Origin of the sequence: Saliphagus sp. GCM10025317, assembly GCF_042663665.1 — an archaeon.
In the GTDB taxonomy this organism is placed as follows: domain Archaea; phylum Halobacteriota; class Halobacteria; order Halobacteriales; family Natrialbaceae; genus Natronosalvus.
Genome location: NZ_JBHTAQ010000001.1, coordinates 54,356 through 97,417, shown reverse-complemented (window position 1 = coordinate 97,417; position 43,062 = coordinate 54,356). Strand labels below are relative to the sequence as shown.

The window sequence follows — 43,062 nt, the reverse complement described above, 5'->3', positions numbered from 1 at the left end:
AACCGCGGCAGCCGACACGGACACGTCGGTGCTCGACGGCCTGCTCGACACCGCGAGCGACGCGCTCCAGGAGGTGATCGTGGTCTTCGACGACGCCGAATCGGTCGGCCTCCTCGGAGACCTCGACCTGCAGGCGGGCCTCGTCGAGTACGAGGTGCTCCCGATGGCCTACACCGCCCTGACCGGCGACCAACTCACCACCGTCACCGACTGGGACGCGGTTCGGCGGGTCAGCAAGGCCGTCGAACTCGAGTTCTACAACGACGACTCCCGCGAGGCGACGGGCGCTGACGTGGTCCAGTCTGATTTCGGCTACGACGGCTCGTCGGTCGATACCGTCGTCATCGACTCGGGCTTTTCCGGCCCACACCCGGACTTCGACGGGCGACTCGAGTCGAACTGGCAGTGGGTCGATGATCCGCTGGGCGATCCCGACCCGGACTGGATCGACCTCGGTGCGGCGCGGACACCGACGACCTGGGACACGGCACCCACTGCGCTGGCACCGTCGCCGGCGACGGCTCGGCGAGCGACGGGCAGTACCGCGGGACCCCGGGGCCCGCGTGTCGGTGTACTCGACCAACGAAGCCGTCTACCTGCCGTTCGTCGTCGGTGCGTGGGATCACATGCTGGCCCGGGCAGACGACCCCGACGACGACTTCGACCCCGACGTAGTGTCGAACTCCTACGGCGTCGCTCGCGACGTGCGGTACAACCCGAACGACCCCGTCAACGTCGCCTCCTGGGAGGCGTTCCGGCGCGGGATCGTCTCCGTGTTCGCGGCGGGAAACGACGGGCCCGATTCGGACACCCTCTCGCGGTTCGCCAAGGCCCCGCACGTCCTCGGCGTGGCGGCCACCCGCGACGACGCGCACGTGACGGACTTCTCCTCGCGCGGACGAACGCCGGACGAGGATCGCGAGACGAACTACGACCGCCGGACGGCCCTGCGAAACCTCGAGAAGTTCCACGCCGCGATGACTCGTGGGCAGTACGTCGTCGACACCGAGTCGTGGGCGGGCGAACTCGGCCCTACGGGTACCGGCAGCGACTACTACGAGTGGGTCGCGCCGAACAACGCGGACGTCCTCGAACTCGACTCGTTGACGCCGGACGGCGAACAGATCACGCTCACCGTCCACCGGGATTCGAAAGACGGCGAGGAGGTCGCCAAACTCGGCGAAGAGCCGGTCTACCAGCACCAGACGCTGACGACGGACGTTGAGGGTGGCGAGACCTACTGGATCGAGGTCGAACCCGCGACCAACGTCCTGGTCACCTACGAAATCGCCCTCGAGGCGTTCGAGCTGCTCGGCGAACCGTTTCGGTACCGGCCGGTCGGGCTCTATCGCCCCGGCGTCGCGACCCCGGGCAACGCCGTGATGAGTACGGTCGGCCCAACCGACGCGCTGGACGCGCTCGAGCCGGACGAGGAACTCTACTACTCGCCGATGACTGGTACGAGCATGGCCTGCCCGGCCGCGGCTGGCATCTGTGCCCTGGTGATCGACGCCGCGCGCAAGAACGGCCACGACTGGTCTCCCGCGGACGTCATCTACACGGTCGAAGCTCAGGCCCGCGACGCCCACACCGCCTACACGCCGTGGAACGCCGGTGCGGCTTCGTCGACGCGCCGTCGGCCGTTCGGCGAGCGGCAGCCGGCGACTTCGCGAAGCACAACGAGGTCGACCTGGTCGACCCCGACACGCCCGAGACGCTCGAGGTGGCGGGCGGTCGCGAGGACGACGGGTCGACGTTCACCGCGGGCCAGACCAATCGCGTCGACGTGACCGTCGAGTCGGTCTCACACGAAGCAATGGTGCGGGACGTCGTCCCCGTCGAGTGGTCGGTCGACGACGCCTACGGCGACGTGGAGCGAGTCGAGGAGGACGGCGACGTGCAGTACGTCTACTTCGGGACCGCGGTTCCGGGTGAGACGGCCACGTTCACCTACTTCGCGGAGGCACCTGAAGAGACGGGGACGTACACGTTCGGCCCAGGTGAGGCGAACGCAGCCAAAACGGACGACGACTGGGTGGCGTTCGGCGATGCCGACGACAACACCGTCCTCGGCGTGGAAACCTGAGGCGGCCCCTTTCCGTTTCGGTTCGAGGTTCGACTCGAGCGGCATCTTTCAGGAAACAGTTCCGCGACGCTTCCCGGCTACTCGAGGCCCACCCACTCGCCACGCTCGTCGCTTCGCTCGACGGCGTCGAGGACCCGCTGGGCAGCCAGTCCGTCCTCGAAGCTCGGTTCGTACGCCTCGCCCGCGTCGACGGCCGAGAGGAACTCGTAATTCTCGTGGACGAAGGTGTGCTCCCAGCCGATGACGTGCCCCGGGGGCCACCAGTGATCGACGTAGGGGTCGTCCTCGTCGGTGACCAGCACGGTCTCGTAGCCACGGTTGCCCTCGCGCAGGACCTCGAGTTCGTTCAGCCGCTCGAGGGAGAACTTCAAACTGCCCTTCGAGCCGTGAACCTCGATCGTGTGGTCGTTCTTGTGCCCCGTGGCGAACCGCGAGGCCTCGAGCGTGCCCATCGTCCCGTTTTCGAACTCGACTTGCGCGGAGTAGGCGTCGTCGACGGTGACCGGCCGCGTCTCCCCGTCCCCGGTGGGCCGTTCGTCGACGAACGTTCGGAGGTGTCCGCTGACGCGTTCGATCTCGCCTGCGAGGTCGTCGCTCTCGACGAGGAATCGCAGGAGATCGACCGTGTGCGAACCCAGGTCGCCGAGCGCGCCGGATCCGGCCAGTTCCTCGTCGTTTCGCCAGGACCACTCGGCTTCGGGGTCGACCAGCCAGTCCTGGAGGTAGCGCCCGCGGACGTGGTGGATCTCCCCCAGTTCGCCCGCCTCGAGCAGGTTCTTCGCGTACTGAATCGCCGCACGAACCGGTAGTTGAACGCGGCGCCGGCGGGGACCCCGGCCTCGCGAGCGGCCGCGGCCATCTCCTCGGCGGTCTCGAGCGTCGGGGCGAGCGGCTTCTCACAGAAGACGGGGGTGCCAGCCTCGAGGGCAGCGATGGTTGGTTCGGCGTGGACATGGTTCGGCCCGAGGTTGTAGAAGACGTCGACCTCGTCGACGATGTCGGCCCAGTCGGTGGCCGTCGACGCGAAGCCCAGGCGGTCGGCGGCGCCCGCGAGGGCGTCCTCGTCCCGGCCGATCAGCACCTGTCGCTCGACGTCCGGCGCGTCGGGGAAGAACATCGGGAGCCGTGCGAACGCGTTCGCGTGTGCCCTACCCATGAATCGATACCCAAGTACGCCGACGGAGAGACTCATGGCCGTATATTCATTCGCACGGTAGTTATTGGTTTGCGTCTCGGCTCGATTCTTCCTGCCTTCGGGTGAAAGATAGCTACCGATAATACGAGAGCGAGGCAAATATTACTGGTAGATGGAAAGTTATTACCGGCAATCCATCGTGGACGTCGAGTATGGAACAGGAAGATCGCGCTGCGTTCGAGACCCGGGCCGTCACCACCGGCGAGGAGCCGTTCCACGTCGGGAGCGAGGCGGGCGACGTCACTACCCCCATCCACCTCTCCTCGACGTTCGCCCTCCCCGGACTCGACACCGACCTCAGCCTCGAGGACGTCGACCCCGACCGCGGCGAGTTCCTCTACTCTCGACTTTCGAACCCAACGCGACACGCCCTCGAGAAACGCCTGGCGAGCCTCGAGGGTGGTGAGCACGCGATGGCCTTCTCATCGGGTACTGCCGCAATCTTCACGACCCTGCTCTCGAGCGTCGAACCCGGCGATCACCTCGTCGCCGGCGACGACCTCTACGCCGGTACCCGACGGATGCTCGAGTTGGTGTTTCGCGACCGCCTCGACGTGGACGTGACGTTCGTCAACGGGAGCGACGCGGCGGCCGTCGAGGCCGCTGTCACCGACGAGACGGTCGTGATCTGGATGGAGACGCCGACGAACCCCGGATGAGCCTGTGTGACGTGGCCGCGATCGCAGAAATTGCCGAGAGCTACGACGCTCTTCTGGGCGTGGACAACACCTTCGCCAGTTCCTACTTCCAGCGCCCCCTCGAGTTGGGCGCCGACGTCGTCGCGCACAGTACGACGAAGTACCTGAACGGTCACTCTGACTCGATCGGCGGCGCCGTCGTCACGAGTGACGACGACCTCGCGAATGAGATCAGGTTCCAGCAGCAGGTCGGCGTCGGCGACATGCTCGCGCCCTTCGACAGCTACCTCGTCCTCCGAGGGCTCAAGACGCTCCCGATGCGCATGCGCCAGCACGAGGCGAACGCGATGGCCGTCGCCGAGTTCCTCGAGGGCCACGACGCCGTCACCGACGTCTACTATCCTGGCCTCGAGTCCCACCCCCAGCACGACCTCGCCACTCGACAGATGGAGGGCTACGGCGGCATCCTCTCGTTCGAACTCGACGGCGAACTCGAGGACGCCAAACGGTTCCTCGAGGCGCTCGAGGAGTTCACCCTCGCGGTCAGCGTCGGCGGCGTCGAGAGCCTGATCGAACTTCCGGCCGCAATGACCCACGAACCGGTCCCGCGGGAAGAGCGAGAAGCCGTCGGTATCACCGACACGCTGATTCGTGTGTCCGTCGGGGTCGAGTCGGTCGACGACCTGCTCGCGGACCTCGAGTCGGGGTTCGTGGCGCTCGATGCGCCGTCCGTGGCGGCCGACGACTGAGGCCGTTTTTTTGGTTCTGTCTCCGATACCGTCTGAGGTATTCCTGTCCCGGAATTTTACTCCACGTAAGGCGTGCGTTCTAGTTCAGCAGCCAGTTTTCGAAGCCGCGCGATACGCTCGGTCGTCGAGGGATGGGCGTAGGTGTCCACCTGGAGCGGGCCGCCACCGTCCGCTCCCTCCCGTGACCGCTCGAACCCGTGCGGAAGCAAGCACATTCCCTCGAGACCGCGGTAGTGCCCGCCGGACGTCGCCTCCGCATCGGTCCGCGCGTCTTCCACGGGGGCGCTCGAGCCTCCGTCGAGGCGCTCGAGGACGCTCGCGAGCGTCGCCGGGTCGCCGGTGACGATGGCGCCGACCCGGTCGGCGACGAACCCGCTGACGCGAGAGGCTGCGGCTGAGGAAGACGACGGCGGTTGCTACGACGCCGAGAACGATCCCGCCGACGACGACGGTGACCGCCAGGGCCACGGCGAGTTGCAGGAGTCCGCTCAGGGTGAACACGGGCGCGTCGATGAACGACGACCCGAGGAGTGCCGCGACGAACAGGAGTCCACCGTAGACGTACGGACGGGTCCACCGCGGCAGGTGGTCCCCGAAGACGACGTGTTCGTCGGCGATCAACGCCGGGAGGAACGAGGCGAGGGTCATCACCGCCGCATCACGGTTTTTCAGGTGGGCGAGTTCGTGGGCGAGGACGGCGTCGAGTTCGGCGGGCTCGAGCGCCTCGAGGAGCCCTCGCTGACGACGATGGTCCCCGAGCGGACGCCGCCGACGGCGAAGCTGTTTGCCACGTCGGTGTCGGCCACCGCAACCGTCGGTACGGCAACGTCCAGCTGGGCGGCGAGTCGCGTCACGCGGTCGGTCAGTTCCGGCCGCTCGTCGGGTCCCAGTACCGCGGCGTCGGCTTCCTCCAGCAACTCGAGGCGTGCGTACCGCAACTGGACGGCGAGTAGACACCCCAGACAGAGCGCTGCCGAGAGAAGGTATACGACGCCGCGAGAGAGCCCGACGCCGTCGAAGACGGGGACGAGCCAGGGCTCGAGCAGTGCGACGAAGACGAGGGCGAGCACCAGGTTGGCAAGGACGACGGCGCCGAGGGTCGTCGCCATTCGCCCGAGGAGTTCGCGAGAGACCATGCATCGGGTTGAACCTGTCGCTCGAAAATAGTTTCGTCGCGCAGACGTCGCGACCGTCAAACTGTCCGATCGACTACCGGTCACAGTGGCAACATTTTTACGGGTCGACCACGCACGAAGCGATAGTGTGGGATACGACCGCCACAACGCCGCCCTCGTCGTCTGTTGTGTCCTCGCGATCGTCGCCGCCGCCGCGTTCCTCCCCGCGGCCGGCTACGGCGACTACCCCGACCAGGACGCCGTGAGCGACGACCACTACCTCGACCTCGAGTCTGGACCCGAGACCGACGGCGAGAACGGCACCGACGACCGCGACAGCGAGCGGAGCGACGGACCCGACGCGAACGAGTCGACGCCCGACGAGGAGAGCGACGACCGGGCGAACGACTCGAGCGACGAGCCCGACGACTCGGCCGACGAGGCGTCGAACGAGACGGACGGCGAAAACGAAACCGCTGCCGACGAGAGCGGTGGCGCCGATACTGACGACGGCAGCGCCGGCGTCGGTTTCCTTCCGGCCGCCGGTCTGCTCCTCACCGGGTTGCTCGTCGTCCCGATTGGCCTGCTCTGGCGGGCAACGCACCCCTCTCGAGCCCCCGGCGTCGCGAACGCCGACGTGACGATTCCGGACGGTTTCCTCCCCCGATTGCAGTTTCGACTCAAGCGAATTCCCCAGGTGACGATGACAGCGACGATTGGACTCACCCGGGTGACGCCAGCGGTCGTCGACGGCGTCGTCGGAACCGGGCGAGCCATCGGATCCGGGATCGGGCTGGTCGGTCGGGGTCTCGGGCGCGGGCTCGGCTCCGTGCTCGTCTCGATTCCGGCCGGTTTGTCGGGGACACTGGGTTCGCTCGGCGGGCTCTCGCTCTCCGGCGGCGTCGCGTCGCTCTTCGGTGGATTCACCCGTCGCCGGGCGTCCAGCCGTTCCGGATCGAGAACGGCCACTCGAGGCAACGGCGACGAAGACGAGGACGAGGACGAAACTCGGGACGACCCCGGTCCGCAAACGATCGAGGATGCCTGGGCCGCGCTGACCGAACTCGTCTCCGTGCGGCGGGATCGATCGAAGACGCCGGGCGAATACGCCAGTGCGGCGGTCGACGCCGCTTCCCCGAATCCGCCGTGTCGACGCTCACCGAGACGTTCCGACAGGTACGGTACGGAAACTACCCACCGACGGACGACCGTATTCGTCGGGCTCGAGCGGCCTACGACCGAATTGTCGCGACGGCTTCCCACGAGGACGGTGATCGGGAGTGAAGCGAACGCTCCTGCTCCTCGTCGGGGCGGGCGCCCTGCTGGCGACGCTCCTGGCGACGACCGAATCGATCCCCTCGGCGGTGGGCGCCATCGCCCGGGATGGGGTCATCCTCGTCGGCGGCGGCGTCGCTGCCCTGCTGGGGCTGGGCGTCCTGCATTCGGCCGCGGGCGAGACCGATACCGGACCGAACGAACGATTCGGGTGGGCGGACGAGCGCGTCGAGTCGAACGTCGAGCGGATCGGCGCCGACCTCGAGCGTGCGCTCGAGCGAGGGCCCCTCGACGAGCCCCGGGACCAGCGTGTGCTCCGGGTGCGGGCCCGAAACCGGACCCGGGTCGCCGTAACCGACGCGGTGATGACGACGCTGATGGCCGACGGCCACGGCGTGGACGAGGCACGAGAGCAGGTGCAGTCGGGGACGTGGACCGACGACGTGCGGGCGGCCGCCTACCTGTCTGGATCGGTGTCGGTGCCGGCGAAGATGCAACTGTTCGACTGGCTCGCCGGTCGCCGAGAACAGCGACAGCCGAGGCGGCGCTGGCCGAGCTAGCGGCGTTGCGGGAGGTACCGATCGAGAATCACCTCGCGACGCGGTCGGATTCCGGAACCCGTCGATTCGACGCGTCTTCCCGATCCCGAGGGAGGGCGGACCCATGAGCGACGCGAACGCGCTTGATCTCGGCGGCGACGGGGGTCGCAAGGGCGGCTCCGAGACGGTTCTCGACCAGGAGACCGGCGCCGACTTCCGTTCGGAAACGGGATCGCGGGTCTCACAGACGGCGGCTTCGACGGATTCTGGTACCACCTCCGGTGAAGAGAGCGAATTATCACGATCCTCGAGTGATGGCAGGAGCGGAGACGAGAGCGCTGGCGGGAGCGGAGAGGAGACCGAGCGTACAGGCGCCCTCACAGACGACAAACGGTCCGTTCGAACGGCGGGGACCGTCGCCGACCAGCAGACTGACTCGAGCGACCGCTGGACGGTCGCGCTCGGAATCGCTCTGCTCGCTATCGGCACCGGCGTCCTGGCTCGCGACGCAACCATCTTCCTCTCGTCCGTCGTCGCCTTCACGTACGCGGCTTACGGCTATGCGACGACACCGCCGTCCTCGACGTTCGACGTCGAGCGTCGACTCGAGCCGTCAGCCCCCGTCCCCGGCGAGTCCGTTTCGGTCTCCGTCGAGGTGACCAACCGGGGGAGCGGCGCCGTTCCGGACGTTCGGGTGGCCGACGAGCCGCCGGTCGACCTGGCGGTCGAGGGGGAAACCCGGGCGATTGGCAGTCTGTCTCCGGGCGAATCGGTCGCGCTCGAGTACGTCGTCCGCCCTCGACGGGGCACGCACGTCTTCGGTGACGTCGTCGTCGAAACCCGGAACGTCAGCGGGAGCGAACGGCGGGTGACGCGGTACGAGTTCGGGAGCGATGACGATGACGATGACGATGGCGACAGTACCGGCGACGGCGAAGACGGCAGCAATAGCGATGACGAGGGAGCGGAAGCGAACGCGGACCGCCTGTCGTGGGACGACGCACTCGAGCGGCTCCCGCTCGCAGGCCAGACGATCCAGCACACCGGCCGAGTCGAGACCGACGTCGGGGGCGAAGGGCTCGAGTTTTACTCGCTTCGCCCCTTCCAGCCGAGCGACCCGATGCGTCGCGTCGACTGGAAGCGACTCGCCCGCACCGGCGAGTTGACGACCATCGAGTTCCGCGAGGAACGGGCCGCGTCGGTCGTCGTGGTCGTCGACGCACGAGACGACAACGCGGTCGTTCGCGAACCGGGCGAACTCGACGCCAGGGCGCTCTCGATCCGGGCGACCGAGTGGCTGTCGACCACCCTGTTGGCCGAGAACAACCGCGTCGGCGTCGCCCTCTACGGCGGTCGCGGCGATTACCTCCTCCCACGAACCGGTCGCGACCAGCCTGGCTCGCGTTCGCCGGTTGCTCGACGGGGAGTGGTGCGGATCGTTCGGTCGCCCCTCGTGGCTCGCCCACGGCGATCGCGCAGTCGACCGGTTCTGCCGGCACCTGGCCGACGAGAAACAGCTCGTCTTCGTGACCCCGCTTCTCGACGACGACCCGGTCGCGTCTGCCCGGCGATTCCGCGCGTACGGCCACGAGGTGACGGTCGTCTGCCCTGCGGTGGCCGAACGGTCCGACGGCACGGCGGCACTCGAGCGCCTCGAGGCGGACCGTCGGCGGTCGACGCTTCGCAGCCACGGCGTTCGCGTCGTCGAGTGGCACCCCGACGAGTCGCTCCACGTCGCGGTCGACCGAGGCAAACGGCGGTGGTCCTCGTGAGTGCGGAGTGCACGAACGAATCCGCGGATCTCGGAACGGCCGCCACACTCCTGGCGGTGCTGACGACGGTCGGCGTCTGCTGGGGGGCTGGCGTCGAACTTCCGGGGACGGTGGCTGGCCTCGGCGCACTCGGAGTAGTTTGGGGCGTCGCGCTCGCCGCGTCGGATCGGCTCGGTCGACGGGCCGTCGGCAGCGTGCTCGTTACGGGAGGTCTGTTCGCGGTTTTCGTCGGGTTCAACGTGGCCGTCGTCGAGGGTGTCGTCGAGGCGCTCCTGGTCGCCGGGGCTTCCCTGGCGATCCTCGCCGTCGGCGCCGCCGGGGTCGACGCGACGACCGACTGGGCGTCGTTCGCCTGGCCGGTTCGCGATTCCACGGTGACGTCCCTGCCCGTCGTGGCCGGGACGCACCTGCTGGCGACTGGCACTGTCGGCACGCTGTTTTTCGCGACGGCGGTGATACTCGAGGCGTTGACGAGCAGTACCCACTCGAGTGTTCTCTCCGTCCTCGCGTTGCTCGCCGTGGCGGTGCTCCTGGCTTCGTGTGCAGGGACCGTCCTCGAACTGGCCTGTCCCGACCGGACGTCACCGCAGACGTTTCGGTCGGTGGTGGGCCGCGTCGCCGACCTACCAACGGGTGCGTACTACGTCCTCGTCGTCGCCGGCTTCGTTCTGGCGGCCCCGGAAACGGGTGACGCGATTGACTCGGTGCTGCGGGCGATGGGACCAGTCGGACGGTTCGTGCTAGCCGTCCTGTGGAGCGGCGGCCTCCACGTCGTTCTCCTGGCCGTGGCCTTCGGCGCAGTGGTGATCTGTCTCGGCTGGCTGGCCACACCGCCGCTTCGCGCCTGGTTCGGTTCGTACCCGCTTCGAACGGCTGCGTTCGCGACTGGCGGCGTGGTCGTCCCACCCGTGGCGTTCCTCGTCGCATCGGTCGTCCCGTCGATCGACCCGCTGTTGGCGATCTGGGCGGTGTTCGGTTCGCTGCTGGCCGTCGTCGTCGTCGAGCTGGGGATCGCGTCGCTCGCCTCGGGAGTTGACGAACCGCGGAACTGGCTTCGACGACTCGGCTGTGGCTCGATACTGGGCGTCGCGTTCGTCGGCTCGCACGCGGGAACGAACTCGCTCGGGGTATTCCTCGCCGTCGCCGCGGCGATCTCGGTCTGGGACCTCACCGAGCGAACCCAGAGGATACGAACGCACCTCGGGCCGTCGATCGACAGCCGGCAGACGGAACTCGTTCACGCGACGGCGACGGTCGTCGTCGGGGGCCTCGGCGTCGGCCTCGCCGCTCTCGCGATGTACGGCATCGGCGCCGTCAATCCTCCGAGTCAGCGCTGGCACGCCCTCGCTCCGGTGACGCTGGCGCTCCTCGCCGTACTCGCGCTCGCCGGTTCGATCGGCGTGAACGCCGACTGGGCCTCGACGTCGACACTCAGCGGCGTCGCTCGAGACGGCCTCCGGAGCCAGGTCGCCGCCGTGCTGGTCGTCACCGTGGTCGTGCTGGCCGCCGCGACCCTGGTCGACGCGGTCGACGCGCTACTGGCGGTCGCTCTGTTGATCGGCCTGCCGATTGCGGCACTATGGATCGTCGGTCGGCTCTCCCGCGGCGACTTCAAACAGCCACCGCCGGGCGGATATTGACGAACGAATTCGGTGCCTCGAGCGATCCCGTTCAGTCGAGTGCACTCGCGAACGGACGGTTCGAAGCGCTTATACCCGCCACGCTGATAGCACCAACCGACTCGTCGGTCCGCGGGCGACGGCGGGCACCTGTTCGGCTCGCGCCACAGGTTGTGGAAGCTACTCGCGTGTCGAACGCGAGATCGCTTCTGAACCGGGAAACGCCCGCAGACTACCAATGGCACGAAGCTTCTACTCCCACATCAAGGAGGCATGGAAGAACCCGGGCGACGGTAAGCTCGGCGAACTGCAGTGGCAACGAAAACAGAAGTGGCGCAAAGAAGGCGCCATCGAGCGCATCGAGCGCCCGACGCGACTGGACAAGGCGCGCGAACTCGGCTACAAAGCGAAGCAAGGCATCGTCGTGACGCGCGTCGCCGTCCGTAAAGGGAACGCGCGCAAGCAGCGACACAAGGCCGGGCGCCGGACGAAGCGCCAGGGCGTCAACCGCATCGGGCGCCGGAAAAACATCCAGCGCATCGGTGAAGAGCGCGTCTCCCGAAAGTACCCCAACCTCCGCGTCCTCGCCAGCTACTGGGTCGGTGAAGACGGCGGGCAGAAGTGGTTCGAAGTGATTCTCGTCGACCCGAACCACCCCGCCATCGAAAACGACGACGACCTCAACTGGATCTGTGCCGACACGCACAAGAACCGCGCCTTCCGCGGGCTGACCAACGCCGGCAAGTCCAACCGTGGTCTCTACAACCGCGGCAAGGGAACCGAGCAGGTCCGTCCATCGCTGAACAGCGGCAAACGCAGTTCCGAGTAATCGCGGACTCGGCCACTCGAGCACTCGTCCATTCGAGCACTCGAGACTCACTTTCTGTGAACGCGTTCTGCTCTTCTCGAGCAGCGGCGCCATTTTCGTGGCGCGGTCGACCGTGCAAGAGACTTCAGCCTGCCGAGAACGGGAGATGCTAGCCCGTTCCATCCCGCCGGGAACGGTGGCCGATATTAACATACTGGAGCGTATACGTTCACCCATGCGAAACCGAATCCTGGTTCCAGTCGACGGCTCCGACCGTGCGGCAGACGCCCTCGAGTTCGCGTTCGAGGAGCACCCGGACGCGACCATCGTCGGCCTCCACGTCATCGACCCGGCCGACCTCTACGGGGCGCCGGGTCTCGAGGGCGGCGCGATGATCAACTACGAGGAGATCCACCGACAGAGCAAGGAACGTGGCGAAACACTGCTCGAGAACGTCGCCGAGAAGGCGGCCGACCGCGGCGTCGACTGCGAGACCGAACTCGTTGTCGGTCGCGTCGCGCACTCGATCATCGACTACGCCGAGGAGCACTCGGTCGATCAGATCGTCATCGGGAGCCACGGTCGACGGGGTGCGAGTCGCATCCTCCTGGGGAGCGTCGCGGAGACGGTCGCTCGTCGGTCGCCGGTCCCCGTGACGATCGTTCGGTGAGTCGGTCAATACAGATCTTCTGGTACATACCTACCTACCCACCTACCACGGCGGGTCGTCAGTACTGCGAGCGTTCGACCCGCTCGGGCGCCTCGAACGGCGTCGACAGCTCGAGCAACTGGACGAGAATGCGCCCGGTTGCCCCCCAGACGGTGTAGCCGTCGACGTGAAAGTAGTGGATGACGATGTCGCCGTAGTAGGGGTGGTCGCGTCTGTCGTACTCGTAGTTGTCCGGGTCGAGAAATCCTGAGAGCGGCAGGACGACGATTTCGGCCACCTCGCGCTCGTCCGGGTCGTACGAACGATCCGGAATCCGCCCGACGAACGGCGTGACGGCGTACTCCGTGACCGTTCGAATGTCGTCTAGCTGGCCGACCACGTCGACCGCCGACGGCTCGAGACCGATCTCCTCGTCGGCCTCCCGGAGGGCGGTCTCGAGGATCGAGCCGTCGTGTGGCTCCCTGCCGCCGCCGGGAAAACTCATCTGGCCGGGGTGTTCTCCGAGGTGGTCGGCCCGGCGCGTAAAGAGCAGGTGGTCCTCGCCGTCGCGGTCGACCACGGGGGCGAGTACGGCGGCATCGTACGGCTGGTCGTCGATCTCGGTGGGCTGAAAGTCGGTGACCGCCTCGAGTGTGAGCCGTCGTGTCGTCATACGGATCCCTGGTCAGGCGTCCCCGAGCGCCTCGACGAGTCTTGTTCGTTCGGCCGTCAGGTCGAGCGGAGCCCACGCCTCGAGGTCGTAGCTCAGATCGATCAGGTCCTCGATGGCCGTTTCGTCCACGCTCTCGGTTTCGTTGTCGCCCCCGTCTACGTTCTCGGTTTCGTCGTTATCCTCGTCCACCTTCTCGCTACCGTCGTCACGCCCGCCCTCATCCTCGAGCACCGCCTCGACGTCCGCCAGAAACCGGTCTCGAGCGGCCTTCCCGACCGCGTCCTGGTCAGGGTCGCGCGGAGACACGTCGAGGATGTGCGGAAGGTCCTCCGCGTGCTCGGGGGTGCGAGGGAACGCGGTCGGACCGGGGACGAAGAGTGCGTCCTCGTCCCCATTGCCGTTGCCGTCGACGTCGACGTCGCTGTCCTCGGCACCTCCGTCGGTGGCGTGACCGTCACCACGGGGTTCGTATCGAACCAACGCGAACGCGTCCAGCGACGCCTCGATCGCTCCCGCTGCAGCGTCCTCGTCGACCGACTGCCCGTCCGCGCGGAACGCGACCTCCGAGAGGGCGCGCTCGAGTTCCGTCCGGGTGAGGCCGCCGAAGAGGTCGACGATCCCGGCGAGTTCGTCGCTCGTCCGCTGGTCGAGTCCGGTCCCCATAGCTCCTGCAACGAACGAAGCGGTGATTAGTCTTGCGTGGTCGACTCGAGCGAGGCGGCCGAAGGCGTCCACGGTGTCGCCGCCTGGGCGAGCGCGTCCGGATCGATGGGAGCCGCCGTCCAGGGCGGGAACCGTCGTTCCCCTCCGGGTGGGGTGAGCGACCTCGCGTAGCGCGTTACCTGCTCTCGTTCCCCGTCTCGATCGTACGAGAGGTCGTTGAATGCGGCGTCGGCCCCGTACTGGTCGATCAGACGGTCGGCGACCGCGCGGTAACGCGTCGCCAGGGTCTCGTAGTCGATGTCGACGTCGTTGGCCTCGAGTACGCGAAGAATAGAGGAGGCGACGTCCCGACTCATTCCCTCGAGGCCGGATTCGCCGTCGACGGTTCGGTGATCGTGTCGGTGGACGCCGAGGTCGACCTGCGCGGATCCCTCGAAGCCAGCGTGCTCGAACGCGTCGCCGAGAGTCGCCACCTCGAGTCCCCACGCCCGGGGCGGCCGGAGTCGGCTGGCGAGGTCGGCCGTCATCCCGAACTCGCCCGCCAGCGCATATCGAAACGCGGCGAGGTACTCGACGACGGGGTCGTCGTGCTCGGTGCGCAGCGCCTCGACGAGGGGCTCGTAGAGGAGCCGACAGAGCCGCCCGTAGAGTTGGCCGTCTTCGACGCGCGCGTAGTACCCCTTCGAGAAGTCGTAGCCCATCGCCAGCGGCTGGAGCAACCGGGCGACGTGGTCCGGCCGAAAGCTCGTGGCGTCGGCGTCGTGGACGACGACGTACTCTCCCTGGGAAATCGCTGGACCGAGCGCGAGCCACACGTCCCGACCCTTCCTTAGATCGCCGTCGAGTCCCTTCCTCGCCAGCAGATTCTCGACGGCGGGTGCGTTACACCACAGCACCTGGACCGGCAGGTCGAACGACTTGGCCCACTCGCGAAACGACTCGATCCGGTCGGGGTCGGCCCGTACCGGAACGATCACGCGTTCGGGGGCCGGCCGAATCGACTCGAGCGCCGACAGGACGCCCGTCGCCGCGGGACGCTCCTGTTCCCGATCGGTCATCGGCACGACGACGACGGTCCGCTCGAGAACGGGCTCGAGGCCGTCGAATCCGACGGGGGCCTCCGTCAGTCGGTGGAGAGTGGCGACGCGCTCCTGCGTGTACTCCATCGATGAATCGTTCGGCTGGAGGGTAAAAACGGCGACGAATTCGGCGAAGCCCGCCTCGAGGCTGTTATTTCGACTATCTCAACTCTACGAACGGGACGACCAGCCCGTACGCGGCCCGAAACCCGGTGGCAACGCGCTTTGGCCCGTATCTACGCGGGGTCAGTGACATTCGAATCGAAATAGTTCCGAGACACCGGTCTTTTTCTTCTCCACCTTCGTAGGTGGTCAACATGAAATCTATCCGGAAGGCGCTCCGCGAAGGGGAACTCGAGAAAGACACCTACGAGCGAGTAACCTGCGCCGAGTGCGGGAAACCGCTGAAGACGGAGAACGACCCGGACACGATCACCACGATCCGGCGGTGTCCAGACTGCGAGCGGGAGTGGAAGGAGATTCGCTGGCCTCGCCGGAATCGCTGTCGGGCCCGACGAAGAGGTCGTCGAACGTCGACGCGCCGAGCGGGTCGAATCGCCCGGTATCGACGTTCTCCTCGACGTGTTCGGGCCGACTCGTGCCGACCAGCGACGTCGTTACCCCTGGCGCCGACCGCGCGAAGTTGATCGCCCGCTGGACCGGCGAGTCCCCCTCGAGAACTGTCGCCACGTCTTCTGGAAGGTCGCTCGCGAGTTCACCCTGGGCGATGCTCGCGCTCGTGAACACGTTGAGCCCAGCTTCGGTGGCAAACTGGAGGACGCTCTGGGGCCCCTCCGGACCGGGCTGACTCGCGACCGTGAACGCGTCGGCCATCGCGACGTTGAACGGCAGCCGAATCGCTCGGAAGTGCGTGCCACCCGTGCCCGCTTCGCGCGCGGCGGCGCGGGCCCGTTCGACGATTTCGCCGATAGAGAGGTACGACGGGTGATCCTCCGGGACCCGGAACGCCTCCCAGGTCGCCACGCCGTAGTGTGAGAGGTCTCCCGCGGCGGCCCGCTCCTCGAGACGGACGAACGTCGCCTCGAGCTGGTCGTAGACGGCCTCTCGGGACCGTTCTCGCAACTGGGTCTCCGGGTTGTGCACGTAGTAGAGGTCGACGTGCGTGTCGAGGTTCTCGAGGGATCGATCCAGCTGGTCCTCGATGTAGTCGGGAGCGATGCAGTGGCTCCCCGCAACGAGGTCCTCGCGGTCGACGAGCCCGGGCTCCACGTACGTTTCCCTGACGTACTCGCCCGGGTTGTCCGGGCGCTCGCCGTCGAAAGGGACGAAGCCGCCCTTCGTCGCGACAAAAATCGCGTCGCGGTCGATATCCGTCCGCTCGAGGGCCCGCCCGACGACGCGTTCGCTCCGCTGGCACCGGTAGTTGATCGCGGTGTCGATCACATTGCACCCTCGCTCGAGCGCTCGCAGGATGGCGGCCTCGTAGTCCTCGTCGACGTCGTCCGTCGGTTCGCCGAGGTAGGTCCCGAGACCGATGCTCGAGAGTAGCCCGTCGCCGTAGCGCCTGAAGTAGGTTCGCCCGAACTCCTCGTAGTGGTCGTCGCGGTATTCCCACGTCGCCGGTCCGGTAGCCATGCTCATGTCTTGGACTGTCGACGGTAAAAGACCGACTCTCCCCCGGGCTCTCGAGTCGTTCGGGTCGGTGGGCTGGCAATAGCGACGGCGTCAGGAACGCTCGCCCGCCATCGCCGAGAAGACGCGTTTTTCGAACTCCGGTTTGCTCACGCCGTCGGAGGGACCGATGCCGTTCATGTGATCGACCGACACTTGGCCGCCGCCCATACGCGCGTGACCGCCCGCGTTCGCCATCGGGATGTCGCTGACGGCGTGGCGCAGCGCCTCTCCCATGTGAACGCGGTCATCTCGAGAGCGACCGGAGAGGTGAATCGTGCCGTCGTGTTCGCCGTAGACCACGACCGCCGTCACGCCCTCCAGGTGCATCAACTCGTCTGCGGCCTGGGGAATCGCGTCGACGTTACCGATCTCGCCGACGTCACAGATGGCGAACGATCCCTCGATGCGCTTCTTCTGGATCGCGTCGGCCTTGATCTGGAGCACGTCGTCGCTCACCTGCGGGTTCGCGATCCGGTCGAGTTTCTCCTCGTCGATGGCCCGAAAGAGAAACGACGCGGCCTGGAAATCGGCCGCCGAACACCCTTTCGTGAGGTGGTTCGTATCCGAGAGGATGCCGTAGAGCAGCCCCGTCGCCAGTTCCTCGGTCAAGTCCACGTCGCCACCACCGGAGTCCTCGCTATCGACCAGGTCGACGCCGATCTCCTCGAGGTACTCGACCAGGATCGTCGACGCGGCGCCGTACTCCGTTCGCACGTCGGTAAACGTCGTTCCTGTACCGTTTCCAGGGTGGTGATCGACGACGACGAGCGGTTCGACCATCTGGGCGCCGGTGAATCCTCTCGGCGTGTTGTGATCGACCAGCACGACCGTCTCTGAGTCGATGTCCGAGGCCGATTCGACGGTCTCGAGTTCGAGTTCGAGTACGGTTCGAAACGCTCGATTCTCCTGGTGGCGGATCTCGCCCGGATAGTAGAGCGTCGCGTCGGTGTCGACGCTCTCTGCGATCGCCGCAACGCCCATCGCCGAGGCCATCGCGTCCGGATCGGGGTTCGGATGCATCACGACCGCCACGTCGTCGTACTTCGTGAGGAGTCGTCGCAGCCGATTCCCCGGCGATCGGTTGAACCAGCGAAGAACCCACCAGCCACCGAGTGCGAGTGCCACGAGTCCGACGACCCCCAGCGAGAGGACGAGCGGGTCGATCACCCGTAACGACTCGATGGACTCGCTGACCATCCCGACGCCACCACTCGCACCATCGGCCACGGGATCGATTCGTGTGCCGCCCCGGGTTCCCATACCCCACACTCAAATTGAATGCCCATGAAGGTTCCCCTCGATTGTAACGCCCACAAACCGCCCGTAACAACCGTCTACGAGGGCGTATTACCCGGATACGCCGCTATCGCTGACTCGTATCCCTCCTGATAGGTTGGGTACTCGAGCTCGTATCCCAGTTCGTGCAATTTTGCGTTCGAACACCGCTTGCTCGTCAGGATTCGTCGCCGAGCCGCCGCCGAGAGCTCCCCGGCCTCGAGTCGCTCCGCTTTCGTTCGCTTTTCGGGCAGTTCGAGCCCACTCTGCTCGGCCAACCAGTCCGCGAACGCCCACTTCGACGCCGGTTCGTCGTCGACCACTTGCACTACTTCGCCGCGACCGAGGTCGTGCTCGAGGAGGTATCGAACCGCACCGGCGGCATCGTCTCGATGGACCATGTTCAGGTACCCCGCGGTGACCGGTCCTTCGAGATAGCGCTCCAGGCGATACCGGTCCGGTCCGTAGAGGCCGGCAAAGCGGGCGACCGTTCCCTCGAAGCCGTCCCCGTACTCGGGCGGCCCCTCGAGGGCGATTCGCTCGGCCGCCGCCAGGACCTCGGTCTTTTCGGTGGTTGGCTCGATCGGTGTCTCCTCGTCGACCCACTCGCCGTTGTGGTCGCCGTGAACGCCCGTCGAGGACGTGTAGACGAGGCGTGTCGGCTGGTGGTCTCGTTCGCCGAATACTCGGATCGCAGTTTCGAGCCCCTCGACGTACACCTCTCGAGCGGCCTCCGCACCTCGTCCACCGCTGCTTGCGGCGAAGACGATTGCATCGACGTCGGGGACATCCTCCAGCGCCGACGCGTCGGTCACGTCGGCCTGGACGCCCTCAAAATCGGCGTCCTCGATCGCTTCGATTCCAGCCGCAGACCGACGAACGCCGATCGTCTCGTGGCCTCGTTCCTCGCTCGACGGCCCAGTTCCAGGCCCACGTACCCACAGCCGAGAATAGCGACGCGCATATCTGTACTCGGGAAGCCGAGTGCATAACGACTGCGCTCTTCACATACCGCGATCGACGATCGCGTACTGAATCGCGACGTACTCCTCGAACGTCATCGGGGCGCGGCGCTCGATCTTCTGTTGAATCTCCGTGGCGCCGAGACCGCCGTCGAGGTCGGCCGCAAGCGTATCCACGTCGACGACGGCCGTCGTCATCCCCAGTAGCAGGTGTTCACCCGCGAGTTCGACGATCGTCTCCGGGTCAGGTTCGCCATCCTGAAGCGACTGAATTTGGGCAGCCTCCTCGAGAGTCAGGTCCGGTTCCTCCCCGTCGCGGAGCGCCTCCAGTTTCGATCGGTCGACGTCGGTTTCGGTCTCGGCTTGCTCGAGGCCAGCGTGCTCGAGTGCCGATCGAAGGTCGTCGTCGTATTCGGTTCGAAGCGAGTCGCGAGTGTCCGGGACGGAAAGACGCTGCTCGTAGAACATACGTGGGGAAAGGTCGGTCAACACCAAGTCGGTTTTCATCGACGTGTTTCGGTTCGATATTCCTATATGAAGGTTATAAAATCAAGTCAATACATTATTATAGTTTTACTGCATCTGTCGGTCAATGCCTTCCCAGACGAGACGACGATGGCTCGCAACGTGCGTTGGTGCAAGCGTCACGAGCCTCGCCGGGTGTACCGATTTTGGCAGTTCCGATTCGCCGAAAACCGACTCGAACGACTCTCAATCCACTGGCTCGAGCGATGGCGGACTCGTCTCGGGATTATCCGGCGAGGAACCGACTATCTCAAGCGACGAGTGGCCGATGGCCGGTGTCGACATCCAGAATACGGGATATCATCCGACCGCAACTGGCCCGACGGACTCGGTTTCGGAGCGATGGCGACTCGAGACTGGTGGCCGGATTACGGGTGGAGCGGCAATTGCTGATGGGACGGTGTATATTGGAAGTTGGGATTCAACATTTTACGCGATTGATTTGCTCGAGGGAGGAGTCGAATGGTCAGTAGATCGAGGTGCGTCAATGTTTCCAGAGAGTGCTGCAGTAAATGGGGAAGAGATCTTTGCGGTTGATGGAACAGGTAACTTAATTGCATGGAATAGACAAACCAGCAAACGCGTCTGGGATACGTTCAGTGAAAACCTTGCTATATTGAGTAGCCCACGAGTATTTGGGGAGACAATTTTTGCAAATACAGACGACAATCTAGTTGTTGCGATAAATTCTGAATCAGGAGAAATTCTGTGGACATACGAAGTCGAAGGTCGAGGATCAGAAGTGATCGCTGTATCGAACGATACCTTGTACGCAGCGAGTATCCCTTCAGCAGTATATGCTATCGACATTAACACGAAGGAGTTAGTATGGAAAACAGATATTGACGAAAGGATTATGGGGTTGTCTGTTGGAGAAAACCATGTTTACGCCGGGGTCCGTCAAAGTCAATCCGTATACGCATTAGACTTAGAGACTGGTGATATTGAATGGCAATGTGATGTTCGCAATACAATTGTCACTCCAATTAGTTATCATAATGGTTTCGTCTTTGTCACCACTCGAGACGGTGTTGCATGTGTAGACGCAATTGCTGGGGAACTACAGTGGACCACTCAAACTGGTGGAGTTTGGGGGAACGTTTCCCTCTCAAACGAATTAGCATATACGGGATCAAAAGATGGCGTCTATGCATTCGACAGAACAACTGGTGATGAACGGTGGTACTTCGAGACCGATGGAGAAGTCGCGTCGGAACCAGCTTTTGTTGATGACACCCTTCTCGTCGGAACGAGAGAGGGAACGATCTATGCACTCGAGTAAGTGGACTTTCGAAGAACTCTCTTAGGAGCCACAGGCTACTGTCTCGCTGTTTTCGAGATGCCCAACATCGGGCCACGTTTCCGTACATTCAGTTCTAACCCCTGTACGATCACCAACTCCTTGTCCACCAGGTGGAACAACAATTACGACGACCGTGCTCCCTCGAAACGATATCGCCTTATTCGAACCTAGTCGCTTCTGGTTGCCACCGATATTTACTGAAACGTTCTTGTCCTCTCGAACATAGGTCGTTCCTCCAGTAACCAGCGGCGTTCCAGTATTGGCTGCGATTTCAAATCGAGCGTACTTTGCTGCCACATCCACGTCCCAGACGTTCGCCGTCGCAACCCAGTATCCCGGAACAGGTGTAATTGGAATGCCAGCAGGAACACGTTTCGGTGCATCGCCTGTCAACCATTTCTCTTCATCATTAATGACAATATCGCCCTCTTCGTTGATGATCTCTGCATTTTCTAACCGTTTCTCGATTACGTCATCAGTTATCTGGTCAATCTCTGCTCGTATTTCAGCGTCTATCTCTTCTAATCCAGATTGGAAAGAGATAGTCTCGTTCGCGATATTCTCAGTAATAATTGGGCGGGAAATCGCCTTAACCTTTGCTTCCCATGCAGTTTGTCGCCCATCAAAGTCGCTGGGGTAATCATCAGCCACTTCTTCTACAATTGCTTCGGAAATTGGTTTCGTAATATTCCCATTCCCGAAGTCGATAGCTGTTTTATCGATCGATCCATGCCCGTCGAGATATGATTCAATAGCTGATTCGATGTTAACACGTTTCCGTTCAAAATTTGGATCTTCACCTCCATCTAACTCCGAAGAGACACTGTCTGAGATATCGTAAGAGATACTTGAGAACCCGGTTCCAATTGCAGATTCAATCTGTGTTATTTCCCCCTCTAAATCAGCCCCTACCGCCTCTGCCAACTTCGCCGCCCGCAACGTCTCCCCCGCCGTCCGCATCGGCACCCGCTGCTCTTCCTCCCCGAGATCTAACCTCGGAATCTTCGACAGAATACCCGTCATTACCGAATCGTACGGAATCGAGAAGTAGTTCGCATTTCGCGTCGCCATCGGCGCAAATTCCGAATCGTTCCCGACAGCCGGCACCCGCTCGGCCGTCACGTTCTCCGTCACCAGATACGACGGCGACCCCGACACCCGGTAGGTCACTCCCTCAAGCAACGGAACCTCCTCGATCGGCTCCGGCTCCGGTTCTGACGTACTCATCGCCTCCTGCATGTACGCCGTCGCATCCGCTAATCCGGAGTTCGCCTCCTCGAGTTCGTCGTCCAGTTCGGCCATCACGTCGTCGTGCGTTTCGGCCACAGCCTCCAGGTCAGAGAGCAGGAGTTCGAAGTATGCGAGCCGAGCCTCGTACATCGCCTTTTCCGCCGGGTCGGCGTACGGACTTTGTCGGTCGAGGTAGTCATCCCGTTCGGCCTCGACCTCCGCGATCAAATCCTCGACGGGTCCGTCCTCGCCAGGTTCTTTGATCATGTCTGCACGTTCGAAGGTCACCTCGAGGCCCTCCAAGTCGGCCTGGATCGCAGTGATATCCTCGACCACGTCGGCCTCCAGGACCCCGTACTCGTAGTCGGCGTCGAGTCGTTTTCGCGTCGGGATTGCGAGGGAACGCTCGAGGTCGGCTCCGGAGTGAGCCTCGACGGCGGCGTCCGAAAGTAGCCGTTCGAAACCGGCTCCGGTGCGTGCGCCGACGAACGCGTTCGCAGCCTTGTCTGGGACGTCGCTGAAGTCGCTCGAGTAGACGCCGGTCCCACCGTATTTTCGCTGAATGCCGTACTCGGTATGGGCCTTGATCCTCGAGTCCGGGCTGTGATCGGCTTCGTACAGACGAACGCGCACGTCGAACGTACTCGTCGCAGTCGCGTTCGTCTCGATCCGTTCAGTCTCGTTCGTGCGGGTGTCGTTCCAGGTCGCGGTGCGTTCGTAGCCGTTGACGACGGTGGCGTCGTAGGTGTAATAGGCACTCGCCCGACCTGAATCGCGGACGGTGACGTCGGTTACCGTCGTGGTACGATACGTTCTCGGCGAGCGGTCCAGACGCTTCCAGTGTGCGCCTTCGTCGGGCGGGGCGGGTTCTGCTCGCGTATGCGTCTCGTCGATCGTGACACTCGAGGCGGCGTCGACGGTGTAGACCCGATCGAACGCTGCCGGAATCGAATGCTCGTTTTCCTCGTCGAACATGTATCGAAGCGGCATGTACGCACTCTCGCTGACCGCGATCGTCTGTTCTTCGTCCATCCCGGGTGCGTGACCGGAGAGGTCCTGCAGTGACGGCGCCTCGGGCGGATTGCCGCCGACTTGATCGCCGTAGACGTACTGGAGGGAATCACACACGTCCTGGCTGTCGATGCTCGGCGACTCGCCGTCGTTGTAGCCACCGTAGAGGTCGTCGCCGTCTTTGGCGGCGAGACAGAGCCAGGCCTGGCGTATGGCGTCGCCACCGTCGACGTCCTGGGTCCCGAAGACGCCGCGCTGGGTCGCGTAGGCGGCGCTGTTGGCCGTCACCTCGACGTGGCGATTGGCGATCACCTCCGAGACCGGCATCCCGGCGTACTGGGCGTAGCCGCGGGCCCACGCGAGCGGGTACAGTCGCCCACTGAATTGCCGACCGAAGCCCGATCCCTCGAGCGCACCGGTGTTGAGAGCGGTCTCGTAGGCGGCCGTCCGGCGCTGGAGTTCGAATAGTGGCGTCGGCACGGAGACCGTCACGGGTTCGACGCGGCTTGCGACCGTCTCGCCGTCGCGTTCGACGGTCGTTCGGACGCCGTCGATCGTCACCTCGAGTCGGCCGGCGTCGTTCGCCGAGACCGTCACCCGGTCCATCCCACGTTCGAGCGACTCGAGGTCGTTCGCTGGCGGGACAGAAACGGTCGTGGTCGTTCCGCGGACGTCCTGCCCGGCGCCCGCGAGGTTCCTCTGTACGTTCAAGTAAATTCGAAGGGCGAGGTAGTTCTCGAGAATCTCGCGGTCGCTACTGGCGTTGACGAGGTCCCCGTAGGAAGTGTTCGCGGGCTCGATAATCGGCTCGCTGGCGACCTGATCGGTCGCGTCCAAGGTCGCGTGTCGGATGGCCGTTTGCGTCGCCGCGGTCGTTCGGTCCATCGCGACAGCGGGATCGACGTCGGTTTCGGGGGTCGGTCGCGACTCGAGCGCGCCGACGAGGGTGATACTGCTGACGAGCAACAGCACACCGATGAGCGCGAACGGGACTCGCCCGCGGTCGTCGTCCGCGAGCGAGATGGTGGGCGTTCGGGTCACGTCTCCCACACCCGTACGACGATGGTGACGTCCTCGACCGCGACGGCCTCCGCGGCTTCTTCGGGGGTATCGAACCGCGCTTCCATGTCGGCAGCCATCGACCGAGCGAGGGCGTCGACGAGGTGTGCGTTCGCCGCCTGTGCGTCGCTATTGGACTGTTCGAGTGGGTCCTCGAGGTCGGCAGGGTCGATGCCGTCCAGGGCGGTCGCGAACCGTTCGTATCGATAGACGGTTCGGTCCCGGTCGAGACCCCGCGCTCGAGTACGAGCGACGTCTGTTCCGGCGGGAAGTATCCCTCGACGATCGCCGTGGAAACGCTGGTTGCGATAGGGTGGTACGCCTCGACGTCTGGATTCTCGTCGCTCCCAGCCTTGTTCTCACCCTCGCCCCCGTCCTCGCTCTCGGTGTCGTCCTCGTCTCCGCCGAAATCGGCGGAGTCGAAGCGGTCGAAATTGAAGCCGCTAGGTACGGTCATCGAGACGCTACTCACGTCGGCCGTCGGCGATGGGGTCGGGCCGATGCGCGCTCGTCCCTCGAGCGGCGCCCCCTCGTAGGGCGTCCAGTGGGCCGCCACGGCGACGTCACCGTCGACGACCGCGAACTCGCTGGCGATCGGCCCCTCGATCGCCATCGCGAAGAGGCGACCCTCGTGCGTGAGCGGTTCGTCCTCGAGCGACACGTTCGCGAGTGCGGCGTCAGCGAGGATGCCGGCGGCCGGGCCGTGTGTCACGCGCGTGAGTTCGCTCCTGGTGTAGTCGTCCGGGTCGTCGTAAGCGTCCTCGGAGGCGCGCTCGAGGGCCGGTCCGAGCGTGTATTCGACGCTGACCGTCGTCGAGCCGAGCAGTTCGACCGCGTGGGTCGCCGTTTCGGGGGTGTGGCTGGTATCCTCGTCGCCTGCGAGATAGATTCCGAGAATGCCGACGGCGGCACTCATCAACACGAGACAGAGTGCGACGTCGAGGACTGTACTGACGGCTCGGTCGTCGCCGATGCAGTGCCTCCGGGCGCCGGTATCAGCCACGGCCGTCTCGATATTATCGGTCGTGGACGGCTCGGTATCGTCCGTGGACGACACGATTTCGGCCGTGGACGACTCGAAACCAGATACTGACGACAGGAGGTCAGGCACTGATGACAGGCGGCCGGATGCTGACGTCACGACTGGACCTCCACGTGGAGCGTGGCGCTCGACACTTTCCCCGAGGGCTCGAGGATGGCTATCGCACGGGTCGCGGTGTCGTCAGCACTCCCTCCGGGTGTCGGGGCGGATGAGGGCGGGCGGTTACCCGTTGCAGAGCCACGCTCGTACTGACCGTCGACGTACTTCGCCCAGCGGCGCGTTTCTGGCTGGCCATCCTCGAGCGCCAGTACCGTCACCGTCACGGTCCGGTCGCTGGGCAGTCGATCCGTCGGGACCTTTGCGACCGGGTCGTCCGGCCCGTTCGGATCATAGACACCGTCGGCAGCGATGGTCGCGTGCACGGCCTCGAGCGTGGGCTCTGCAACGGAGCGATCGCTGCTCGTCTGCCCCATTCCTGAGAGTGCTCCAGCGTACACGCCGAGTGCGAGACAGACCGTGGCGACGGCCACGAGTGCGGCGAGCGGTTCGGTTTGCCCGCGCCGGTTCGAACGGTCCATCGGTGGAACCGTACTCGAGTGAGGCGAGCCCTCGCAGTACCGTCGAACCACCCGGCGGGCGGTGGGAAACAGGAACATGGCCCCCTCTGGCCGCGCCATCGCATATAAACGTCAGACCGTGAAAATGATCCGGAACGTTCAACTTGATTCCCTCGGATTCCTGAATATGAAAGTAGCCCTGATTGGTATCGGCCAGGCCGGTGGGAAGGTGGTCGAACGCCTCACGAAATTCGACGCTGAAATGGACTTCGACGCCGTCCAGGGAGCGTTCGCCATCAACTCCGCCACCCCGGACCTCCAGTCGCTCGAGCACGTCGAGACGCACCTGATCGGCGCCGACCGGGTGAACGGTCACGGCGTCGGCGGCGACAACGAACTCGGTGCGGAGATCATGCAGTCGGACGTCCAGGAGGTGCTCGGCGACCTCGATGGCCACGTCACCTCCAGGTCCGAGGCCATCTTCGTCGTAGCCGGTCTCGGCGGCGGCACCGGGAGCGGCGGCGCACCGGTCCTCGTCCACCACCTCCAGCAGGTCTACGACATCCCAGTCTACGCGCTCGGCATCCTCCCCGGGCGAAACGAGGGGTCGCTGTACCAGGCGAACGCGGGCCGATCGCTGAAGACGATCGTTCGCGAGGCCGATGCGACGATCCTCGTCGACAACGACGCCTGGCACAGCCAGGGCGAGAGCGTCGAGAGCGGATTCGAGTCGATCAATCAAAACATCGCGCAGCGATTCGGCCTGCTCTTCGCGTCGGGCGAGGCCGTCGAGGGCGTCGGTGAGAGCGTCGTCGACTCGAGCGAGGTCATCAACACACTCCGTCAGGGTGGGATCGCCGCGCTGGGGTACGCGAGCGCGCCGTCGAGCGACGATAGCACGCAGAACATTCGAAGCGTGATGAGCGTCTCCAGGCAGGCGTTGCTCACCGGGACGAGTTTGCCGGAGGCGCGGGTTGGCGACGCGGCGTTGCTGGTCATCGCGGGGAAGCCGGAGACGATTCCGCGCAAAGGAGTCGAGAAGGCACGGCGCTGGCTCGAGGATGAGACCGAGAGCATGCAGGTTCGAGGTGGAGACTTCCTCGATAGCGATCGAATCGCCGCGCTGGTCCTGCTGGGCGGCGTCGAACGCTCCGACCGGATTCAGGAGTTCCTCGACCGCGCGCGTGCGGCCCAGCGAGTCGAGGACGAGAAAGCGGCCGGCGACCCGGCTGACGCCTTCGCGAACGACGAACTCGAGAATCTGTTCTGAGGGCTGTCGGCCTTCAGGAGCAGCCTGATTCCCTCGACCGTCGAGATCCCTCACTCATCAACCATCGATCACTCGACGCGGATCCCGCTCACCGTTGACCGCTGACCGCTCACTCGCTCGGATTTTCGTCCTGCACCTCGACGATCTCCGCCTGTTCGAACGTTTCGATGCCCCCCCTCGAGCCTGACCTGGATGGTCTTTCCGGGGAGCGCCGAGTCGTCGTCCTCGTTCGATCGCTGGGGAACGGAGACGGCAGTGACGCCGTCGATTGTGACGTCGCGACGTTGGATGGGATCGCCCTCGTACTCGATGGTTTCCCAGGTTTCGACGTCGAAATCCTCGATATCTTCGCCGAAGTACTCCTCTGACTCCCGTTCGATCGAGTCCGCAGTCTGGGATTCACCGGTCGTTCGGTTGTCGTCGAACTGGACCTCCTCGTGTTTGTACTGCTCGAGCTGGACGAGCATGCCATCAGTTACCACTCGAGCGGGCAAAACGCTGTGTGCGGCGTATGCAAGAGACCAGTACCTCGAGCGTACGGAGAAGGAGCGGCGCTCGGGACTCGAGGAGGTCAGCGCTCGAGACTCGAGGAGGCCGACGATCCCATCTCGAGGGGGTTTCGACTCGCTAGCGACCGGCCGCTTCCTCGCCGAGCGAACCGTCGTCCATTCGCTTCGCGCGGAGGTATCGCGCACGGTAGCGGTTCGCGCCGTCGTAGACGTCCGCCTCGCGGATCTCGTCCACTCGTCCGTCGGCGACGGCGTCGACAATTTCGGCCAACTGATTCATCTCGGTGGTCGTCAACTCGAGTTCCCACGTCTTCTCCTCCTCGCTTTCGAGGATGGCCCACTTCCGGGCCGCCGCGATGACGAGCGAGCAGGGTTCCCGGCAAGGGAAGACGCCGTCGCCGGGGTCGGTGTCGATCGGATCGTCGGCCGCGTACTCCCACTCGCGGCGTTTGAGACACTGGGAGTCGACGCAGCAGGCCTCGGTCAGCCACTCGATGGCCTCTCGCGGGAGTTCGTCGATCACGTCGTAGATGCCGGTCTGGCGCTCGGCCGTCTCGAGCCAGTGGTCGACGTCGAGGTCGCCGCGTTGCTCGCGGTGCCAGTTGGCGACCGTGGCCGGGTAGATCGTGCGGACGGTTTCGACCAGGTCGTCACCCGACAGGCCGGCGAAGCGCCACCCCGTCACGAGCGTCGGAGCCGTCTTCAGCGGCCGGTAACGCCCGTCCTCGTCGTAGGTGACGATTTCGCGAGCGTCGCGAGGGTCGTCGTGATCCTCGAGCGTCTCGTCGGTGGCGTCGGCGTCCTCGACGTGTCGGATCTCGTAGCTGCGTTCGCCACGGCCAGCGCGGTCGCCGTTTTCCGTTGCGAGACGAGTCGTGAGCTCGAGTTCGCCCCAGTGACGGACGACGCCCGACTCGAGGGCGTCGTATCGCTCGAGGACGTCGTTCGCGTCCGTTTTCGACGCTGCCTCGACCTCCGGATCGTCCAGCGGCGCTTCCTCACACCATCGCAAGAACGCGCGCCGGGCGGTTTCGTGGCCGCCGACCGTTCGCTCCCAGACGTACCAGTTCGTGACGAAGGGGGCGATCGGTTCGAGCGTCCGGCGGAGATTGTCTCTCGACGCTGAGCCTGCGTTCGCGTCGGCGACGGTCGATGCCTCGAGTTCGACGATCTCTGTCGGGGTCTCGAGTCGGTAGGCTGACCCGTCCGTGACCCGTTTCGTGATCAGTCCATCGAAGTCGATCGCTGGCTGGCCGTCCTCGTCAGACTCACGGATCGTCTCGAGGAGCGTCTCGAGCACCTCGTCGGCGACTCGTTGGTTCGACGCGTCAAAGTCGGGAGCGTCTTCGACCACGTCAGTCACCCGCCGCCGGCGTCTCCTTCTCGTTCGTCCAGGATCCGACTTGCTCGAGCGCGTCGCCGACGTCGGCGCCGGCGTCGACTGCGCGCTCCAGGATGACGTCAGCCATCAACGGTTCGGTGCCGACGGCCCCTGCGTACCAGATGCGCTGGCCGTCGACGATGCCGGGCACGTCCCAGCCCGTTCGGTAGTCCTCGGTGAGCCCCATGTCTTCGGGGATGTCCTCCTGGGTGTGAAAGCCGTCGGCGACGAACAGTGGGACGACGACGACGTCTTCGCTCTCGAAGTAATCGGTGACGTCGTCGACTTCCGGCTCCTCGTCCATGTAGAGGGCTCGCACTTCGTCGAAGCGATCCATCTCGCGGATGCGCTCGGTGTGGTGTTCGATGGCTTTCGCGGAGTTCTCGTTTCGCTCGGTCCCGTGACCGACGACCGCGAGTCCGAAACCGGGGCCGACGTCGGGGTCGTCGGTTACCGTCTCGGCGCGCTTGACGATCACGTCGGTCATCGCGTCGTGGGTCCCGACGGGGCCGCAGTAGTGGACCGTCTTCTCGGCGTCGCCGACCTCAAGCGTGACTTCGGTGGCGTCGGTGCCGTCCGACTCCCACAGGTCGGGGTCCCAGCCCTCGAGGCGGAGTTCTCGCGGGATCACCTGTTCGGTGAAGTACCCCTCGCTGATGAACAGGGGAACGACGAACACCTCGTCGGATTCTACGGTCCGTATCACCTCCCGGAAGTGGGGCTCTTCCTTCCAGAACCCCTCCCGGACCTCGTCGAAGGCGCCCGTCTTCCGGATCGTATCCGCGTGGTCGTACGTCGGCTGTGCGGAGTCCGGATTCAGGTGCGATCCGTGTGCCGCGATGACCAGCGCTTGCATACTCGGTCGTTAGGATGGCAGCGGTTTATCGACTTCGCTGTCGGTGCGTTCGGTGTTGGCGTCGGTGTTTCCTCCCTTCTACCCTTTACCCTCTATCCTCTACCGCCCTTACCCCGGCGGCTCGAGCCGTCCGACCAGCAGGGCGACCGCGACGACGACGCCGATCGAGACGATCAACACGCTGGCGTACGCGACGGTTCCACCGACTACGGCCGCCGTCGACCAGGCAATCGCAATCGCGAGAACCGCGAGAGCGAGGACGCCGAGGGTACCGGGCTCGAGCCCGCTGACGGCTCGAAGCTGTTCGACGCCGCGCTCGAGCGCCGTCGGCTCCGGCTCCTCACGAGCGGGTTCGCCGAGCGTCTGGTCGACGTCGACCGGCCGGGTCGTCGGGAGTAACGTCACCGCGAGCGTCGTTTCGGTCGCGCCGTACCCCGTCGAGAGGACGATCGATCCCTCGAGCGGCGCCTCGAGCGCCACCGGATCGAAGTCGATCAGGATGGGGGTCGGTCGATCGGGGTCGACGTAGTGGTTGCCGTCTCGAGCGTTCCCATTGCCCGCGTTCAACCCCTCGATCGACGCGGCGCCTGTTAGCTCGCCGGTCAGCCGGCAGTGAACGTGTGCCGGCCCACCCTCGCTCTCGAGCCGGATCTCGAACGGGTGGCTCGCCTCGAGCGAGCTGGCGCTGGCGGTGAGGCTGTCGGACCCGGTTCGATCGACGGTGACGGTGGCCGCGTGGCGGGACACGAAATCACCTTATGCCGGCGATGTTTCGCGCATGTCCGGTGGGAGCAGGTTCGGAATGCCGTCTTCGATCGGGTACGATTCGCCACAACCGGTGCAGACGAGCGATCCCGAGATGATCTCGTCGTCTTCGCCGTACTCGGGGTCCTCGAGTTCGAGGTCGTCTTTGTCGAGCGGGCAGCAAAGGATCTCCAGCAACGACTCGTTCATGGTTCGACAGGGGACCGCATCCAGCAAAAGGTTTCGGGAACGGCCGCGTGCCGATGATTGACTGACGGTCGTGAACATTTATATGAGTGGATGCGAAGAATGAAACGAGACGACGGCGTGAACGCTGGTCTCTCTCCTCTCGACTATGGTTGCTTCGAAGACCGTCGAATCCATCGGACGACTCGGCGATATCGCGACGACGCTCGATGCGTGTACGTCCGTCGAATCGGTCTACGAACACGCGCTGATCGCGGCGGCGGACGCGCTGTCGTTCGAAGCCGCGAGCATCTGTACACAGCGAGACGGGCGCTTGATCCCCCGGGCAGTGTACGCGAACCACCTGATCCCAGGCCAACCCCTCTCGGCTGACGCCGGCATCGCCGGCCGAACGCTCGCAACCGGGTCCACCATCGTGGTCGACGACCTCCGAGACGACACCGACGCCGCCCCGACGTGTGACTCCTTTCGCTCAGTCCTCTCCATCCCCATCGGCGACGACGGCGTATTCCAGGCGTTCTCGTCGGAACTCGGCGCGTTTTCCGACCTCGAGCGGCGAATCGGCGAGACGCTCGTCGCAATCGTGGTCAACGCTCGAACCAGCGTCGAATACGAGGCGGCACTGGAGACCGAACGCGATCGATTCGCGGCGCTGTTCGAGAACGTTTCCGACGCGGCCGTCCAGTACCGAATCGAAGGCGAGAGTTATCGGATCGAGCGCGTCAATTCCGCGTTCGTTCGCGTCTTCAGGCGTGACGCCGAATCGATCGTCGGCGAATCGATCGCGGACGTACTCGAGGCGCCCGACGACGGTGCCGACGAACCCACTCGAACGCCGCTGATCGAACACGCACCCGACGGAGAGACCGAAACCGAAACCGAAGTCGTCAGAAACACGCCCTCCGGACCGCGGCCGTTCTTACGCCGAACGGTCCCGATTGCAACGGGCGACGAAACGGTCCGAGGATACCGGACCTACACCGACCTCACCGAGCTGAAAGTCCGGGAGCGCGAACTCGAGCGACAGAACGAGCGCCTCGACCAGTTTGCGAGCATCGTCAGCCACGACCTCCGAAATCCCCTTACCGTCGCGAACGGCTATCTGGGATTCGTCCGGGACGAACTCGGCGACGACCACGACGCCGTCACCGCAATCCAGCAGGCTCACGACCGAATGGAACAGCTCATCGACGACGTGCTGGCGGTCGCTCGCACGGGTGACGCGACGGGGAGTCTCGAACTGGTTAGACTGTCCACCGTCGCCGAGCAGGCCTGGGAACACGTCGACACTCGAGACGCCCGTCTCGAACTGGACGACGGCGGTGTCTGGGTCGAGGCGGACCCGACGCGCTTGCTCCAGTTGTTCGAGAACCTGTTCCGGAATTCGGTGGAACACGGCTCGGCACGCGATCAGCACGGGTCTCGTGCCGACGATGCCGTTGAGCACGGTACCGCTTCGGTCCCTTCCGGGTCCGAATCCGAACCTGGCGACGATTCACCAGAAACTCGAGGCGAATCAACGGTCTGCGTCCAAGTCGGCACGTGCGACGACGGGTTCGCAGTCGAGGACGATGGTCCGGGCATTCCGCCGTCTGAGCGCGAGGTCGTATTCGACTCCGGCTACAGTACGGGCTCCGGAAGTACTGGACTCGGTCTCGCGATCGTCGAGCGAATTGCCGACGAACACGGCTGGAGCGTCGAGTGCACTGACGGATCGGCTGGTGGGGCGCGATTCGAGTTCACGGACGTCTATCTCACCAGCGAATCCGCGGTTGAAACGCCTGATTCGTCGACGGTGACGGAATCGAACGGTGATGTCCAGTGATTCGGTTCACTCGACTCGCACGACTCGTCGGATTCGCTCGATCCATTCGAATCACTCGATCCACTCGGCTCGCTCGGTCCACTCGAGCCCCCCGAAAGGCTACCACGTTGACGTCGGGGGTGGTAGCGTGAACGGCGACTGTGTCGATCCCAACCCGGACATCAACCTCGTCGACGTCACGTTCCACACCGCCAGTTCGTCCCTCGACGTAACCGACATCGCAGGGAACGAGCTCTCGTTTGAGCTGACCGGCTGGGACCCGTTCGTGGACGACTGCGACATCGACGAGCAGGTCGACGCGGCGGTCACGGCTCGAGTCACGGAGATCAGGTACGACCTGCAGAACTTCCTCAAAGTCACCCGGTCCGATGGCTCGTTTCAGGTCGAACGGAACGGGCAAACGACGGCCACTGTCCGCGACGACGTCGGCACCGACCGACCGGTCCGGTACTCGTTACCCGAGGGACAGTACCGGTGTTCGGTCGAATCGAGCATCATCGTCCACCTCTGCTTCGACGGGGCCGGAACGATCAGGTACCGACCGGAATCCGGTCTCACGATATCGTTCCCGCACCCTACGACGGTCACCTTCGGTTTCAAAACGTACGTCGACTACCCCCGCCACGAGTTGACCGTCGAACCCACGACAGCGGGGTTTGCAACGGCCGTGTCGCACCTCGGCGCTACCATTACGACGACATCGGTCGACCGAGTCCACCGTAACAACCGGGGCTACCCGCCGACGATTCGCCTCGGTTCTGAGACGACCGTGCCAGCGGCCGTCGAGGCCTCCACACCAGATACCGGCATCGAACTCCTGATCCCGGACTCGCTCTCGGCTCTCTTGCCGGCGGCTCCACTGGCGTACTATCTGGGGGCTCGCGTCCGCGTCCAGGACAACTCGGCACCGGTCCTTCGTGCGCCTGCTGTCGACGTCCACCGCGAGTTCGACCCGCTTCCGGCGTTCGAAGGCCAGGCGGCGGCGCTGTTGAAGCGCGTCTTCTTCCTCGACATGCTCGCCACGTGGTACGACGATTCGGAGTGGACCGTTCGGGCGCACGGTCTCCTCGAGTCAGCGGAAATCGACCTCGAGCCGTGCGTCGAAGCACCGCTCGCCGAGCGTCTCGAGGCCTATCTCTCGTTTCCAGGGCCGCCGCTCGAGGAGGCGCTTCCCGCCTGGCCGTACCGGATGACGGTCGAGCCGTCGCCGGAGTCGGTCGCTCAGCTTCCCCATCTGTTGTACGATATGGCGGCGATCGAACTTCCGAAGGCGATTGAGGCGTCAGAGGTGACAGAGGCGTCAGAGGCGACGGAGACGAAAACGACCGAGAAAACTCGACCGGCAGCCGGTTCCTCCTCGAGCGACGAACGGCATTTCGAGGCAATTACTCGGCTGCGAGGTCGCCTCCAGTCGGGTAGAGCCGCGTCGGATCCAACCAACGCTGCGTTTACGTCGATGCCCGCCGCCTACCGCAATCGCCTCGAATACCTCGGACGCGACCGTCGACAGCGGGCGGTGGCCGTCGTGTTCACAGACGAAGTCGGCGACGCGGAACGAGCCTCTGTCGTCGATCGCTACCGCCGACGAGACGACGTGCTCTCACCGACCGTGACGGCACTCGAGACCCCTTCTCGCAAGGAACTCGCCGACGTCTTCGAGACGGGGGTGGACTTCCTCCACGTCGTCGGCGACTGCTCCGAGACCGGTATTCCCTGTCGTGACGGCGTCCTCGAGCCGGCGTCGCTGGCGGAGAACAACGTCCAGCTGTTTCAGATCGACGGTCCTCGATCGCTCGCCGTCGACCTCGTCGAGCGCGGGAGCGTCGCTGGGGTTGCCGGGGTCGCCGGGATCGCTGGAGTGAGTAAAAATGGCGACGACAATGGCGACCGCTCGAGCGACACTACTGTCGGCGAACTCCTCCTGTACGGTCACAGCCTGGCCACGGCGACGCAGTGTGCGGCCAGAACCGACACCGCCCAGCCACGAGCCGTCGTCGGTGACGGCAGCTGCCGGTTCGTCGCTAGCTGGTGGCCAACCCTGGTTTACGTGCTGACCGCTGGCGGCCGTCGAGCCAGTACTGAGGACGGTGACGAGTGCGCAGCCAGCGACGGAGACACCCGAGGAGAGCCGGACGACCTCCGGGTAACCGCCGTTCCGTTCCCGATCGATCCGGTTGGCGGATACGCGGTCCCGAACTGGGACGACGAAAAGCGCCTGCAGCCGAATCCGCTCTCGTTCGACGTCGATCCCGGATCGGTGACCGACTTTCTCGCAGAGTCCGAAGCCCCGATCTACTACGACGGTCGATTTTACTGGCCGGAAGAACACCTCCTGCTCGCCTATCCAATCGCGTGAGTCGAGGTCGTGACGAAACGGACCCGGACTGTGCTCGAGAACGCGCCAGAAAACGGCTCAGTTCTTCGAACGGGCGGCCTGGAGGACGCTACTCGTCGTAAGGTGACTCGAGGACGACCGTCTGTTCGCGTCCGGGACCGACGCCGATGGCGTAAAGCGGCGCGTCGAGTTCCGTCGACAGGTACTCGAGGTACGTCCGCGCATTCTCGGGGATGGCCTCGTAGCCCTCCTCGGCGACGGCCGCCCAGTCGACGTCCGGCCAGCCCTCGAAGGAGCGGTAGGTGGCCTCACAGCGTGCCCACTGTTCGGTCGTCGGCGGGACGGTGAAGATTTCCTCGCCGTCGAACTCGTAACTGTGACCGACCTTGACCTCCTCGAGTCCGGCGAGGACGTCGATGTGGTTGACCGCGAGGCCGGTGAAGCCGTTTGCGCGGGCGGCGTGGCGCAACATGGGGATGTCGAGCCATCCGACGCGGCGGGGACGACCGGTGACGGTCCCGTACTCGCCGCCCTCGTCGCGGATGTAGGTTGCGAGTTCCTCTTCGTCTTCGTCCTCGTTCTCGTCAGCCGCATCAGCCTCGTAGCCGGGAGTCTGACCCTCGACACCGCCGAGTTCGGTCGGGAGCGGGCCCGTGCCCACCCGGGAGAGGTAGGCCTTCACGATGCCAATGACCTCGCCCTGGCCGACGACGGTCGGTCCCAGTCCGGTGCCGACGGTCGCGCCCCCGGCGGTCGGGTTCGAGGACGTGACGTAGGGGTAGACACCGTGGTCGATGTCGATCGAGGTGCCCTGTGCACCCTCGAGCAGGACGTTTTCGCCCGCGTCGACGCGCTCCTGGAGGAAGGTGCCGCAGTCGATGGTCATGTCCTCGTCCTCGAGACGCTCGCCGTAGTCGCGGTAGGTCTCGAAGAGGTGGTCGACGTCGAAGGCTTCTGCCGTCTCGCCCTCGAGGGTCACGCCAAAGACGTCCTCGGCGAGTGCGCGCTTCTGGGGGACGACGTACTCGAGGCGCTCGCGCAGGACCTCGGGGTCGAGGAGGTCGCCGATGCGGACGCCGCGACGGCCCGCCTTGTCCTCGTAGGTGGGGCCGATGCCGCGTTTGGTCGTCCCCGCGGCGAGGTCGGCCTTCTCTTCCTCCTCGATACCGTCGAGTACGCGGTGATACGGGAGTATCACGTGCGCGCGCTCGCCGACGCGAACGTCGGGCTCGAGACCGCGTTCACGGAGTTGATCGAGTTCGTCGAACAGCGTCTCGGGGTTGACGACGCAGCCGTTGCCGAGGACGCCGGTCTTGCCGCGCACGGCACCGGACGGTACCAGCGAGAGTTTGTACGTTTCGCCGCCGTGAACGACGGTGTGGCGGCATTGTCGCCACCCTGGTAGCGAGCGACGACGTCAGCAGCGTCGCCATAGAGGTCGACGACGCCGCCTTTGCCCTCGTCGCCGAGTTGCGACCCGACGATTGTGACAGTCATACAGGCGCCGGATTCTTGCCCGGCCGATAAACCGGTTACGGTCTGTGGGGCGCGATGGGCGACATTCGATCCACGTTCGTGTATAGGAGACCCCTTTTCGAAGAGAAAATCTGGGTAGTCGTGAATATCTCCTCGAGAATCCGTCGCCCTCTGCCCCGATATTCGAACCCGAAACGTTAACTTCTGTCACGACAAACTATCAGGTGACGGTTCATTTTGCCGCGACTCGAGGGCAATCTTTAAAAGGTGCAAAGACAAGTTAACAAATGCCATGATAGACCGACTTGAGAAGGAAGTCGATATGCTGGAACGACATCTGCAGGTCCTGAAGATGGTCATCGAGAACGAACCGATCGGGATCGTCAAGATGTCCAACGAAACCGGGTACCCCCACCACAAGGTTCGGTACTCCCTGCGCGTACTCGAAGAAGAGAACCTCATCGAACCCTCCAGCCAGGGTGCGATCAAGACCGAGCGGACGGTCGAGTTCGTCGACGAACTCGACGGGAAACTCGACGAGATCGTCGACAAGCTCGAGGGCATGAAGATCGAAGACGTCGCCGAAGTCGAAGGATAGCCTAGAGTTCTGGGACGTTCATGTGGAAGCCGCCCGAACGCGACTCCACGAGACACAGGTGATATCCACCCTGTTTTCGCGACAGCGACACGTAACTCAGCCGTGAGTCTCGCGTGAGGAAGCCGCCGCCGCCCGTCGCCTGCTCGGTCACCTCGAGGGCGCCTGGTTCGAAGAAACTCGAGGTGACGAAAAACGCCGCGGCGAGTTCGCCGTGGTTGGCCTTGACCGCCGAGACGGACTCCTCTAGCGTCTCGAGATCCGTCTGGGTGGCGGGGTCGCGTGACCCGTCGAGGTTGGCCGCGAGCAACGGGTTCCCCATCTTGTCGAAGGCGACGACGTCGAATGCGACTTCGTCGGGGACGCCCTCGGTGTCGTCCCCGTCGAGGGAGACCGAGGCATCGAGTTCGGCTCGATCGATGCGGGGGAGGGCGTCGTACAGCTCACCGAGGCCGTCCGCGTGGCCGGTATCGCGGATCTCGAACGGCAGGGTCGCGACGAGCCACTCGACGAACTGGTACTCGATCCGCGACCCGAGGAACGCCTCGTACGATTGGCCGTCGACGACGACCTCGCTCGCGTCGAACTGCGTGTGGTGTTCGAGACGGAGGTTCTCCGCGACGTCCTCGCGACTCACGTTCTCGTCGTGGGCTGTCGTCAGCGTCGGCTGGCTCTTCGAGGCGTACCGAACGAACAGGTTAGTCCTAGACAGCGCCTCCTGGGGCGAGAGGCTGGTCCCGTCGACGGGGACGCCCGCGGCGTCGGCCGCTCGAATCCGCTCGAGTTCGGTCTCGAGCGTCTCGATGCGCTGTTGCAATCGGTCGACGGTCGCCGAGAGTTCCTCGGCGCGTTCCCGATACCGGTCGCGCTCGGTCGCGAGTTCCTGCTGGCGCTCTTCGAGTGTCCCTTTCTCTCGCTCGAGTTCGTCGACGCGCTGAGTGAGTCGATCGATCTTGTCCTCGCGCTCGAGCATGTCCTCCTCGAGAGCCTCCCGGGGGACGTTTCTGGTGGTGCTGGCGTTGGATCGAGCGCGCCCCTGTCCCGATCCGCTGGGGGTTCCGTCCCGCTGTGGCTTCGATCGGTCCTTACTCGAGTTCGACGCCTGGGTCGACGAGGCCCCACCGGCCGCCGACGAGGTGGTCGTCGATCCGGTCTGGCGCGACTGACCGCTCGCCGTTCGGCGCCGTCCCCCGGCGTTCGATTTCGACCGTGATCCGTCCTCGTCCATCCGGTCGGGACGCGAAGACTTCTTCGGGTCGATCGAGGGGATGTTTCGGGTTTCTCGCCACTGCTCTTCCTGTTTGAAGCGTTCGTCGAGCGGATCGCTTTCAGACGACTCGTTGTCGGTTTCGGGTGCTCGGTCGTCTGCCTCTCGTTCGTTGCCGTCCTGGACTTCGCGGGCCTCTCGGGCTTCGTGGGCCTCGCGGGCCTCGGCGCCCCCGTCGTCTTCGTCGACACCCTCCCAGGGAACGCCGTCGGCGCCGAGTTCCTCCGCGGCTGCCTCCACCTCCTCGGGATCGGGCGACTCGCTCGAGGCCGGCGGCATCGGTTCGGCATCCTCCACGGGCGTCGCCGCGTTCGGCCCGGCGTCGGTCGGCGTACCGGGTGCGTCGTCGTCTCCGCGATCGGACTCGCCACTCGCGTCTGATCGGCTCTCACCCCCCGCCGGCGGCATCGGCTGCGCGTCGGCAGTCGACCCGTCGTCGACCGTCTCGGCGTCCTCGAGTCCGTCGTGTTCGTCGACTTCGTCGCGTTCGACGGTCGGATCGTCGTCCGCTCGAGCGTCGGCTTCGGTCGCCGGTTCCGTGATCCCGGACGATTCGACCGGCTCCGGGTCCGGTTCGGTCGTCGCACTCGTCGTGATCCCGCCGGGGGTATCGTTCGTCCCCTCGGAGGCCGGTTCGGACTGCGTTTCGACGTCGCGCTCGCCATCGGTCGACGGACTGGACGCACCGGCCGCCCCGCTCGCAGCGCCGGACCCGCCCGCCGGTGTCGTCGAGCTCCCGGACGTCGGCTCTGTTGCTGGCGCCGATCCGGGGACGTCATGGATGTCGATATCCACGTCGACGACCTCGTAGATGCCGACCTCGTCGTCGGCCCGTTCGAACGCCTCGTCGCCGGTCAGGAGTCGCTGTGCGTTCCCGATGTAGGCCGCAGCCATCCGGCGACCGCCGTAGTACACGAGGTAGTAGTCGCCGCTGAGCACCTGCTCGCTCAGTTCGATGTAACCGGTGAACGACCCCTCCTGGAGCGTCTGGTCGACCTCGCTCAGTGGCGTGTCGTTCGTGTAGTACTTCGCCCTGGTCTCGCCGCCCTGTTCGTCCATCGTACACAGCAACGGGAGCGAGGGGTGGGGTGCGACGTACGTCGTGCCGCTCGCTCCGTCGAACTGTTCGAGAGCGCCGTCGACGACGCCGACGATACGTCCGTTGAGCATGAACGCCCAGGCACCACCGGACGTCACGGCACCGGAGAACTCCTCGTCGGCGAGTGAAGAGAGACCGTCGTAACCGCCGGAAAACGGACGGGAGTCCCATCGCTCGACGCGCTCTTGCGTGCGCGGATCCATATCTCAACAAGCGGGAACCGGTGTAAATACGTTTCGCCTGGTTCGGTGGCGAATCGGAGGTCTATCGTCAGCCTCGAGTCCCAGCTAGATCTTCGACTCGGCGTCGTCGGCCAGTTCCTTCATGCGCTTGCCGATCCGGCCCGCGCTCGAGAACTCGTCCTCGCTCATCGCGTTCGCGAGCGCGTTGCCGAGGACGAAGACGGCGTGTTTGTGCTCGCTCTTCGACTTGTGGACGTCGTCGGGGTCGACGTCGAGTTGGTGATAGGCGTCGAAGAGGCTCTCGTCGACGTGCTCTCGCTCGGAGAAGTACTCCATGATGACGACGAGTTCGTCGTGGAGCTCGAGCAGTTCGTCCTTGTGCATACTCGCGACTATGAACGGTTCCGATTTAAGCGTTGTGTGGCTCAGCGTGCCAAATTCGGGCGATCAGTCCCGGCAGTCCCGGCATCTGCGGCCTCCACTTGGCCCTCCTGGCGACCTCGTCAGCGCCCCTGTCGTCCCTTCGTCTGTCGATAATCGGACGCCATCAGGTCGACGAAGTGCTCGAGCCAGGCCTGGGTCTGGGCCTGAGTCTGGGCCGCGGGCTCGAGCATGGGCACGAGTTCGAAACCGCGGCCCCGGATCGTCGTCGCGTGGTGGGTCTCGATCTCGAGGTCGTCCGCGGCCGTCGTCGTGTACTCGGTGCCGATTTCGGTGAGCGCGCGCTGGCCCACGGGGACGATGATCTCGGGGTTGATCATGCGAATCTCGGCGTTGAGGTACGGTTCGCAGGTGACGACCTCCTCGTCCGTCGGCGGGCGCTCGGGGTCGCGACAGCGAGTCAGCAGGGTGAGGTAGACGTTGGCGAGTTCCGGTTCCTCGGGGTCGCTCGCGCTCGCGCAGAGGCCGAGGCGCTGGAGGATTCTGTAGAGGCCGCCGTTGGCTCCGTCTCCACCCGTTCCGCCGTCGTCGCCGGTCTCGCGTTCGCCTTCGCTTTCGGGACCCGCCTCGAGGAACGGAATCCCAACCGTGTCGGCCCGCGCGCTCGGTCGCTCGCCGACGAACAGGAAGTCGGCCCCCACGTCGCCGTAGCCGTGGACGACCTGCGTGCGCGATACACAGAGTTCTGGGCAGTTCTCGCAGGCCTCGTCCATGCCGAACGGGTTCGCCGTCGACTGCTGATTCGCGTCCACGGTCGTTCTGGGGTCGGCGGCTACAAAAACGACGCGCTCCGGCCTCCGTATGGCCCTCGGCGCTCGACCCTCGAGAAGTCGAAAACCGAATCTCAGCGCCCGAGCCCGCCGCGTTCCGTGACCTCGAGGATGAATTTGACGTTCCGTACAATCTCCTCGGGCGAGGTGTCCTCGGCCTCGTCGTAGAGGTCGCTCGTCCGGTAGAGGATGTTCGCCAGTTGCTTGCTCTCGCTCGAGTCCCCGCGCACGTCGTCGGCGATTTCCCGGAGCAGGGTCACGCGCTCGGAATCGGGCTCGAACTCGTCGCCGCTCATGGTCTCTCAGTGTGCTCGCTCATGTCGGCTCAGTGCTCGCCCTCGCCCGCGCTTGCGCCTTCGCCCGCGTCGACCGGCGGCGTTCGCTCGGCGACCGATTCGGAGACGGCCCGCCGGTGGACGATGCCGGTGTTGTTCGCGACGGCGGCGGTCAACTCCCGGAAGGCATCGCTGGTCTCGCTCTCCTCGTCCAGGACGGTCGGCTGTCCCTCGTCGCCACCCTCTCGAACGCGGGGATCGAGCGGGATCGACCCGAGGAACGGCAGGTCGTGCGTCTCGGCGAACGCCGACCCGCCGCCAGTCCCGAATATGTCGTGTTCGCCGCCGCAGTCGGGGCAGACGAACGTGGCCATGTTTTCCGCGATGCCCAGGACGACGGTGTCGTGGCGGGCGAACATCTGGAGCCCCTTCCGGGCGTCGTCGAGGGCGACGTCCTGGGGGGTGGTGACGATCACCGAACCCGTCACCGGGATGGTCTGGAGCATCGTCAGCTGGGTGTCGCCCGTCCCCGGCGGGAGGTCGATCACGAGGTAGTCGAGGTGGCCCCACTCGACGTCCTCCGTGAGTTGCGTGATCACCTTGTGGACCATCGGGCCTCGCCAGATGACGGGGTCGTCCTCGCCGACGAGGAATGCCATACTCATCAGCTTCACGCCGTACTTCTCCGGCGGGATGAGTGTCTCGTCCTCCGTCGCCATCGGCGGCTCGTCGGCGTCGACCATGCGGGGGACGTTCGGCCCGTAGACGTCGGCGTCGAACAGGCCGACGCGGGCGCCCCGACGGGCGAGCCCCGCCGCGAGGTTGACCGCGACGGTCGATTTCCCGACGCCGCCTTTGCCCGAGGCGACGGCGATCACGTTCTTGACGTTCGGGAGCACCTCGTCGCCGCTCGAGTCGTCGCGGTCGGGGATGCTCGCGGAGAGTTCCGGGTCGACCCCGTCCTCGGCGAGGGCGTCCCGGACGGCGCCAGCGATGGCAGTTTCGGTCGGCGAGTACGGCGCCCCGAGGGCGAGGTCGACGGCGACCTCACCGTCCTCGCTCACGGTCACGTCGTTCACGAGGCCGAGCGTGACGATGTCGTCCCCCAGTTCCGGGTCCTCGACCGTTCGCAGACGGTCTCGGACGGCGGCTTCGTCCATACCTACTGGTGGCCGCTGGCGCTCGAAAAGCGTTGTGTTGTCTTCAGCAAGCGCCGGCCTCGAGTGCTCGTCGCCACGCTCGAGGCTGCCGTCTCACGTTCGGAAGTCGAACCGCGGCCCCCCGTAGGTGGGCGGCTCGGGCTCGAGTTCGACGCCGTGCTCGAATCGCACGAAGTTGAGGTAGTAGGGGCGGCCACAGCCCTCGATTGCGTTCCCGTCGCGGTCGGTCACCGGCCCGTCCTCGCCGCAGCGAAAGGCGATGCCGTCCGCCGTCTCGCGAACCTCGATCGGGTCGGTTCGCATCGCGTACTCCCAGCCGGGCTGGCGGACGGTCGTCACGGACCGATCCGCGAGGTCGGGGGCTCGCTCGAGGCTCACGACGGCGTCACAGTGCGGGCAGGTGTAGCGAACGGTGACGGTGTCCGTGTCGGCGCCGGTCATACCGGGTTCCACGCCGCGGCGGGCCAAAAGCCGTGTGCCCGATTCCGGTCGGCACCGACGTCCCATTCCAGTCGGCACCGACGGCAGAACCACCCACCCGGAACACCTTTTGTGCTGACCGCAGTCTGCTCGAGTATGATCGACGAGACGGCCGAGGAGATCAAGGAAATGCAGACGCACAGTTCCTCGGTGGTAGCGATAAAGGCGACGCGCGCGCTGACGGACCTCCTCGAGCGGGAGTTCGCGACCGTCGAGGAGTACGTTCGCGACCTCGACCGAAACGCGACGGCCCTCCGCCGGGCCAACCCCTCCCACGCCTCGCTCCAGAACGCGGTCCGCGAGGTCGTCCACCAGGTCGAAGACGCCGACCCCGACACCGTCTCGGAGGCCAAGACGTTCACCGAGACGGCCATCGAGGACGTCGTTGCTCGCGTCGAGTCCGGGAAGACCCGAGCCGCCGAGAACGCCATCGAGTACCTATCAGACGGCGAGACGATCCTGACCCACGACTTCTCCTCGACAGTCATCGAGGCCCTCGAGCTGGCCACCGAGCGCGGGATGAGCTTCGATGTGTACGTCACCGAGGCCCGGCCGCGATACATCGGTCGCAAGACGGCCCGGCGACTGGCGACGCTTCCGGGCCTCGACGTGACTCTCATCACCGACAGCGCCCACGGCCACTACCTGCCCGAATGTACGCGCGTGCTCATCGGCATGGACTGCATCGTCGACGACTTCCTCTACAACCGCGTGGGCACCTTTCCGATTGC

The 43,062-nt window shown here is 65.1% G+C and carries 35 protein-coding genes and 7 pseudogenes (1 of these 42 running past the window's edge); 15 read left to right on the top strand and 27 right to left on the bottom strand.

Annotation, left to right across the window (positions count from 1 at the left end; genetic code table 11):
* Positions 1–370 (bottom strand): hypothetical protein (locus tag ACFQS4_RS00545; RefSeq protein ID WP_500191657.1); only part of this gene is annotated, 370 nt, incomplete at its 3' end.
* A 199-nt stretch (positions 371–569) separates the two neighbouring features.
* On the opposite strand from ACFQS4_RS00545, the gene ACFQS4_RS00540 reads away from it, so the two are divergent.
* Both ACFQS4_RS00540 and ACFQS4_RS00535 read left to right on the top strand, forming a co-directional pair.
* Entirely contained in the window at positions 570–1,790 is a 1,221-nt protein-coding gene (locus tag ACFQS4_RS00540) for a S8 family serine peptidase (protein WP_500191655.1), read from the top strand.
* Positions 1,724–2,086, top strand: coding sequence for a hypothetical protein (locus ACFQS4_RS00535; protein WP_500191653.1), 363 nt, complete (start codon positions 1,724–1,726; stop codon positions 2,084–2,086). Before ACFQS4_RS00540 ends, ACFQS4_RS00535 begins: the two co-directional genes overlap by 67 nt.
* 77 nt (positions 2,087–2,163) lie before the next feature.
* Here the strand turns inward: ACFQS4_RS00535 and ACFQS4_RS00530 are convergent.
* A pseudogene (locus ACFQS4_RS00530) lies at positions 2,164–3,278 on the bottom strand (Gfo/Idh/MocA family protein).
* A 155-nt stretch (positions 3,279–3,433) separates the two neighbouring features.
* Between ACFQS4_RS00530 and ACFQS4_RS00525 the strand changes: the two are divergent.
* Positions 3,434–4,668, top strand: a pseudogene (locus tag ACFQS4_RS00525) (trans-sulfuration enzyme family protein).
* A gap of 84 nt (positions 4,669–4,752) precedes the next feature.
* Here the strand turns inward: ACFQS4_RS00525 and ACFQS4_RS00520 are convergent.
* The 3 genes and pseudogenes from ACFQS4_RS00520 to ACFQS4_RS00510 all read right to left on the bottom strand — a co-directional run bounded on the left by ACFQS4_RS00520 (position 4,753) and on the right by ACFQS4_RS00510 (position 6,813).
* On the bottom strand, positions 4,753–5,316 hold the full coding sequence (locus tag ACFQS4_RS00520) for a hypothetical protein (RefSeq protein ID WP_500191682.1): 564 nt from the start codon (positions 5,314–5,316) through the stop codon (positions 4,753–4,755).
* Between the two features lie 30 nt (positions 5,317–5,346).
* Positions 5,347–5,808, bottom strand: a pseudogene (locus tag ACFQS4_RS00515) (hypothetical protein); the annotation flags it as partial.
* 93 nt (positions 5,809–5,901) lie between these two features.
* Positions 5,902–6,813, bottom strand: a complete 912-nt coding sequence (locus ACFQS4_RS00510; RefSeq protein ID WP_500191650.1) for a hypothetical protein — start codon at positions 6,811–6,813, stop codon at positions 5,902–5,904.
* On the opposite strand from ACFQS4_RS00510, the gene ACFQS4_RS00505 reads away from it, so the two are divergent.
* From ACFQS4_RS00505 to ACFQS4_RS00485, 5 genes are all read left to right on the top strand, one after another.
* Entirely contained in the window at positions 6,705–7,067 is a 363-nt protein-coding gene (locus tag ACFQS4_RS00505) for a DUF4129 domain-containing protein (protein WP_500191678.1), read from the top strand. The genes ACFQS4_RS00510 and ACFQS4_RS00505 overlap by 109 nt on opposite strands.
* On the top strand, positions 7,064–7,618 hold the full coding sequence (locus tag ACFQS4_RS00500; protein WP_500191648.1) for a DUF7269 family protein: 555 nt from the start codon (positions 7,064–7,066) through the stop codon (positions 7,616–7,618). The genes ACFQS4_RS00505 and ACFQS4_RS00500 overlap by 4 nt, the downstream gene beginning before the upstream one ends.
* Before the next feature lie 103 nt (positions 7,619–7,721).
* Positions 7,722–11,009: a DUF58 domain-containing protein gene (locus ACFQS4_RS00495; protein ID WP_500191644.1), complete on the top strand. Its 3,288-nt coding sequence runs from the start codon at positions 7,722–7,724 to the stop codon at positions 11,007–11,009.
* Positions 11,010–11,226: 217 nt separating this feature from the next.
* Entirely contained in the window at positions 11,227–11,817 is a 591-nt protein-coding gene (locus tag ACFQS4_RS00490) for a 50S ribosomal protein L15e (RefSeq protein WP_500191642.1), read from the top strand.
* 214 nt (positions 11,818–12,031) lie between these two features.
* The gene (locus ACFQS4_RS00485; protein WP_254157156.1) at positions 12,032–12,466 is read left to right on the top strand and encodes a universal stress protein; all 435 of its coding nucleotides are present in this window, start codon (positions 12,032–12,034) and stop codon (positions 12,464–12,466) included.
* Positions 12,467–12,524: 58 nt separating this feature from the next.
* Here ACFQS4_RS00485 and ACFQS4_RS00480 read toward each other — a convergent pair whose 3' ends face one another.
* The 3 genes from ACFQS4_RS00480 to ACFQS4_RS00470 are packed head-to-tail and all read right to left on the bottom strand — an operon-like array spanning position 12,525 to position 14,947.
* Complete coding sequence (locus ACFQS4_RS00480; protein ID WP_500191638.1) at positions 12,525–13,118, bottom strand: NUDIX hydrolase; 594 nt, start codon at positions 13,116–13,118, stop codon at positions 12,525–12,527.
* Positions 13,119–13,130: 12 nt separating this feature from the next.
* Positions 13,131–13,781, bottom strand: coding sequence for a DUF7109 family protein (locus tag ACFQS4_RS00475; protein ID WP_500191634.1), 651 nt, complete (start codon positions 13,779–13,781; stop codon positions 13,131–13,133).
* Positions 13,782–13,807: 26 nt separating this feature from the next.
* On the bottom strand, positions 13,808–14,947 hold the full coding sequence (locus tag ACFQS4_RS00470; protein ID WP_500191631.1) for a glycosyltransferase family protein: 1,140 nt from the start codon (positions 14,945–14,947) through the stop codon (positions 13,808–13,810).
* Positions 14,948–15,177: 230 nt separating this feature from the next.
* On the opposite strand from ACFQS4_RS00470, the pseudogene ACFQS4_RS00465 reads away from it, so the two are divergent.
* A pseudogene (locus tag ACFQS4_RS00465) lies at positions 15,178–15,345 on the top strand (HVO_0758 family zinc finger protein); the annotation flags it as partial.
* Here ACFQS4_RS00465 and ACFQS4_RS00460 read toward each other — a convergent pair.
* The 4 genes and pseudogenes from ACFQS4_RS00460 to ACFQS4_RS00445 form a co-directional block, all read right to left on the bottom strand.
* Entirely contained in the window at positions 15,293–16,456 is a 1,164-nt protein-coding gene (locus ACFQS4_RS00460; RefSeq protein WP_500191629.1) for an aldo/keto reductase, read from the bottom strand. The pseudogene ACFQS4_RS00465 and the gene ACFQS4_RS00460 sit on opposite strands and share 53 nt — an antisense overlap.
* Positions 16,457–16,546: 90 nt before the next feature.
* Entirely contained in the window at positions 16,547–17,692 is a 1,146-nt protein-coding gene (locus ACFQS4_RS00455) for a DHH family phosphoesterase (RefSeq protein WP_500191666.1), read from the bottom strand.
* A gap of 137 nt (positions 17,693–17,829) precedes the next feature.
* Positions 17,830–18,734, bottom strand: a pseudogene (locus ACFQS4_RS00450) (SDR family oxidoreductase).
* A gap of 40 nt (positions 18,735–18,774) precedes the next feature.
* A complete protein-coding gene (locus tag ACFQS4_RS00445; protein ID WP_500191625.1) occupies positions 18,775–19,200 on the bottom strand; it encodes a DUF5791 family protein in 426 nt (141 codons plus the stop codon).
* A gap of 325 nt (positions 19,201–19,525) precedes the next feature.
* Here ACFQS4_RS00445 and ACFQS4_RS00440 point away from each other — a divergent pair, with 325 nt between their 5' ends.
* On the top strand, positions 19,526–20,539 hold the full coding sequence (locus tag ACFQS4_RS00440; RefSeq protein ID WP_500191622.1) for an outer membrane protein assembly factor BamB family protein: 1,014 nt from the start codon (positions 19,526–19,528) through the stop codon (positions 20,537–20,539).
* A gap of 21 nt (positions 20,540–20,560) precedes the next feature.
* Here ACFQS4_RS00440 and ACFQS4_RS00435 read toward each other — a convergent pair whose 3' ends face one another.
* From ACFQS4_RS00435 to ACFQS4_RS00425, 3 genes and pseudogenes are all read right to left on the bottom strand, one after another.
* Positions 20,561–23,851, bottom strand: coding sequence for a DUF7286 family protein (locus tag ACFQS4_RS00435; RefSeq protein WP_500191618.1), 3,291 nt, complete (start codon positions 23,849–23,851; stop codon positions 20,561–20,563).
* Positions 23,839–24,776 (bottom strand): annotated as a pseudogene (locus ACFQS4_RS00430) (DUF7284 family protein). The gene ACFQS4_RS00435 and the pseudogene ACFQS4_RS00430 overlap by 13 nt, the downstream one beginning before the upstream one ends.
* A 221-nt stretch (positions 24,777–24,997) precedes the next feature.
* Positions 24,998–25,558, bottom strand: a complete 561-nt coding sequence (locus tag ACFQS4_RS00425; RefSeq protein ID WP_500191615.1) for a DUF7285 family protein — start codon at positions 25,556–25,558, stop codon at positions 24,998–25,000.
* An 88-nt stretch (positions 25,559–25,646) separates the two neighbouring features.
* On the opposite strand from ACFQS4_RS00425, the gene ACFQS4_RS00420 reads away from it, so the two are divergent.
* Positions 25,647–26,729: a tubulin/FtsZ family protein gene (locus tag ACFQS4_RS00420; protein WP_500191612.1), complete on the top strand. Its 1,083-nt coding sequence runs from the start codon at positions 25,647–25,649 to the stop codon at positions 26,727–26,729.
* 68 nt (positions 26,730–26,797) lie between these two features.
* Here ACFQS4_RS00420 and ACFQS4_RS00415 read toward each other — a convergent pair whose 3' ends face one another.
* From ACFQS4_RS00415 to ACFQS4_RS00395, 5 genes are all read right to left on the bottom strand, one after another.
* Positions 26,798–27,196 carry a hypothetical protein gene (locus ACFQS4_RS00415; protein WP_500191610.1) on the bottom strand — a complete coding sequence of 133 codons (399 nt, stop codon included), beginning with the start codon at positions 27,194–27,196 and terminating at the stop codon, positions 26,798–26,800.
* Positions 27,197–27,356: 160 nt separating this feature from the next.
* On the bottom strand, positions 27,357–28,538 hold the full coding sequence (locus tag ACFQS4_RS00410; protein WP_500191664.1) for a DR2241 family protein: 1,182 nt from the start codon (positions 28,536–28,538) through the stop codon (positions 27,357–27,359).
* A 55-nt stretch (positions 28,539–28,593) separates the two neighbouring features.
* The gene (locus ACFQS4_RS00405; RefSeq protein WP_500191608.1) at positions 28,594–29,475 is read right to left on the bottom strand and encodes a CbiX/SirB N-terminal domain-containing protein; all 882 of its coding nucleotides are present in this window, start codon (positions 29,473–29,475) and stop codon (positions 28,594–28,596) included.
* Between the two features lie 108 nt (positions 29,476–29,583).
* Positions 29,584–30,222, bottom strand: a complete 639-nt coding sequence (locus ACFQS4_RS00400; protein WP_500191606.1) for a DUF7524 family protein — start codon at positions 30,220–30,222, stop codon at positions 29,584–29,586.
* Positions 30,223–30,231: 9 nt separating this feature from the next.
* Positions 30,232–30,429: a methytransferase partner Trm112 gene (locus ACFQS4_RS00395; protein ID WP_500191603.1), complete on the bottom strand. Its 198-nt coding sequence runs from the start codon at positions 30,427–30,429 to the stop codon at positions 30,232–30,234.
* 145 nt (positions 30,430–30,574) lie between these two features.
* Between ACFQS4_RS00395 and ACFQS4_RS00390 the strand changes: the two genes are divergently transcribed.
* Positions 30,575–32,251, top strand: a complete 1,677-nt coding sequence (locus tag ACFQS4_RS00390) for a GAF domain-containing sensor histidine kinase (protein WP_500191600.1) — start codon at positions 30,575–30,577, stop codon at positions 32,249–32,251.
* Between the two features lie 127 nt (positions 32,252–32,378).
* The gene (locus tag ACFQS4_RS00385) at positions 32,379–34,607 is read left to right on the top strand and encodes a hypothetical protein (protein WP_500191598.1); all 2,229 of its coding nucleotides are present in this window, start codon (positions 32,379–32,381) and stop codon (positions 34,605–34,607) included.
* Between the two features lie 88 nt (positions 34,608–34,695).
* Here the strand turns inward: ACFQS4_RS00385 and ACFQS4_RS00380 are convergent.
* Positions 34,696–36,083, bottom strand: a pseudogene (locus tag ACFQS4_RS00380) (adenylosuccinate synthase).
* A 271-nt stretch (positions 36,084–36,354) separates the two neighbouring features.
* On the opposite strand from ACFQS4_RS00380, the gene ACFQS4_RS00375 reads away from it, so the two are divergent.
* A complete protein-coding gene (locus ACFQS4_RS00375) occupies positions 36,355–36,660 on the top strand; it encodes a hypothetical protein (protein WP_254157134.1) in 306 nt (101 codons plus the stop codon).
* A 1-nt stretch (position 36,661) separates the two neighbouring features.
* Here ACFQS4_RS00375 and ACFQS4_RS00370 read toward each other — a convergent pair whose 3' ends face one another.
* The 6 genes from ACFQS4_RS00370 to ACFQS4_RS00345 form a co-directional block, all read right to left on the bottom strand.
* The gene (locus ACFQS4_RS00370) at positions 36,662–39,226 is read right to left on the bottom strand and encodes a DUF7527 domain-containing protein (RefSeq protein ID WP_500191595.1); all 2,565 of its coding nucleotides are present in this window, start codon (positions 39,224–39,226) and stop codon (positions 36,662–36,664) included.
* A gap of 84 nt (positions 39,227–39,310) precedes the next feature.
* Positions 39,311–39,589 (bottom strand): UPF0058 family protein, encoded by a 279-nt coding sequence (locus ACFQS4_RS00365; protein WP_253436521.1) that lies wholly within the window; start codon positions 39,587–39,589, stop codon positions 39,311–39,313.
* Between the two features lie 119 nt (positions 39,590–39,708).
* Positions 39,709–40,398: a uracil-DNA glycosylase gene (locus tag ACFQS4_RS00360; protein ID WP_500191593.1), complete on the bottom strand. Its 690-nt coding sequence runs from the start codon at positions 40,396–40,398 to the stop codon at positions 39,709–39,711.
* A 92-nt stretch (positions 40,399–40,490) separates the two neighbouring features.
* Positions 40,491–40,712 (bottom strand): DUF7976 family protein, encoded by a 222-nt coding sequence (locus ACFQS4_RS00355; protein ID WP_254157129.1) that lies wholly within the window; start codon positions 40,710–40,712, stop codon positions 40,491–40,493.
* Between the two features lie 29 nt (positions 40,713–40,741).
* Positions 40,742–41,851 carry an Mrp/NBP35 family ATP-binding protein gene (locus tag ACFQS4_RS00350; RefSeq protein ID WP_500191590.1) on the bottom strand — a complete coding sequence of 370 codons (1,110 nt, stop codon included), beginning with the start codon at positions 41,849–41,851 and terminating at the stop codon, positions 40,742–40,744.
* A gap of 93 nt (positions 41,852–41,944) precedes the next feature.
* The gene (locus ACFQS4_RS00345; protein WP_500191587.1) at positions 41,945–42,292 is read right to left on the bottom strand and encodes a DUF7969 family protein; all 348 of its coding nucleotides are present in this window, start codon (positions 42,290–42,292) and stop codon (positions 41,945–41,947) included.
* Positions 42,293–42,427: 135 nt separating this feature from the next.
* On the opposite strand from ACFQS4_RS00345, the gene ACFQS4_RS00340 reads away from it, so the two are divergent.
* A protein-coding gene (locus ACFQS4_RS00340; protein WP_500191585.1) for an eIF2B alpha/beta/delta subunit family protein crosses the window boundary here: on the top strand, positions 42,428–43,062 show its 5' portion. It continues 217 nt past the right edge of the window; the window shows 635 of its 852 coding nt (coding positions 1–635); its start codon is at positions 42,428–42,430; its stop codon lies beyond the right edge, outside the window.

Bases quoted from the DNA above. Each gene is read 5' to 3' on its own strand.
- ACFQS4_RS00495 (WP_500191644.1), top strand. From the start codon at position 7,722: ATGAGCGACGCGAACGCGCTTGATCTCGGCGGCGACGGGGGTCGCAAG.
- ACFQS4_RS00345 (WP_500191587.1), bottom strand. From the start codon at position 42,292: ATGACCGGCGCCGACACGGACACCGTCACCGTTCGCTACACCTGCCCG.
- ACFQS4_RS00405 (WP_500191608.1), bottom strand. From the start codon at position 29,475: ATGCAAGCGCTGGTCATCGCGGCACACGGATCGCACCTGAATCCGGAC.
- ACFQS4_RS00350 (WP_500191590.1), bottom strand. From the start codon at position 41,851: ATGGACGAAGCCGCCGTCCGAGACCGTCTGCGAACGGTCGAGGACCCG.
- ACFQS4_RS00390 (WP_500191600.1), top strand. From the start codon at position 30,575: ATGGTTGCTTCGAAGACCGTCGAATCCATCGGACGACTCGGCGATATC.
- ACFQS4_RS00520 (WP_500191682.1), bottom strand. From the start codon at position 5,316: ATGACCCTCGCCTCGTTCCTCCCGGCGTTGATCGCCGACGAACACGTC.
- ACFQS4_RS00415 (WP_500191610.1), bottom strand. From the start codon at position 27,196: ATGCTCGTCCAGCTCGAGCAGTACAAACACGAGGAGGTCCAGTTCGAC.
- ACFQS4_RS00475 (WP_500191634.1), bottom strand. From the start codon at position 13,781: ATGGGGACCGGACTCGACCAGCGGACGAGCGACGAACTCGCCGGGATC.
- ACFQS4_RS00460 (WP_500191629.1), bottom strand. From the start codon at position 16,456: ATGGCTACCGGACCGGCGACGTGGGAATACCGCGACGACCACTACGAG.
- ACFQS4_RS00470 (WP_500191631.1), bottom strand. From the start codon at position 14,947: ATGGAGTACACGCAGGAGCGCGTCGCCACTCTCCACCGACTGACGGAG.
- ACFQS4_RS00420 (WP_500191612.1), top strand. From the start codon at position 25,647: ATGAAAGTAGCCCTGATTGGTATCGGCCAGGCCGGTGGGAAGGTGGTC.
- ACFQS4_RS00375 (WP_254157134.1), top strand. From the start codon at position 36,355: ATGATAGACCGACTTGAGAAGGAAGTCGATATGCTGGAACGACATCTG.
- ACFQS4_RS00365 (WP_253436521.1), bottom strand. From the start codon at position 39,589: ATGCACAAGGACGAACTGCTCGAGCTCCACGACGAACTCGTCGTCATC.
- ACFQS4_RS00455 (WP_500191666.1), bottom strand. From the start codon at position 17,692: ATGGTCAGCGAGTCCATCGAGTCGTTACGGGTGATCGACCCGCTCGTC.
- ACFQS4_RS00480 (WP_500191638.1), bottom strand. From the start codon at position 13,118: ATGACGACACGACGGCTCACACTCGAGGCGGTCACCGACTTTCAGCCC.
- ACFQS4_RS00355 (WP_254157129.1), bottom strand. From the start codon at position 40,712: ATGAGCGGCGACGAGTTCGAGCCCGATTCCGAGCGCGTGACCCTGCTC.
- ACFQS4_RS00490 (WP_500191642.1), top strand. From the start codon at position 11,227: ATGGCACGAAGCTTCTACTCCCACATCAAGGAGGCATGGAAGAACCCG.
- ACFQS4_RS00445 (WP_500191625.1), bottom strand. From the start codon at position 19,200: ATGTTCTACGAGCAGCGTCTTTCCGTCCCGGACACTCGCGACTCGCTT.
- ACFQS4_RS00440 (WP_500191622.1), top strand. From the start codon at position 19,526: ATGGCCGGTGTCGACATCCAGAATACGGGATATCATCCGACCGCAACT.
- ACFQS4_RS00425 (WP_500191615.1), bottom strand. From the start codon at position 25,558: ATGTTCCTGTTTCCCACCGCCCGCCGGGTGGTTCGACGGTACTGCGAG.
- ACFQS4_RS00485 (WP_254157156.1), top strand. From the start codon at position 12,032: ATGCGAAACCGAATCCTGGTTCCAGTCGACGGCTCCGACCGTGCGGCA.
- ACFQS4_RS00395 (WP_500191603.1), bottom strand. From the start codon at position 30,429: ATGAACGAGTCGTTGCTGGAGATCCTTTGCTGCCCGCTCGACAAAGAC.
- ACFQS4_RS00370 (WP_500191595.1), bottom strand. From the start codon at position 39,226: ATGGATCCGCGCACGCAAGAGCGCGTCGAGCGATGGGACTCCCGTCCG.